At 49.3% G+C, this 57,671-nt stretch carries 58 protein-coding genes, 1 tRNA gene and 1 riboswitch (2 of these 60 only partly in view); of the genes, 36 read left to right on the forward strand and 23 right to left on the reverse strand.

Annotated features, from left to right (window positions below; translation table 11 throughout):
• Nucleotides 1–216 carry the 3' end of a MaoC family dehydratase gene (locus tag GVJ32_RS09125; protein WP_159239732.1) on the forward strand. The gene continues 654 nt to the left of window position 1, outside the view, so 216 of the gene's 870 nt are visible here — the last part of the coding sequence; its start codon lies beyond the left edge, outside the window; it ends in the stop codon at nt 214–216.
• 29 nt (nt 217–245) lie between these two features.
• Here GVJ32_RS09125 and GVJ32_RS09130 read toward each other — a convergent pair whose 3' ends face one another.
• The 4 genes from GVJ32_RS09130 to sthA form a co-directional block, all read right to left on the reverse strand.
• On the reverse strand, nt 246–1,169 hold the full coding sequence (locus tag GVJ32_RS09130; RefSeq protein ID WP_159239733.1) for an NAD-dependent epimerase/dehydratase family protein: 924 nt from the start codon (nt 1,167–1,169) through the stop codon (nt 246–248).
• A 113-nt stretch (nt 1,170–1,282) separates the two neighbouring features.
• Nucleotides 1,283–2,059, reverse strand: a complete 777-nt coding sequence (locus GVJ32_RS09135; protein WP_159239734.1) for a DUF3014 domain-containing protein — start codon at nt 2,057–2,059, stop codon at nt 1,283–1,285.
• Nucleotides 2,060–2,305: 246 nt separating this feature from the next.
• Entirely contained in the window at nt 2,306–2,488 is a 183-nt protein-coding gene (locus tag GVJ32_RS09140; protein WP_159239735.1) for a hypothetical protein, read from the reverse strand.
• Between the two features lie 194 nt (nt 2,489–2,682).
• A complete protein-coding gene (sthA, locus tag GVJ32_RS09145; protein ID WP_159239736.1) occupies nt 2,683–4,074 on the reverse strand; it encodes a Si-specific NAD(P)(+) transhydrogenase in 1,392 nt (463 codons plus the stop codon).
• 168 nt (nt 4,075–4,242) lie between these two features.
• Between sthA and GVJ32_RS09150 the strand changes: the two genes are divergently transcribed.
• The 5 genes from GVJ32_RS09150 (at nt 4,243) to GVJ32_RS09170 (ending at nt 8,583) form a co-directional block, all read left to right on the forward strand.
• A complete protein-coding gene (locus GVJ32_RS09150; RefSeq protein WP_159239737.1) occupies nt 4,243–4,866 on the forward strand; it encodes a class I SAM-dependent methyltransferase in 624 nt (207 codons plus the stop codon).
• A 92-nt stretch (nt 4,867–4,958) separates the two neighbouring features.
• Nucleotides 4,959–5,489, forward strand: a complete 531-nt coding sequence (locus GVJ32_RS09155; RefSeq protein WP_200841382.1) for a phosphatase PAP2 family protein — start codon at nt 4,959–4,961, stop codon at nt 5,487–5,489.
• 120 nt (nt 5,490–5,609) lie between these two features.
• Complete coding sequence (locus tag GVJ32_RS09160) at nt 5,610–6,671, forward strand: MJ1255/VC2487 family glycosyltransferase (RefSeq protein ID WP_159239738.1); 1,062 nt, start codon at nt 5,610–5,612, stop codon at nt 6,669–6,671.
• An 8-nt stretch (nt 6,672–6,679) separates the two neighbouring features.
• Nucleotides 6,680–7,810 carry a DUF2817 domain-containing protein gene (locus GVJ32_RS09165; RefSeq protein ID WP_159239739.1) on the forward strand — a complete coding sequence of 377 codons (1,131 nt, stop codon included), beginning with the start codon at nt 6,680–6,682 and terminating at the stop codon, nt 7,808–7,810.
• 8 nt (nt 7,811–7,818) lie between these two features.
• Nucleotides 7,819–8,583 (forward strand): alpha/beta fold hydrolase, encoded by a 765-nt coding sequence (locus GVJ32_RS09170; RefSeq protein WP_159239740.1) that lies wholly within the window; start codon nt 7,819–7,821, stop codon nt 8,581–8,583.
• A gap of 86 nt (nt 8,584–8,669) precedes the next feature.
• Here GVJ32_RS09170 and GVJ32_RS09175 read toward each other — a convergent pair whose 3' ends face one another.
• The 10 genes from GVJ32_RS09175 to GVJ32_RS09220 form a co-directional block, all read right to left on the reverse strand.
• Nucleotides 8,670–10,409, reverse strand: a complete 1,740-nt coding sequence (locus GVJ32_RS09175) for a lysophospholipid acyltransferase family protein (protein WP_159239741.1) — start codon at nt 10,407–10,409, stop codon at nt 8,670–8,672.
• Nucleotides 10,410–10,427: 18 nt separating this feature from the next.
• Entirely contained in the window at nt 10,428–11,252 is an 825-nt protein-coding gene (locus tag GVJ32_RS09180) for a UDP-2,3-diacylglucosamine diphosphatase (protein WP_159239742.1), read from the reverse strand.
• Nucleotides 11,253–11,462: 210 nt separating this feature from the next.
• Nucleotides 11,463–13,550 (reverse strand): TonB-dependent receptor, encoded by a 2,088-nt coding sequence (locus GVJ32_RS09185; protein WP_159239743.1) that lies wholly within the window; start codon nt 13,548–13,550, stop codon nt 11,463–11,465.
• Nucleotides 13,551–13,670: 120 nt separating this feature from the next.
• Nucleotides 13,671–13,936: riboswitch (cobalamin riboswitch) on the reverse strand.
• Nucleotides 13,937–13,964: 28 nt separating this feature from the next.
• Entirely contained in the window at nt 13,965–15,263 is a 1,299-nt protein-coding gene (locus GVJ32_RS09190; protein WP_159239744.1) for a cobyrinate a,c-diamide synthase, read from the reverse strand.
• 108 nt (nt 15,264–15,371) lie between these two features.
• On the reverse strand, nt 15,372–15,758 hold the full coding sequence (locus GVJ32_RS09195) for a response regulator (RefSeq protein WP_159239745.1): 387 nt from the start codon (nt 15,756–15,758) through the stop codon (nt 15,372–15,374).
• Nucleotides 15,751–17,745, reverse strand: coding sequence for an ATP-binding protein (locus GVJ32_RS09200; protein WP_159239746.1), 1,995 nt, complete (start codon nt 17,743–17,745; stop codon nt 15,751–15,753). Before GVJ32_RS09200 ends, GVJ32_RS09195 begins: the two co-directional genes overlap by 8 nt.
• 199 nt (nt 17,746–17,944) lie before the next feature.
• Nucleotides 17,945–18,640 carry a phosphoglycolate phosphatase gene (locus GVJ32_RS09205; RefSeq protein WP_159239747.1) on the reverse strand — a complete coding sequence of 232 codons (696 nt, stop codon included), beginning with the start codon at nt 18,638–18,640 and terminating at the stop codon, nt 17,945–17,947.
• The gene (gene rpe, locus GVJ32_RS09210; RefSeq protein WP_159239852.1) at nt 18,637–19,305 is read right to left on the reverse strand and encodes a ribulose-phosphate 3-epimerase; all 669 of its coding nucleotides are present in this window, start codon (nt 19,303–19,305) and stop codon (nt 18,637–18,639) included. The genes GVJ32_RS09205 and rpe overlap by 4 nt, the downstream gene beginning before the upstream one ends.
• Before the next feature lie 102 nt (nt 19,306–19,407).
• Nucleotides 19,408–20,100, reverse strand: a complete 693-nt coding sequence (murU, locus tag GVJ32_RS09215; protein ID WP_200841391.1) for an N-acetylmuramate alpha-1-phosphate uridylyltransferase MurU — start codon at nt 20,098–20,100, stop codon at nt 19,408–19,410.
• Nucleotides 20,101–20,105: 5 nt separating this feature from the next.
• Entirely contained in the window at nt 20,106–21,140 is a 1,035-nt protein-coding gene (locus tag GVJ32_RS09220; RefSeq protein WP_159239749.1) for an aminoglycoside phosphotransferase family protein, read from the reverse strand.
• 152 nt (nt 21,141–21,292) lie between these two features.
• On the opposite strand from GVJ32_RS09220, the gene GVJ32_RS09225 reads away from it, so the two are divergent.
• The 7 genes from GVJ32_RS09225 to GVJ32_RS09255 all read left to right on the forward strand — a co-directional run bounded on the left by GVJ32_RS09225 (nt 21,293) and on the right by GVJ32_RS09255 (nt 29,191).
• A complete protein-coding gene (locus GVJ32_RS09225; RefSeq protein ID WP_159239750.1) occupies nt 21,293–23,692 on the forward strand; it encodes an LPS-assembly protein LptD in 2,400 nt (799 codons plus the stop codon).
• Nucleotides 23,670–24,950: a peptidylprolyl isomerase gene (locus GVJ32_RS09230; RefSeq protein WP_159239751.1), complete on the forward strand. Its 1,281-nt coding sequence runs from the start codon at nt 23,670–23,672 to the stop codon at nt 24,948–24,950. Before GVJ32_RS09225 ends, GVJ32_RS09230 begins: the two co-directional genes overlap by 23 nt.
• Nucleotides 24,950–25,945: a 4-hydroxythreonine-4-phosphate dehydrogenase PdxA gene (gene pdxA, locus GVJ32_RS09235; protein WP_159239752.1), complete on the forward strand. Its 996-nt coding sequence runs from the start codon at nt 24,950–24,952 to the stop codon at nt 25,943–25,945. Before GVJ32_RS09230 ends, pdxA begins: the two co-directional genes overlap by 1 nt.
• On the forward strand, nt 25,945–26,742 hold the full coding sequence (gene rsmA, locus GVJ32_RS09240; RefSeq protein ID WP_159239753.1) for a 16S rRNA (adenine(1518)-N(6)/adenine(1519)-N(6))-dimethyltransferase RsmA: 798 nt from the start codon (nt 25,945–25,947) through the stop codon (nt 26,740–26,742). Before pdxA ends, rsmA begins: the two co-directional genes overlap by 1 nt.
• Nucleotides 26,743–26,757: 15 nt before the next feature.
• Nucleotides 26,758–27,135, forward strand: coding sequence for a Co2+/Mg2+ efflux protein ApaG (gene apaG, locus GVJ32_RS09245; RefSeq protein ID WP_159239754.1), 378 nt, complete (start codon nt 26,758–26,760; stop codon nt 27,133–27,135).
• 9 nt (nt 27,136–27,144) lie between these two features.
• The gene (locus tag GVJ32_RS09250) at nt 27,145–27,951 is read left to right on the forward strand and encodes a symmetrical bis(5'-nucleosyl)-tetraphosphatase (protein ID WP_159239755.1); all 807 of its coding nucleotides are present in this window, start codon (nt 27,145–27,147) and stop codon (nt 27,949–27,951) included.
• Nucleotides 27,952–28,099: 148 nt separating this feature from the next.
• On the forward strand, nt 28,100–29,191 hold the full coding sequence (locus GVJ32_RS09255) for a multifunctional CCA tRNA nucleotidyl transferase/2'3'-cyclic phosphodiesterase/2'nucleotidase/phosphatase (protein WP_159239756.1): 1,092 nt from the start codon (nt 28,100–28,102) through the stop codon (nt 29,189–29,191).
• A 3-nt stretch (nt 29,192–29,194) separates the two neighbouring features.
• Here GVJ32_RS09255 and folK read toward each other — a convergent pair whose 3' ends face one another.
• From folK to tsaD, 3 genes are read right to left on the reverse strand one after another with little or no spacing between them, the layout of a single operon-like run.
• A complete protein-coding gene (folK, locus tag GVJ32_RS09260; protein ID WP_159239757.1) occupies nt 29,195–29,704 on the reverse strand; it encodes a 2-amino-4-hydroxy-6-hydroxymethyldihydropteridine diphosphokinase in 510 nt (169 codons plus the stop codon).
• Nucleotides 29,705–29,706: 2 nt separating this feature from the next.
• Complete coding sequence (gene folB, locus GVJ32_RS09265) at nt 29,707–30,060, reverse strand: dihydroneopterin aldolase (protein WP_159239758.1); 354 nt, start codon at nt 30,058–30,060, stop codon at nt 29,707–29,709.
• 26 nt (nt 30,061–30,086) lie between these two features.
• Entirely contained in the window at nt 30,087–31,112 is a 1,026-nt protein-coding gene (gene tsaD / locus GVJ32_RS09270; RefSeq protein WP_159239853.1) for a tRNA (adenosine(37)-N6)-threonylcarbamoyltransferase complex transferase subunit TsaD, read from the reverse strand.
• A 186-nt stretch (nt 31,113–31,298) separates the two neighbouring features.
• Here tsaD and rpsU point away from each other — a divergent pair, with 186 nt between their 5' ends.
• The 5 genes from rpsU (at nt 31,299) to GVJ32_RS09295 (ending at nt 36,592) form a co-directional block, all read left to right on the forward strand.
• Nucleotides 31,299–31,514 carry a 30S ribosomal protein S21 gene (gene rpsU, locus GVJ32_RS09275; protein WP_103682796.1) on the forward strand — a complete coding sequence of 72 codons (216 nt, stop codon included), beginning with the start codon at nt 31,299–31,301 and terminating at the stop codon, nt 31,512–31,514.
• A 77-nt stretch (nt 31,515–31,591) separates the two neighbouring features.
• Nucleotides 31,592–32,044 carry a GatB/YqeY domain-containing protein gene (locus GVJ32_RS09280; RefSeq protein ID WP_159239759.1) on the forward strand — a complete coding sequence of 151 codons (453 nt, stop codon included), beginning with the start codon at nt 31,592–31,594 and terminating at the stop codon, nt 32,042–32,044.
• A gap of 86 nt (nt 32,045–32,130) precedes the next feature.
• Nucleotides 32,131–33,996, forward strand: a complete 1,866-nt coding sequence (gene dnaG, locus GVJ32_RS09285; RefSeq protein WP_159239760.1) for a DNA primase — start codon at nt 32,131–32,133, stop codon at nt 33,994–33,996.
• Between the two features lie 184 nt (nt 33,997–34,180).
• Nucleotides 34,181–35,968, forward strand: coding sequence for an RNA polymerase sigma factor RpoD (gene rpoD / locus GVJ32_RS09290; RefSeq protein WP_159239761.1), 1,788 nt, complete (start codon nt 34,181–34,183; stop codon nt 35,966–35,968).
• Between the two features lie 81 nt (nt 35,969–36,049).
• Complete coding sequence (locus GVJ32_RS09295; protein ID WP_159239762.1) at nt 36,050–36,592, forward strand: hypothetical protein; 543 nt, start codon at nt 36,050–36,052, stop codon at nt 36,590–36,592.
• A gap of 13 nt (nt 36,593–36,605) precedes the next feature.
• Here the strand turns inward: GVJ32_RS09295 and GVJ32_RS09300 are convergent, their stop codons facing one another.
• Genes GVJ32_RS09300 through GVJ32_RS09310 form a run of 3 tightly spaced genes read right to left on the reverse strand, consistent with a single transcriptional unit; the run spans nt 36,606 to nt 41,046 of the window.
• Nucleotides 36,606–38,804, reverse strand: coding sequence for an ATP-binding protein (locus GVJ32_RS09300; protein WP_159239763.1), 2,199 nt, complete (start codon nt 38,802–38,804; stop codon nt 36,606–36,608).
• Nucleotides 38,801–39,172, reverse strand: coding sequence for a response regulator (locus GVJ32_RS09305; RefSeq protein ID WP_159239764.1), 372 nt, complete (start codon nt 39,170–39,172; stop codon nt 38,801–38,803). The genes GVJ32_RS09300 and GVJ32_RS09305 overlap by 4 nt, the downstream gene beginning before the upstream one ends.
• On the reverse strand, nt 39,172–41,046 hold the full coding sequence (locus GVJ32_RS09310) for an adenylate/guanylate cyclase domain-containing protein (RefSeq protein ID WP_159239765.1): 1,875 nt from the start codon (nt 41,044–41,046) through the stop codon (nt 39,172–39,174). The genes GVJ32_RS09305 and GVJ32_RS09310 overlap by 1 nt, the downstream gene beginning before the upstream one ends.
• A gap of 158 nt (nt 41,047–41,204) precedes the next feature.
• Here GVJ32_RS09310 and GVJ32_RS09315 point away from each other — a divergent pair.
• From GVJ32_RS09315 to GVJ32_RS09325, 3 genes are all read left to right on the forward strand, one after another.
• Nucleotides 41,205–41,281, forward strand: a tRNA-Ile gene (locus tag GVJ32_RS09315).
• Nucleotides 41,282–41,566: 285 nt separating this feature from the next.
• Nucleotides 41,567–41,848, forward strand: a complete 282-nt coding sequence (locus tag GVJ32_RS09320) for a cytochrome C oxidase subunit IV family protein (RefSeq protein WP_159239766.1) — start codon at nt 41,567–41,569, stop codon at nt 41,846–41,848.
• Nucleotides 41,845–42,423, forward strand: a complete 579-nt coding sequence (locus GVJ32_RS09325; RefSeq protein ID WP_159239767.1) for a cytochrome c oxidase subunit 3 — start codon at nt 41,845–41,847, stop codon at nt 42,421–42,423. Before GVJ32_RS09320 ends, GVJ32_RS09325 begins: the two co-directional genes overlap by 4 nt.
• Before the next feature lie 130 nt (nt 42,424–42,553).
• Here the strand turns inward: GVJ32_RS09325 and GVJ32_RS09330 are convergent, their stop codons facing one another.
• On the reverse strand, nt 42,554–43,867 hold the full coding sequence (locus GVJ32_RS09330) for an MFS transporter (protein ID WP_159239768.1): 1,314 nt from the start codon (nt 43,865–43,867) through the stop codon (nt 42,554–42,556).
• A 147-nt stretch (nt 43,868–44,014) separates the two neighbouring features.
• Here GVJ32_RS09330 and cyoA point away from each other — a divergent pair, with 147 nt between their 5' ends.
• From cyoA to GVJ32_RS09375, 9 genes are all read left to right on the forward strand, one after another.
• A complete protein-coding gene (gene cyoA / locus GVJ32_RS09335) occupies nt 44,015–44,980 on the forward strand; it encodes a ubiquinol oxidase subunit II (RefSeq protein WP_159239769.1) in 966 nt (321 codons plus the stop codon).
• A 78-nt stretch (nt 44,981–45,058) separates the two neighbouring features.
• On the forward strand, nt 45,059–47,053 hold the full coding sequence (cyoB, locus tag GVJ32_RS09340) for a cytochrome o ubiquinol oxidase subunit I (RefSeq protein ID WP_159239770.1): 1,995 nt from the start codon (nt 45,059–45,061) through the stop codon (nt 47,051–47,053).
• Between the two features lies 1 nt (nt 47,054).
• Nucleotides 47,055–47,687 carry a cytochrome o ubiquinol oxidase subunit III gene (gene cyoC, locus GVJ32_RS09345; protein WP_159239771.1) on the forward strand — a complete coding sequence of 211 codons (633 nt, stop codon included), beginning with the start codon at nt 47,055–47,057 and terminating at the stop codon, nt 47,685–47,687.
• The gene (cyoD, locus tag GVJ32_RS09350) at nt 47,684–48,052 is read left to right on the forward strand and encodes a cytochrome o ubiquinol oxidase subunit IV (RefSeq protein WP_159239772.1); all 369 of its coding nucleotides are present in this window, start codon (nt 47,684–47,686) and stop codon (nt 48,050–48,052) included. Before cyoC ends, cyoD begins: the two co-directional genes overlap by 4 nt.
• A gap of 33 nt (nt 48,053–48,085) precedes the next feature.
• Nucleotides 48,086–48,814: an SURF1 family protein gene (locus GVJ32_RS09355; RefSeq protein ID WP_159239773.1), complete on the forward strand. Its 729-nt coding sequence runs from the start codon at nt 48,086–48,088 to the stop codon at nt 48,812–48,814.
• Nucleotides 48,815–48,901: 87 nt separating this feature from the next.
• On the forward strand, nt 48,902–50,206 hold the full coding sequence (locus GVJ32_RS09360; protein WP_159239774.1) for an ATP-binding protein: 1,305 nt from the start codon (nt 48,902–48,904) through the stop codon (nt 50,204–50,206).
• A gap of 4 nt (nt 50,207–50,210) precedes the next feature.
• Nucleotides 50,211–50,783: a response regulator transcription factor gene (locus tag GVJ32_RS09365; protein WP_159239775.1), complete on the forward strand. Its 573-nt coding sequence runs from the start codon at nt 50,211–50,213 to the stop codon at nt 50,781–50,783.
• 132 nt (nt 50,784–50,915) lie between these two features.
• Complete coding sequence (locus GVJ32_RS09370; protein ID WP_159239776.1) at nt 50,916–52,448, forward strand: PAS domain-containing sensor histidine kinase; 1,533 nt, start codon at nt 50,916–50,918, stop codon at nt 52,446–52,448.
• Entirely contained in the window at nt 52,441–52,890 is a 450-nt protein-coding gene (locus tag GVJ32_RS09375) for a response regulator (RefSeq protein ID WP_200841383.1), read from the forward strand. The genes GVJ32_RS09370 and GVJ32_RS09375 overlap by 8 nt, the downstream gene beginning before the upstream one ends.
• Nucleotides 52,891–53,069: 179 nt before the next feature.
• On the opposite strand, the gene GVJ32_RS09380 is transcribed toward GVJ32_RS09375, so the two are convergent.
• Nucleotides 53,070–53,834, reverse strand: a complete 765-nt coding sequence (locus GVJ32_RS09380; RefSeq protein WP_159239777.1) for a helix-turn-helix domain-containing protein — start codon at nt 53,832–53,834, stop codon at nt 53,070–53,072.
• Nucleotides 53,835–53,957: 123 nt separating this feature from the next.
• On the opposite strand from GVJ32_RS09380, the gene GVJ32_RS09385 reads away from it, so the two are divergent.
• Genes GVJ32_RS09385 through GVJ32_RS09400 form a run of 4 tightly spaced genes read left to right on the forward strand, consistent with a single transcriptional unit; the run spans nt 53,958 to nt 55,241 of the window.
• A complete protein-coding gene (locus tag GVJ32_RS09385; RefSeq protein WP_159239778.1) occupies nt 53,958–54,332 on the forward strand; it encodes a helix-turn-helix domain-containing protein in 375 nt (124 codons plus the stop codon).
• Complete coding sequence (locus tag GVJ32_RS09390; protein ID WP_159239779.1) at nt 54,329–54,769, forward strand: hypothetical protein; 441 nt, start codon at nt 54,329–54,331, stop codon at nt 54,767–54,769. Before GVJ32_RS09385 ends, GVJ32_RS09390 begins: the two co-directional genes overlap by 4 nt.
• A gap of 29 nt (nt 54,770–54,798) precedes the next feature.
• On the forward strand, nt 54,799–54,990 hold the full coding sequence (locus tag GVJ32_RS09395; protein ID WP_159239780.1) for a hypothetical protein: 192 nt from the start codon (nt 54,799–54,801) through the stop codon (nt 54,988–54,990).
• Entirely contained in the window at nt 54,987–55,241 is a 255-nt protein-coding gene (locus GVJ32_RS09400; RefSeq protein WP_159239781.1) for a hypothetical protein, read from the forward strand. Before GVJ32_RS09395 ends, GVJ32_RS09400 begins: the two co-directional genes overlap by 4 nt.
• Here GVJ32_RS09400 and GVJ32_RS09405 read toward each other — a convergent pair.
• On the reverse strand, nt 55,219–55,485 hold the full coding sequence (locus GVJ32_RS09405) for a hypothetical protein (RefSeq protein ID WP_159239782.1): 267 nt from the start codon (nt 55,483–55,485) through the stop codon (nt 55,219–55,221). The genes GVJ32_RS09400 and GVJ32_RS09405 overlap by 23 nt on opposite strands.
• Nucleotides 55,486–55,572: 87 nt before the next feature.
• Here GVJ32_RS09405 and GVJ32_RS09410 point away from each other — a divergent pair, with 87 nt between their 5' ends.
• Both GVJ32_RS09410 and GVJ32_RS09415 read left to right on the forward strand, forming a co-directional pair.
• Nucleotides 55,573–57,498: a DNA-binding protein gene (locus GVJ32_RS09410; protein WP_159239783.1), complete on the forward strand. Its 1,926-nt coding sequence runs from the start codon at nt 55,573–55,575 to the stop codon at nt 57,496–57,498.
• Between the two features lie 107 nt (nt 57,499–57,605).
• On the forward strand, nt 57,606–57,671 hold the 5' portion of the coding sequence (locus GVJ32_RS09415; RefSeq protein ID WP_159239784.1) for an AAA family ATPase. The gene runs 891 nt beyond the window's last position; 66 of the gene's 957 nt are visible here — the first part of the coding sequence; it begins with the start codon at nt 57,606–57,608; the stop codon falls past the right edge of the window.

The following is a 57,671-nucleotide window of genomic DNA, read 5'->3' on the forward strand; positions in this document are numbered from 1 at the left end:
ATTCATGGTATGTGGAGCAAAGCAGCCTGCTTAGCAAGTCTTAACAGTGACATCAAGACAACAAGCTACCGCTGCCACGTAGAGTTTAAGACACCGATATTTTTACCCGCGAATGTGCGCTTAGACTACGAGACCAACGGCGCCAACCTAGAGTTTGAATTGAGAGACAAAAGCGGCGTTAAGCCGCATTTAATAGGCAGCATCCAGCCGCTATAAAAATAGCGGCGATTGCCAGTCTCAAGTGACTAGCGCAGTAATTGCGGAGCAAGAGTCCCTACCATGGCGCGAACACCTTCGCGCCAGTCCACACGGGTTTCACCAATTAAATCATGCATCCGCGTAGTATCTATCGCTAAACTACCGAAGGCTGTGGCTTTCTCGCTAAATTTTGGTTCAAACCCCGTCAGCTCAGTCAAATATCCGCACCACTCTTCAATGCTTACTGCCTGCGAGCCACCAAAGTTAACGGTCGTAACGTCGGAGCTTGCTGCAGCCAATAAGTACGGGATCTTGTCGATATAGTCGTCAGCGTGAAGCAGGTTATAGCTATTCGGCCCCTCGGGATGAATATCTATTTCCATATTCTCTTTCATCATCAGCAAATGAAAATACGGCCAACCGCCATTATTGCCATAGGGCACACTCAAACGCGCAATGGTCGTCGGTATATCAAACTGCTTAGCCGCAAAACGGCACACGGATTCTGTGGCAATTTTTGCGATGCTATAGGTCGGGAACATCGCCCGGTGGTTGTCACCCAGCGGATCACTTTCTTTACGCGGCACCTGCCCCGCATATTCATACACCGCCGTTGACGAAAAATGTAAGAAGGCCTTAGCGCTGCGACACCGCGCCATTAAATTGCCGACGCCTTCAGCATTGGCAGCAAGGTCATAATCGAAATTGCCCGATTTCACCACGGCCAGATTCAACACATAATCGAAATCATCGGGGCAGGCGTCAAGACTGCGTTTATCAGCCAGATCTGCTCGAATTACCTTAACACCACGGCGTTCTAGCGACTCTTTGTCGCTGTCTTTACTAAAGCGCGCTAGGGCAGTCACATTGGCAATTTTACTCAAGGCAGCAACGATGGGCGCCGCCACTTGTCCTGTCGGGCCGGTAATTAGAATATTAGTATTATGTAAATCGACGGGGTTTACTGGCATGAATATTCACCTGTGTTCATAGAATTATTATCAAAGGAAATTCTGAAAACAGGAGTGTAGCTAAGACAAATTAGAATATCGCCATCCAAACGGATGGCGATAACGGGAGGGGTTTATAGGTAGCTTTCTAGCTCACGCAGCCAGTTTTGTAGCTTGGCCATATTGTCTGGCCCAAGACGCCACATCCACTTACTGAGTGGATCGGCATTTTCCAGCGCAGGGTCAACATACTCGTACAGTACTTTGGGCTGCTTTAGGGCTGCATCTGCGGGAATGGGCTCCACCATCAAAAAGTGTTCGATCATAGTACGGAGCTGATTATCAAACGACTGGGGATTACCCAACTCGTTATAGGTACCCTCTAAAAAGGGTGACCATTTCTTGTAATAAATCGCCAAATTTTTTGGCTCTATTGCCGTGACCGTATTTACCAAACCGTCCCAACGCTGGTAATTACCTGGGTCGTTCTGAAAACCGTTTTCAGTTTTAACTGCTAAAAAAGGCTCTTTGCTATAGACCATTGGCAAATGCTTGGTCGGGAAACGGTAGGTTGCCAACTGGTCAATGACCGACACCCATTTGCGCATTTGCTCTACGGGCTGCAACCAAGCAGCGAGGGGCGTGGACAAAGTAGCTGCCGCATCACGAATTTGCTCATCGCTACCATCTACAGCCACCGGCGGTTCCGGTGCTTTGGCGGCCTTCTCGCTGTAGTCTTCCTCAGACTCGACTGCAAGGGTTTCTTTCACCGTCTTTTTGGGCGTCAAATTCTCAACCGTTTCAATGACGGTCTCGTTGTATTCACTGTTCGCAGAACGATCCAAGACATACCACACAAATCCGGCAATCCCGACTATCACCACTACCGCAGACAAGGCTTTCCAATTCATTACAAAATCCTGTTTTATTTATGACGCACTGGTATTTTCTGCCGCCATCCCTAAAGAGTAGGGATATTAACCCTACCGCCAGCAGTTATAACATGCAAATTCTCTCTGCATGTTATAACCGTCACTCTTTTTCAGCAATACAAGTCGATTACACAGGGCATGAAGATACAGAAACTAAATAAGAAAAACGCCACAGAATGTGGCGTTCAAACGGAGATGACACCAAATATTGGTGAGTTAGTGCCTTTACAGATCGAAATCGTCCAGTAAATCCAACTCATCCATAAGGCGTTTGCGCTCAAGGCGCTCTTCGATTTTACGACGAATACTGCTATCGCTACCCCCCATTAAACGACGTTCCTCAAAACCATCTACGGAATCGTCATCTATGATGTCGTCGATATCATCATCGGCTAGGTCATTTGCCATTACTTGCCCACTCCAGTACTTCGTAGATACAGAATGAACCCCTCGGCTAACCGTGGTTGTTCAGGGCACTATTTATGACGAACTCGAATTTCTGTCAACAAATATTTACACCTATACGACAAATAATTTGAAAGCGTGCACATTTCCGCAACTAAGGTAATCACTCACTAACCGGCAAAGACTAACCACGGGTATTACAGACGATTTAAACCATTTAAAGCGGCAGTTCTATAGGCCTCAGCCATCGTCGGGTAATTAAACGTTGTGGTCACAAAATAACGCAGGGTATTACCGCCATTCTGCTGCTTCATAATGGCTTGGCCGATGTGAATAATTTCTGCCGCTTCGGCACCAAAACAGTGAATACCCAAAATTTCTAATGTATCAGGATGGAATAACAATTTAAGCATACCAACGGTTTCACCACTGATTTGACCGCGGGCGGTGTCTTTAAAGAAGGCGCGCCCAACCTCGTAGGGAATTTTTGCCTCGGTCAGCTCACGCTCGGTCTGCCCAACAGAGCTGATTTCTGGCAGGGTATAAATACCCGTAGGCACGTCATCGACAAAGCGACAGTGTTCTTTTCCTCTTGCCGACGCCGCCGCGGAACGGCCTTGGTCATACGCGGCACTCGCCAGGCTCGGCCAACCGATAACGTCCCCTGCAGCGTAAATACCTGGCACACAGGTCTGGTAATGCTCGTCTACCACCAACTGACCGCGATGATCCGTTTCCAACTCAATATTTTCTAAACCCAGGTTTTGGGTATTACCGCTGCGGCCGTTACACCAAAGTAATGCATCTGCATGTAAACGCTTGCCGGACTCCAGCAATACCTCTACCCCTCTATCGCTGGTCACTACAGATTTATACACTTCGCGGTGCCGGATCATGACACCGGTATTGCGCAACTGGTAACTGAGGGCGTCGGAAATTTCGTCATCCAAAAATTCTAGCAACCGATCACGGCTGTTTATCAGCTCTATTTTGATACCAATACCTGAGAAAATTGACGCATACTCACAGCCAATCACCCCAGCCCCGTAGATAATAATTTTGCCAGGGGTATTGGTCATTTTAAGAATACTGTCGCTGTCATACACCCGTGGATGTGAGAAATCGATATTGTCCGGTTGATAGGGCCGTGAGCCCGTCGCAATAACAACACTGGCAGCGGTAAGTAGCTCCACTTGCCCATCATCAGACATCACTTCAACAGTGTGCTTATCGACAAAACGGCCTCGGCCAAAAATAAGACGGATCTGATTGCGATAATAAAACCGACTACGCATATCCACTTGCCGCGCAATAACTTCGTTGGCGTGACTTAATAAGCGCGGATACGTAAGCGTGCGCGGATCGCCTATATCGCGAAACGCCGGCGTGGTGTTATATCTAATCGCTTGGCGCACCATATGCCGCAGCGCTTTAGATGGAATAGTACCTTGATGGGTACACGCCCCGCCGACGGTGTCCTGCGCCTCAATCACCGCCACCCTATGACCATGCTTCATTGCGTTAAGCGCCGCACTTTCTCCCGCTGGGCCACTACCTAATACCAATACGTCGTAATCAAATGTCGTCACAAACTCTATCCTTCGCTTCCAAACCAATAAAAGTGCCAGCCCTACACCATGCGCAATTCTTAGCGCTAATTATGGTATTGCCCTCGCTTCACAATTAAAATTGCCATTTTAAACGTTGCCTATGCACACGTACCAAATTAACAGATCTAATGTCAGCAGGAATATCCAATGCCTAGTGCAGCCGCTACGCACGTTCGAGAATATTTTGGTGTTCGCACTTTGCTTGCCGCCCACCCTGATATGCGACGCCTAAAACGCGCCACCAAAGCCACCCATTTACATGGCAACAAACTCTGGGGCAGCGCCTACCTGCTCATCGACTACCTACAAGAAAATCCGCTACCCGCCGCCAGCAAAGTGCTTGATCTAGGCTGTGGCTGGGGATTAGCCAGCATATATTGCGCCAAGTACCTGAGCGCCGAAGTAAGCTCAATAGATGCCGATTCCGCTGTATTTCCCTATTTATCGCTACTAGCTGAGCACAACAATGTTGCAATCAACACCCAAGCTGCACGCTTTAACGAATTAAGTGGCGAGGAACTCGCTCAATACGACACCATTATCGCCAGCGACATCTGCTTTTGGGACGAGATGAGTGAAGAAGTTTTCGATTTAATTCATCGCGCAGTCGAGGCCGGTGTTAAAAAAATCATCATCGCCGATCCGCACCGCCCGCCCTTCCTAGCCGTTGCCGAAGCCTGCATAGACGATTTTTTTGCCGAGCTAATACCCCGTGAGGTCACCACCAGCCGCCATCATCGCGGCAGCATACTACTGATCGAAAACGCCTAGGAACATCAGCGCACACTGTCTTTAAACTGCAATATATTCGTCACAATACTGAAAACACATCGGCGTATGGTTTCAGGTGTGAGGATAAAACTATGCGCTTAATACAGTCGATAAATCAGTTCGATGTGCGAATGTTTCTGGCTTGCGTTAACACCCGCCACCAGCAGCAATTGTCTCGTGTGGCCCGCAGTATATCAAAAACCGGCGACGGCTACGCTCAACTCGGTCTCCCACTTTGCGTTTACGTCATGGGTGCGAGCCAAGGCCTAAGCTATTTTAGTGCGGTTATTATTAGTTTTGCCGCATGGCTTCCCGCCTACTGGGTGCTAAAAAACACCTGCCGCAGAAAACGGCCACCGGCGGCTATTCCAGCCTTCAGTGCGGCAATTATTGCCTCAGACGAATTCAGCTTTCCTTCGGGTCACACCGCAGCCGCATTTTTGCTCGCGACCATGACGGTATTATTTTTTGGTGCGATCGGTAGCCCACTATTTTTATGGGCAATCGCGGTAGCGGCCTCGCGGGTCATTCTTGGCGTGCATTTCCCCACCGACACCCTCGCGGGCGCCGGTTTAGGCATTGGCATTGCACACCTTGGTCACTCGATTGTCACGGCGGTCTAAACACCTTCACCACAGCGGCGGCGGCTTTACTTGCGTGCTATTTACACACCATCCCCCCACTCTTTTCCGGCCAATTCATAGTCAAAACGGTCGGCACAAACTCAATTCAAGAGAACGATTATGAAATTGCTTTACGGCGTACAGGGAACCGGCAATGGCCATATTTCTCGCGCCCGCATGATGGCCCAACACTTCGCAGACAAAAATGTCGACGTGCAATTTTTATTTTCTGGCCGCGACCCAGAACACTATTTTGATATGGACATTTTTGGCGACTACCAGCTGCGCGACGGGCTCACCTTTGCAACGGAAAAAGGCAGCATCAGCGCCGTCAAAACCTTGATGCAAACCAAGCCATTCCGTTTTATTCGCGACGTGCGCAAACTTGATTTAGGCAGCTATGACGCCATAGTCACAGATTTTGAACCGGTCACTGCATGGGCGGGACGACTGCAGAAAAAACCAGTGATCGGCGTAGGCCATCAATACGCCTTTGGTTATCCCGATGTGCCACAAAGCGGGGTAGATTTACGCAATCGACTTATCATGAAATTTTTTGCGCCGACCCAATATCGACTCGGCTTACATTGGGACAGTTTTAACGCCAATATCGCGCCCCCCATCATTAACCCCGACGAGATTCGCCAGCCTTGCACCACGCCGCCGCACATCGTTGTGTATTTGCCCTTCGAAGATCAGCAAGAAGTCAGTGATGCATTGGCAAAATTTCCCCAGCAAAAATTCATTCAATACGCGCCTCAGTTGCAGCGTGAGGAGCGCGGCAATATAAGTCAACGCCCAACCAGCCTACACGACTTTAAACACGACCTGTGCCGCGCTAAGGGCGTTATATGCAACGCCGGATTTGAGCTGATTAGCGAATGCCTACACATGGGCATTCCTGCACTGGCAAAACCCGTCGCGGGGCAGTCTGAACAATTAGGTAATGCCGCCGCGCTACAACAGCTCGATGCTGCCACAGTAATGTATGATTTTTCTGCAGCACATATCGAAAAGTGGCTCGCTAATATCCCCAAGCAAAATGCTCGCCATTACCCTGATGTCGCCGCAGCAATTTGCGACTGGTTATTAAGCGGTCAGTGGCACGACAGCACTAAATTGGTATCTGAACTCTGGGAGCAAACCGGTCGACCCGTCGACGCTATTGCAGCCACGGGCTGATTCCTACAATGAGCTTCCAAGAATCAGCACGCATTCTCGCCCTAGAAGATGAAGTGGCGGCCCTTCACTATGGCCCCGATTTACCAGACTTTACAACGGTAATGGATGCTTGCCGAGGGCGACTTCGCCAGCGCTTGTCTGAACTCATTTCTATGGAACAGCTTTGTCGCCAAGCCGTTGACTTAATTTCTACACGCACCGAAGCACTCGTTGAAGTAGGTGAATTTACGCTGCCCGTCGTCTCACTTACCATTGGCAATCCCAACACCGCAAAGCACTGCCTAATACTTACCGCCGGCGTTCACGGCGTTGAACGCATCGGCACCCAAGTATTGCTGGCATGGTTAGAAACCGTGGTAGAACGCTGTCGCTGGGATACCCATTGGCGCGCTCAATTTGAACAGGACATCGCGATAGTTGCCGTGCCAATAGTAAACCCCGGCGGTATGTTGCAGGATTCCCGCTGCAACCCCAACGGGATTGATTTAAATCGACACGCACCGATAGATGCCGAAGACAAAGTCCCGTTTTTAGTCGGCGGTCAGCGCATATCCAAAGCCATCCCCTGGTATAGGGGAAAACGCGGCGCCGACTTTGAAGGGGAGTTTGTCGCACTACAAAATATTATTAAGCGCTACTGCCAAGTTGGCCGCCCAAGCATCGTGGTGGACTTTCACTCCGGCTTTGGATTTCAAGATCACTTATGGATTCCCTACGCCTATCGCCGCCAACCCATCGACGACATCGGCAGCTACGTCGCACTAAAATTACTGTGGGAACGTAACTTTCCTCACCACAATTATGTATTTGGTCCTCAAGCCATGCACTATTTGAGTCATGGTGATATCTGGGACTATTTCCACCGCCAATGTCGCGCCGACGGAATTACGCTGCTACCCCTCACCCTAGAAATGGGTTCATGGCTTTGGGTAAAAAAGCACCCGCAGCAGCTATTTAGTTTTGCGGGTTTATTTAACCCAACCGTCCCCCACCGCCACGCCAGAGTCTTGCGCGGCCATCTTTTATTAATCGACTTTTTATTGGCCGCAACGAGAAATATTGAACACTGGCAACCAAGTGGCGAGCAGGAACGTGAGATGCAACAAATGGCCCAAAGCCTTTGGTATAGACAGCTATGAGTCAGCCTGTGTCTGAACCTAACACAATCACGGACTGGATATTTCTGCGCGGCCTCAGCCGTGAAAAAGCCCATTGGGGAAATTTTATTGCGCGCTGCGAAAGCGAACTAGGCTGGCGCTGCCATGCTATTGATCTTCCAGGCTTTGGTAGCGAACATCATCGCCCATCGCCGCTATCTATCGCTGAGATCCGCCAAGATATTCAGCAACGCCTACCCTCAGCCATCACTGAACCCTTCGGCATTGTAGCGTTATCTTTAGGGGGGATGGTCGCACTTGATTGGCTGGCAAATTCAAACGGCGACATTGCCGCAGCTATTTTAATCAGCACCAGCAGCGCCGATTGCGGTCTACTAAACAGGCTAAAACCAAGCGCCGTCCCCTCAACTCTCAATGCTTTATTATCTACCTCAATACAGAGCCAAGAGCGCGCCATACTCAATATGGTAAGCAATAACAAAGCACAACACACCGAGCTATTGCAGCAGTGGTGCCATATACGCGAACGCCGCCCTGCCACGAAAACGAATGTGATACGGCAATTAATCGCCGCCTCGCGTTTTAAATCACCGCCCACGGATAAACTCAATAAAGTACAAGGCTATTTCATCAGCAGCCGTGCAGATCGAATGGTGTCACATCAATGTAGCGAATACCTAGCGACGAAATATCATTACCCGCTAACACTGCACAACAGCGCAGGCCATGATTTACCCATCGATGATGCCGACTGGTTGATTGGGGTATTCCGGCAACTCGTTGTTGCCACTTAAAGCGATATTATTATATTACTGCGATGAAAATGGCTTACGCCGCGAATGGCGAGCAAGATAACATCTACTCGCCGATACGTTTAAACTTACGCCGCCTCGCTTTCTTCTACATCAGAAGCAAGCTCACCTAGATACCGCTTACGACGCGCTGGTTTCATTTTCTCTAAATCAACCAGCACCAAACCATCTATACAATCAGCAAAATCTGGATCGACGTTAAAGGCGGTAAAACTTACCCCACCCTCGTCGCACAACTCGGTGTATTGCTTGTACAAGGTAGGTACAGCACAGCCCATATCAGCCAATTTTTCTTTAAGTATCGCAAACTCAGTGCGATAGTCTTGGCCCCTAAACACTGCTTCTGCCAACTCACTTTTATACGGACTGTTGGCATTCGCCCAAGGCTGGCTCACCGGAAAATGCGCTTGGTAAAACTGGATTATTAAATCCTTCGCGCCGCGCGGTAAACTGTCGCTCAAGCTAACGGGGCCGAATAAATAACGTACTTCGGGGTAGCGACGCAAATAAGTACCCAAACCCTGCCACAAATAATCTAGGCCGTTGCGCCCCCAATAGCGCGGCTGCACAAAGCTGCGGCCTAATTCCGCACCACACTCAAAGTACTCTTCAGCATAGGGAATTTGATATTCAAATAGCGATTCGCTGTAAAGCGTTTGTGCGTCCTCTAAATCGCGAACCCGCTTAAGCCTATAGGCACCCACCAACTCCAATTGCGTTTCGTCCCACAGCACTATGTGGTCGTAATAGGCATCAAAAGCATCCACATCGCGACGACGGCCAGTACCTTCACCCACCGCTCTAAAACTCACTTCACGAAGACGACCAATCTCACGCATTACCGTACAGTCACCGCTATACTGATAGCAGTAAATTTCCATACCGTCGCGGGTGCTACCCAAATGATCACATTTTCGAATTGCGCGGCGTAATTCCTGACGATCTTCTGGATGTGCAACCGCTTGGGCGACCGGCATAAAACAGGGCTCTCCACCACGTTTTCGGCGGCCCAATTTATAAATATGTTTTTTAAACAAGCGCACTTTAGCCGGCGCAGTTAGCGGCAACTTTTCGTAAACATCAGCCTCGATAGCCGGCCCAATTGTTACCCGCACAGTGCGGTTATTTTGCTTAAACATTTCCCGAATCAACCATAAAGTCGACAGCGGCTTTGCTAACATAGACAAGGCGTAGAAAAACACCGAATTCCGCGCATTGATATGCACCGGCAATATAGGCGCTTTGGCTTTACTGGCAAATTTGATAAAACCATTGCGCCAGCGGCCGTCGCGAATACCAGCAGGACTAAAACGCGACACCTCGCCAGCAGGAAATATAATCACAGCGCCTTCGCCGTTTAGGTGATTATGGATTGCCTGCAGATTTTCTTTTCGATTACGCTTTCCGCTCATATTGTCGACGGGTAACAGGAGTGAGCGCAGCGGCTTAATGGCATAGAGCAATTCGTTGGCAATGACCTTCACATCGCTGCGTACTTCTGAAACCAGCTTCAGTAATGCCAAACCATCTAGGCTACCAATAGGATGATTAGAAATAATCACCACTCGCCCAGTCACCGGAATACGCTCTTTGTCGAGGGCGCTAATAGCGTAGCCAAAATCAAAGTAGTCCAAGCCTTTTTCAACAAAGTCTAAACCCTGAACATAGGGATAATCGCGTTCAAATTGTTTAAATTCTGCCTCGTGGAACAAATATTTAAACAACACCGTTAAGGTCTTTTTTAAACGGGGACTGTTCTTTGAAATTTTGGGAAATTGTTCATCAATCACAGAATCTACAGAAATCATGACATTTACCTCTGATTATTATCCAGCGCGACGCAGCGGAAGAATGTCCGCTTTAGCCGGGCCGCCATTGCCAGCCATGCTTTGCAATAAAGTTTGATGCTCAGTCCACTGCACTAATTCGAGATTTCCTTCATGGGTTTCACCTAACAAAGTACAGTTCTCAATCCAGTCGCCGTCGTTGCAATACAACAAGCCCTTAATTTTTTTCAGTGCAGGTTGGTGAATATGGCCACAGATCACACCATCTAAACCACGTCGGCTAGCCTCTTTTACCGCCGCTTCCTCGAACACATTAATAACCTGGCGCGCATTGGGAATGCGCTGTTTGATATAGGTGGCCAGCGACCAATAATTACGCCCAAAACGGCGACGAAAGAAATTAGCCCAGCGGTTCAGAAATAGCAGAAAATCGTAAGCGGCATCACCGATCAGGTTCTCCCATTTACTTAGACGAATATGCTCGTCTAAGCAGTCTCCGTGAAACATCAACAAGCGTTTGCCATCGACGGTGGTGTGTATAGCTTCGCGCTTAATCTCGATTGGGCCGAGAATGTGGCCAACGTAATCGCGCATTGGCTCATCATGATTACCGGGAATATAAACCACTCGCGTGCCTTCGCTGGCCTTGGCGAACAATGCCCTTACCACATCGTAGTGGCTTGCCGGCCAGTGGAATGTGCGCTTCAGCGCCCACAGATCTACCACATCGCCAACAAGATAGAGCGTCTCGCATTCAACACTGTTTAAAAAATTAAGGAGGTAGTTAGCTCGGCAATCTTTGAAGCCAAGATGAATGTCGGACAACCAAATGGTTTTGTATCGATTCCTTGTTTCCACGTTCATGCATCCTCTTTATGCATTTGTGGCAAGATTAGGACTTTAAAGTGACAAACAGAGGGCTTTTTGAAGACAAATTTATGACAATTTAGCCCGAAGCCCATTGCCAAAATTCTAATATTGAGTAGCGAGGATAGCGTCCGTTGATGACGAGAGGATGACGGCCACCTTCACAGATAGCCGTCAAATTACTACTTTACAAGCCGTTTAACACTACTAGAATTGATACGCTATCGACGCTCGAAAGGTTCTTGGTTCCATAGGGTGAGAATGAAGATCATCAATCGGATCTATACCCGCCAAACGCTCCTCAGCGGTGCGCGACGCGTAATAATAGGTAATATCATCGTCGCTATCATCCAAAACATTTATCACTTCTAAGCCCAAAGACACCCCATTATTAAAACGGTAGCCAATATTGGCATTGAGAATTTGTGAGGCGCTAGACTCAACATCGCCAGCTTCATTTAGGTTCCGTGGGCCAAAGTATCTCAGTCTCACACCACCATAAATGCCATTATCTAATTCAACACTTGCGCCCATAGCAAATACATTTTTGACGCTGTCTGGCACGTTTTTACCTAATGCGGTAGCGCCATCAAATTGCTGATTTTTGAAGCGCGTTTTAGACGCTGCATAATCCACATCTAACACAAACCAGTCTACCGGCTGATAGAACACGCTTAACTCAATACCTTGGCGACGAGTAGCATCACGGGGCTCGGTGGTCGATTCGTCGCCAACAAACACCAGTTCAGAATCTAAATCCAATCGGAACAACACCAGTGACAACTGCACATCTTGCGCTATCAGACTGCGCAGTCCTAGTTCATACCCAGTAGACTCGGACATCAGTGGCACCGAGTCACTCGCAGCGCGGATCACACCACGCGCATCATTGCTATGAAAACCTTCGCCGTAATTTATAAAGAACTCAGTCTCCGCAAAGGGGCCAAATCGTAGCGATAATTTTGGCGACAGTAGTGCCTCTCGATCATCGCCTTCATCATCACCAAGACGTTTTGCCTCCACAGACACGTCAATCGTTTGGTAACGCAATCCAGTAATCGTCGCAAACCAGTCAGCCCACTGACTATGAATACTGCCGTATACGCCTATAGCGGTTTCATCGATAGCCGCCCGCGCAAACAAATCGTATATTTTTGCCTGCTGACTAAAGCCCACACCAACATCACTAATATTATCGATGCGCAATTCTGCGCCATAATTTAATTCGTGCTGCTTGCTTAATATCTGACTAAAAGCCAAGTGACCGCCATAGCCTATACGATTATCAAACTGGGTAAATTGATCTCCGCGAAAATCTGGGTCATCAATATTATCGCGGGAAAAATAGCTGGCGTTAGACGTTAAGCGTAGGTCGTAATCAAACACATAGAATTGACTATCAAAACGTAAACTATCACTCAATTGCGACCACAGCTCTGCAGAAAAGCTATAGCGATGGGTATCGCCGCCAGTGCCGTCGTCAAGTGACCCGTAGCGATCCACGCTGCCATTGCTCACTAAACGCTGGGGAACTTGATCCGTAGACGTCCAGTCTGCCTCATACGCTAAGGCCGTTAAGCTGTAGCCACGACCGAGGTCGCCGCTGCTAAATTTCAATACCGCATTTTTCTTATCAAACCCTTCGTCCACACGCCAAGGGCCATCGTTCTGCATGGACTCAAGAGCATACACTAAGTGACCGCCCGCCATGTCGTCGCCGCCGTATACCAATACACGACCATAGCCGTTTTCACCCACGGACAATTTTATGGTTTGCTTATCTATTTGTCGTTTATAGGCAGTGCGAGCAGAACCTGCAGAGGAGAAATCTCCCGACTCGGCATTGTAAGGCCCTTTGCGGTACACAATACGATCAACCAATTCAGGAATGAGAAAATTCAAATCAGTGTAACCCTGACCGTGACCATGACTCACCATATTGACCGGCACGCCATCAACGTAGTTCGAAAAATCGCTGCCGTGATCTAGGTTAAAACCACGCAAAAAATATTGATTAGCCTTACCGTCACCACTGTGCTGAGTAACCACCATACCGGGGATAGTTTCTAGTAACTCCGCTGGACGCAGGGCGGGGCGGTGCTCAATTTGAGCAGCCAGTACAGTGCCCACTGAAGCCGCCTCTGAATTAACCAAGCTTCGCGCCGTAGTAGCATCACCACCCACATACACTTCTTCAATATCTCTGCTTAATTCACCGCTCACACCGGCAGCAAACACAGAGGAATGGGGCGCAGTCAGATTGACTGCCACCATGATATAAAATATTTTTTTCAAAGAAATCGCCTCTCGATTATAAAAATCTTGATGGCGCCGGGAAAAGGTAAAGAGACCGTCCACAGCAACGACCGACGGCCGTTTATAGACGTTCACTCCTGATTGCACACCCCGACCATCAGGTAATCGCATATCAGGCAGGTTTACTGGCTCACGTCTTCAAACAGCGCTATGGCAGGGCCACAATCATCTATTAATGCACTAACCTCCTTCCCAAGCATTCCTTCCAAACAAAAGGAATAAAGCTCAGTGGCTACGGTTAACGCTAAACGCATACAGTTGCGGGGACAGCTTCGATTCAAGCAACAGCGACAACAACACCGCTCTTGCTAGCGAATTCCCTATTAATCTCAATAAAAAAGAGAACCTAAAAATGCGCCGCAACTCTAACGCATTGCGTAATAAATATCACTCTTATTTGGTATTGAACAACGCGGTTATGGCCTTGGGATTAGACGGAAAAAACAAATGTAAATACGACGCCGTTAAGCCTCGAATTCGATAAATTGATTCTCCCGGAGCAGGATGCCGTTGACGACGACCATAGCTTATTGGCGTGGCGGTATTCTCAGTCGCCGAGCGATGATGGGAGTGAGCACGCAGCTCCCCTTCTGGCAATACCGCAAACTGCATACCCTGACAACCACCACGTTCACGCATTGCCGCCTGCCCATCTAGTAGTGCCAGCATCGAAAATTGCTGCCCTTCAAGGTCACGCAAATTTTCTAAGCAATACATAAAGCCGCCACATTCGGCCAAAATCGGTTTATCCGCGTGATAAAAAGCACGGATTTGCGCTTTTATTTTGTGGTTTTCTGCCAAGGCCTTAGCATGTAATTCGGGATATCCCCCCGGCAGCCACAGCGCATCAGCAGCGGGTAACTCGTTATCATGAATGGGAGAAAAATAAACTAAGTCTGCCCCCATATCCTCTAGCAATTGTAAATTAGCCGCGTAGATAAAACTAAACGCCTCGTCACGTGCAATGGCAATACGCTTACCCTCAAGCGTACGCGGTGCAGAGGGCAAATAACATTGTTTGAATTCGACGGGCTCAGGTAGGTTTGCAAGCTCACCCTGGGCAATCATCTGCGCGGCCTTGTTAAAGCAGGCCTCTAGCTCAACACGCACTTCACTGGCCTGCACCAAGCCCAAGTGACGCTCTGGCAAACTAATATCAGGATCTCGACTGATTGTTGCCAACAAAGGTAACTCGCTAGGCAGGGCATCAGCTATTAATTGGCGGTGCCGTTCAGAGGCACAGTTATTCGCAATCAAACCGACCACACGCACATCATCGCGATAATTTGCCAAACCCGTTGCTAGAGCGGCGGCGGTCTGTGCCATGCCCTTAACGTCCATCAGCAATGCCACCGGAATGCCAAAAGTCGCGGCTAAATCTGCACTTGAAGGCTCGCCGTCAAACATACCCATCGCACCTTCGACTAAAATTAAATCCGCTGATTCCGCCGCTTTATAGAATTGATGGCGACAGTAGTCCTCCCCCGCCATCCATAAATCTAACTGCACCACGGGGTACCCCGAAGCCTGCTCTAAAATTTGTGGGTCGAGATAGTCCGGCCCCATCTTAAAAATATGAACCTTACGTCCCTGTAGGCGATGATAGCGGGCGATTGCCGCAGTAATGGTGGTTTTTCCCTGACCAGAAGAAGGCGCGGCTATGAACAATGCCGGACAAAAAATACTACTCATAACAAGATATCACTAAATTAATTCGATTTCGTAGGCGTATTAGAATTCAAATTAACAAGAATAGCGATAATTAAGGTAGCTCACGCACACTGCGGGGATAAAATTCAGCTAACACGCCGTCAAGTTTTCAGTTGTTAGTGGCTTGCTCGAAAAAGCCTTTACACCGTCAATATCGTCTGCCTGCGCTTCGTCATNGGGGTTTAAGGAGGTTGTTAACATAACCACCACAACGCCGGCCTGTTGGTCACTGGAAAGGTGTTTGTAGCTTTCTAGAAACTCCCAACCATTCATAACCGGCATATTCAAATCAAGAAAAATTAACTCTGGCTTTGGAAACTCCCCATCCACCTTAGTCGAAAGGTAATCCATGGCGTCCCTGCCATTCATAAACTCCGATATCGTTTCCGCGAAGCCATATTTTTCTATGATTAAACGGTGGATGTAATTCGTTGCCTTGCAGTCGTCAATCAACACCACATTCTTTAACTTATCCATTATCGATATCCCTCAAACTAAAATAGAACGCGGAACCCTCTCCGAGACTCGACTCCAACCAAATTTTACCACTGTGCATCTGAACAATTTTTTTACAGTGCGCCAAACCTATGCCTGCGCCGTCAAAGTCATCTCGATTATGCAGGCGCTGAAAAATATTAAAAATCTTATCAAAATGTTCTGGGCTAATACCTATACCATTATCCTGCACGCAGAACACCCACTCACCACTCCCACGCTTAGCACTTATGTGTATACAAGGTCTAACATCTTGCCTTGAGAACTTCATGCCATTACTAATCATATTCTGAAATAGCATTCTAAGCTCGGTGCGCTTGCCATCAATACGCGGCAAATCGGAATAGTGTATTTCAGCCTGCGCATCTTCAATCCTTGCGCCCAAGTCTTCACACACTTCATTTAATAGCTGCTGGCAATCAATTTTTTCTCGCTTAGAATCAGCCCCCAAGCGACTGTAGTCTAGTAAGGCCGTCACCAAATCACGCATACGCTGAACCGAATCAAGTATAAAGCCATGAAACACTTTCACCTGCTCATCCTGCTGTTCAGCATTATGCTCTACTAACAAATCAACAAAGCTAGCTACTGTACGCAGTGGTTCCTGCAAATCATGGGAGGCAATATATGCGAACTGCTCCATTTCTCGATTCAAGGAAACTAGCTTCTTATTATTTTCTTCAAGCTCTGCTTGCGCGCTTTTTCGCTCCTGCACTTCGACATGCAGTATTTTTTGACGACGCGAAAGCTCAGTTATAAATTGCTCAAATACGCGAGCGAGATCTCCAACCTCGCCACTGGAAGAAAGCGGTAATTCTGTGCTTTGCGTATTGAGGCCTTGATCCGTCAAGGCATCTCTCATCCGCACAATTGGCTTAGCTATTCGTCTAGCAACAATAATAGACAGCAACACCGCTATTACTGTTATCAGGATTAGTAAAAAATAGATCTGCTTTAATAAATGCGACTTTACTTGCAGCGCTGAAGATAAATCATAGCTTGTGGCAACAATTAAGCGATTACCAGGGGCGCCGGAACCATAAACAATGGTCCGCAAAGAATATACTTGCTGTTCATTCCCCTTATCGGCGATACCAGTTTCAAAGCTATTGCCCATATCTGCCAACAAATATTTTGCGGCTGGATAATCACCAAATATGCTTGAACTTTGACCATACTCAAACTGAAACCGCTTATTTTCTTCGGGATGTAAGATGTATTCTCCGGCGCTATTACTCAGTAACACATTGGTATCATCACCAGCTAATGCGTGTAATTCATCAAAGCCATTTTGCAAATTTTCATTAAATATTAAAATTCCAAACAATTTTCCATCATCTGCATATAGCGGCGTAGATGCACGAATTACAGGCTTCTCTGGTTTCGATACCACCCCAAACTCGCGATTTAATTCGATTTCTGACAGATACACTTCACCGAGCTGTAATTTTATCGTTTCTTGAAAATAGCTCATTGAATATTTATTTTGTAAATCGTTTGCTGGAACAATATGGATACTATTCTCATCGCCACGCCGATCAACACGCAACCACTCCGATCCATCTGCGAGGATCAGGCGAATCTGGTCGTAGCGCTCTTTAAAATTAAGAATTTCAGTACAAATCCTTGCCAGCTGTGACTTCCACGCTTCAATACTCAACTCACCACTCACACCAATATCCTTAGAGCCGTCATTATTTGCTATGGCTTTAATCGGTGCTGTGCGCGAGACTATTAAGACATCGTTAACAAGCTCATTAATATTCGACGTGAATTTTATGTCTTGCAATTGAGATATTTGATTCAGCTTATGCTGTGCTGCCAACAATAGCTGTGCATCTAACTGACGCATAATAATTGAGACAACGACAATATTGCTGCCAACAATGAGCAGCAACAAGGGAAAGAGTATTTGTCGTGCGATGCTGCCTTTTTTGCCTATGGCTAACATCCGAGACTCGCCCTGCATTACAACGCCCTTGTCTGTTAGTAAATTACGGAGACACCGCTAAAAGATACCACTATAAAATGCAGGACTGGCATTTACTATTGCTATAATCGAATGCTATATACGTATTAACGCGCATAGCATCGAAAATAAAGAAGGGAACTTACCCGAGAAAATATTAAAGGCTGGACGAATATACTTTAAAAAGTTTCACGCAGAACTAGCTAGCAGCTAATTCCGAAAAGTGATCAACTAATAAGTCAGGGTTCTCATCCGCTACCGGTGCACCATGATTATAACCATAGCTCACGCAGGCAATCGGCATACCAGCGGCTCTTGCAGCTCTTACGTCATTGACTGAATCGCCCACCATAACGGTGTTGGCAACATCCACGCCCAGTTGTTCGCAGGCTAGCAACAACGGTGCAGGATCTGGTTTGCGTACGCTGAGGGTGTCGCCACCCACCAACACTGACATAAACACGTTCATGCCAAAATGCGCCAAAATCGGCTGACTAAAGCGCGCCGGCTTATTTGTGACGCAGGCCATGAGAACACCCTGCTCGTGCCAGCTCGACAGCGCCCGATTAACGCCAGCGTACATTATGGTTTGCTCGCAGCTGTGCTCGCCATAGTGTTCAAAAAACACCGCGAGCAATTGATCTATCAGGGCCGAGCTGACGGCTTTTTCTGGAATTTCCAAGGTAAATGCCAAAGCGCGCTGCACTAATTTACGGGCGCCATTGCCAACCCAAGATCGTGTTCGTGCAAGTCCTGCGGGGGTGTAATTTAGCTGTTCTAAACTTGCGTCTAGGGCTGCCGCCAAATCCGGCACGCTGTCGATAAGCGTGCCGTCTAAGTCGAATAAAATCGCTTTAAGTTCACGACCATCTAGCAGGTCTTGCAGCTTCTTCATACACCAGCCAATTCACTTCGCATTTTTTCAATAACATTGGTGTAGTCGCCGCCGTTAAAGATTGCAGAACCCGCCACAAACGTGTCGGCACCCGCTGCGGCTATTTCTGCAATATTCTTGGCCGAAATTCCGCCATCAACTTCTAGGCGAATATCGCGGCCAGATGCGTCGATAAGCGCCCGCACTTCTTTAATTTTATCAATGGTAGATGGAATGAAACTCTGACCACCAAAGCCGGGGTTCACCGACATTAATAAAATCATGTCGAGTTTATCCATCACGTATTTCAGCACATCTGGACCGACCGCTGGGTTCAGTACCAAGCCCGCTTTACAGCCCGCATCACGGATCATCTGTAGCGAGCGATCAACATGGGTGGACGCATCAGGGTGAAAAGTGATGATGCTGGCGCCGGCCTCAGCAAAGTCGCCAATCATACGGTCAACCGGCGACACCATTAAATGCACGTCAATGGGTGCTTTAATACCGTGTTTACGCAGGGCTTTGCACACCATTGGCCCAATCGTCAGGTTCGGCACATAGTGATTATCCATTACATCAAAATGCACGATATCCGCACCGGCCTCTAGCACGGCGTCTACTTCCGCGCCCAAACAGGCAAAATTTGCCGACAATATTGAAGGGGCTATCCAGTAATCTGCCATGGTGATTTCCGTTTGATTAGTCATTTAAAGTGTTATCCCACGCCACGTAGCGCAAGACCATTTAATACAGAGGGCACATTTTACGGTAATCCGCAGCGAGATTCAGCTGCCCGCGCGCACGCCTAAAAACTCATCCAATGCCGCTAGTCGCTCAGGTGTACCGATATCCCACCAATGGCCGTCATAACGTTGCCCGCTTAACGCCGACTTCGCCATGGCGGTCAACATGACGGGCTTCAATGCGCGCTGACCGGCACTAAAGCCGCTAAATACCGAGGGGCGCCACACGCTAATTCCCGAGTAGGTATACATACTCTTGCCCGCCGCATCGGGATCGTCCACCACCAAACCTTGAGAGCTAAGCCCAAAATCGCCGGCGGGATTATGCGGAGGATTTTGCACCAAAACCAAATGCCCCGCCTCAGGCTGGCAGTTCAATAAACTCGCAAAATCAAAATCCGTCCAAATATCGCCGTTAACCACCAGAATGGCTTCGTCGTTATTATTGCCTTCTAAAAGCAAGGGCAGCGCTTGAACAATACCGCCGCAGGTTTCCAGTGGCTCACTTTCTCGGGACACCGCAATATGCACTCCGTAGCGACGGCCATCTCCTAAATAATTCTCTAACTGCTCTGCCAACCATGAGCAGTTCACCACAATATCGGTGATACCCGCTGCGGCCAGCTTTTCAATATGGTAGTCAATTAATGCCTTACCGCCAGCACGTAGCAAAGGTTTGGGGGTGTGATCGGTGAGCGGCCGCATCCGCGTGCCTAAGCCAGCCGCAAGAATCATCGCTTTCACAGCTCGATGTCCTTATACCAAGGCTGTTTAACAATAATTGGCATCAGCTTATCGTCAAACCAAGCGCAAAACTCCTCGAATTCAGGATACTGACTAGCGACACTAAGGGTGTAGGCGATAACCAAAGGTAAGTCACCCAAATAGCCCGATTTACCGTCACGAAGATGTAGCCTCGCGAAAATACCCAGCACTTTGATATGACGCTGCAGGCCCATCCAGTCAACATCTTGCAAAAAGTCGGCTTCGCTAATATCACCCAGCAGGCCAGCCCGCATCGCCATTTGCCGATAGATGCCAATCCAATCATCAACCTGTTCTGGTGACCAATTGATATAACAGTCCCGCACTAGCGATACCAAGTCGTAGGTGATCGGGCCCTGCACGGCATCCTGAAAATCGATCATGCCGAGACGTTCATCGGCCAAAACCATTAAGTTACGACTGTGGAAATCGCGATGAACGACGCCCTGCGCCTGCTGTAAGGCACGCTGACTCAGCAATTCAAACATGCCATTCAGCATGCTTTTCTCGTCGGCATTTAATGTGTAGCCCAGCAGGCCTTCTACAAACCACTGCGGAAACAGTGCCATTTCGGTATGGAGTCGCGCGTTATCGTAATGGGGAAGCGTGTGCGCTGCGGCAGGAATCGCCTGCATGGCAAGCAAGGTACGAAAAGCTTGGCGATAGTAATGATCTGCCGCTGCGCTATTCACCAACAGCGGACACAGCAACTGATCGCCAAAATCCTCCTGCAACAAAAAACCACGCGGCTCGTCCCATGCCAATAATTTAGGTACCCGCGCACCGTGGCGATGTAATAAGTCCTGAACCGTTGAGAAGGCCAGATTATCTTCTTTTTCTGGCGGTGCATGCACGGCAATCACACTGCCGCCAGCACGCAAGGGCAGCCGGTAATAGCGCCTAAAACTCGCGTCACCCGACACCACCTCTAGCGCATTGGCCGCATCTGTCGTAGACAAAGACAACTGCTGAAGGCACCAGCTATGCAGCTCGCTTAAAATTTGATCCATATTTTGTTCCGTTAACGACCTTGATGAGACCTCTGCAGACCAGATTTTTAGCCTTTTATGCACTCAGGCGGGCATCCTAGCAGAGAATGCTTTATTATCCACCTTCGCCAATCCGGGCTCCATCGTCAGAATAAAATCACTAACCGATGCCAGTGTTTCGCCTATCTCTTTTATCACTGCTTGCCGCCCTATCGGGTTCGGTACTTGCACAGGTAAATACCACCGCAGATTGCGGCAGCACCGACACATCCGCGCTTAATACTGACACCTCGGATTTACCTGCGTATTACCAACATTGGCATTGGGTGCCTAACTCGCATTTGAGCGAAGCCTCAAAGTGCGGCCTAACACCAGGCTGCCAAGGCCGATTTATTGAACCGGCAAGAGATTGGGACGGCGCCGACAAAACCCCGCTCCGAGCGCCGTTAAACGTATCTGCCGATACGATTGAGTCCATTGGCGCCAAAGCAACCATGACGGGCGACGTTCAGCTCCGCAAAGGTGACCTCAGCCTAGATGCTGGCTACGCCCAATACAACCGCAGCAATAGCACCGTCATGCTGCGTGACAATGTGGTTTTACGCCAGCCGGGTATTTTATTGCGGGGCCAATACGCGCAGATCGACACCAATAAAGGCTTTGGCGAGCTGGAGCAAGCCGAAATCCTCAGTTTTGACACCGGCGCCCGCGGCACCGCTGGACGCATATCTCGACCAGACTACACCCGCTTTGAACTAGAAAATGCCAGCTACACCCAATGTACACCAGACAATGAAACGTGGTCACTGCACGCCGATAGCATTGAACTCGACTACGAAAGTGGCCGCGGCGTAGCGCGGGGAACCAGCATTAGAGTCTATGACTTTCCGGTTTTTTATAGCCCGTATTTAAATTTTCCGGTTGATGACCGTCGCGCCACGGGATTTTTATTCCCGTCAATTGGCTTTGCCGACAGCAGCCTAGATATCTCGACCCCATTTTATCTAAACCTCGCGCCAAACTACGACGCCATTATTACCCCCCGCTTTATAGAGCAGCGCGGCGAGGCACTAGAAACCAAACTGCGCTATTTAAACAAATACAGTGAGTGGGCGGTCAACACCAGCTACCTGGCCAACGACAAGAAAGACGATACAGATCGCTGGCTGTTAGGGGTGAGCGAAGAAGGCTATATAAATGAGCACTGGGGCACTGAAATTGACTTCACCAAAGTCAGTGACGATGACTATTTCAGCGACCTAGGTCTGGCAAACTTGGCGGTAAAACGCAGCACCCACCTTAATCAACAAGCCGCCGTCAATTACAGCTCAGACGACTGGACCGGCCGCATAGAAGTACAGCGCTATCAAACCATCGCCGCCGTTGAAGACCCCTACCAAAAGCTGCCGCAGCTGCGCCTAAACTATCAATCGCCCGCTAAAAACTTCCAGCTAGAACCCAGCATGGAGTTTGAGTACACCCAGTTTGATCACCGCGACAAACTCCGCGATGGCGGCAGCAAAATTACTGGCCGGCGCCTGTTCGGCACCGCCGGTGCGAGCCTGCCCATGCGTTGGCGCTGGGGCTTTATCGAACCCGCTTTTAAAAGCCGCCACGTAAGCTACGAGCTAGAAGATGCCAATTTAGCTGGCGTAGATGGTAGCCCCAATGCCAATAGCGGTCAGGTCAGCATTGATAGCGGACTTTATTTTGAACGCGAGCTTGGGGTTGCCGATCAAAATTGGACGCAAACGCTGGAGCCACGGCTTTTCTATCGTTACTCCGAATATGAAAATCAAAGCGACCATCCAGATTTTGATAGCTCTGCACTCACCTTTACCTATCAGCAACTCTTCCGCGACACCCGCTTTACCGGCCACGACCGGCTAGACGACGCCAACCAAGTCGCCGTGGGCATCAGCAGTCGCTTTATTAATAACGACGCCGGTCGCGAGGTATTAACCACCAGCATTGGCCAATTGCACTACTTCGACGAAGGCCGAGTGCAGCTCCCCGGCGACCCTGAGCGAAAAAGCAGTAACTCAGATCTGGCCGGCCAAATTCGCATTTTACCCGACGACAACAGCTGGATAAGTGCCGATATTCTGTATGATGCCCGCCAAGGGGTGCTTAATCAGACCAATCTGAGCTACCATCAGCGCAGCGATAACGGCACACTGCTAAATGCTGGATACACCTTCCGTCGCGAAGGCAATAATCTCGGCGGTTTAGAAAATGATGTTAAGCAAGGCGATATTTCACTGAGCCTACCCATCAACGACCAGTGGAAATTATTCGCTAAGACCCAATATGATTTTGAAGATGACCGTCCCGTTGAAAACCTCATCGGTGCGGAATATCAAAATTGCTGCTGGCTTACCCGCATTGTTTATCAACGGGCCTTGGAACCCGACGACGACAATGGGTCTAACATCAGTGGCATCAGCAATACCGGAACTCAAAATAATTCCGCAGTGTTGATAGAATTTCAGTTAAAAGGACTGGGGGGCCTCGGCACCGCGGTGACTAGTGTTTTAAAGGACAGTATTTTTGGCTACTTATCTGATGAATAATATGCGTTTATTTAAAGTTTTTTCCGCTGTGCTATTAATCGCACTCGCGCCGCTCACTCAAGCTGAAACTCAATGGCTGGACAAAGTGGTGGCCATCGTCGATGACGACATCATTCTCGCCAGCGAACTTGACGAGCGCATGGATACCATCAAAGCCAATATCGCCCGCACCGGCAAGCAAGCGCCGCCAGATGACGAATTGCGCAAAGAGATACTCGACCTGCTCGTTCTTGAAAACATTCAGATGCAAATGGCGAATCGCTACGGTGTACGCATTGACGATGAAGAACTCAATGGTGCGGTGTCCCGTATTGCTGCAAACAACAATATGACGCTGTCTGAATTCCAACAAACACTGGTCGCCAGCGGTGCATCTTACCTCGCGATACGCGAACAGATTGCTCGTGAAATGATTTTGCAGCGAGTGCAAATGGGTAACGTTAATCAGCGCATCCAAGTGACTGAGCAGGAAATTCAAAACTACCTGCAATCCTCAGAGGGTAAAGAAGTTACCTCGCCGGAATTCCATTTCGCCCACATCCTTATTCCTGTTCCATCAGAAGCAAACGATGCCGAACGCGCACAGGCTGAAAACAAAGCTAAATCTCTGAGCGCCCAGTTACGTTCGGGGAAAGATATTGATAATGCCAATGACGACATTAGCATCAGCGACCTCGGCTGGCGTAAAGGCACTGAATTGCCGGCGCTATTCCAAGGTGTCGCATCAAAAATGGGCGATGGCGACGTGTCTGAGCCACTGCAAAGTGCCAGCGGCTTTCATATCATCAAGCTACTGGAAAGCCGTGGCGTAAAACAACTGGTTAAACAAACCCGCGCCAGCCACATCCTGCTAAAACCGTCGGCCATCCGCGACGAGGCACAGACCATCGCCCTAGCCAAGCAGCTGCGCCAGCGCGCGCTAAATGGTGAGGATTTTCGCGAACTGGCCAAAGAATATTCTGAAGATATCGGCTCCGCACAGGAAGGTGGTGACCTCGGCTGGACTAGCCCAGGCCAGCTAGTGCCCGAATTCCAAAATGCGATGGACGAAACCACCCCCGGCGAAATTCATATTCCTGTTGCGAGTCAATTTGGCTGGCACGTGATTAAAGTTATCGACCGTCGCACCAAAGACGTCACCGACGATATGCGTAAGCAAATTGCCCGCAACGCGCTCCACGAGCGCAAATACGCCGACGAACTTGATATTTGGCTACGCAAAATTCGCAGCGAAGCCTTCGTCGACATTAAAATTTAATGCCAATACGTATTGCCATCACCCCCGGCGAACCTGCCGGGGTCGGACCAGAACTTCTGGTTAAGCTCGCCCAGCAAGACTTTGACGTAGAACTGATTGCCTTCGCAGACCCCGCCTTGTTATTACAACGTGCCGCTGATATCGGTCTGCCGCTGCAGATAAGTGAAGTCGACTTTAGCGCGCCACCGCAAGCACATCGCAGTGGCCATTTAAGAGTGGTAAGCATTCCTTGCCACAGCCCCGCTGAAGCCGGCACGCTCAACGCAAACAATGCCAATTACGTTTTAGAAACCCTGCGCCAAGCGACCGATGCCTGCAAAAGTGGTGACTGCCAAGGTTTAGTCACTGGACCAGTGCAGAAATCTATTATTAATGATGCCGGCATTCCATTCAGTGGTCATACCGAATTTCTGGCCGAGCGCTGCGAAGTCGATAAAGTAGTGATGATGCTGGCAAGCGAGCAATTACGCGTTGCCCTAGTCACCACCCATTTACCTCTAAGCGCAGTGCCCGCAGCGATCACCACCGACAATCTACAGCGCGTCACCGAAATTTTACACGCCTCACTATTACAACAGTTTGGCTGCCAGCAACCGCGCATTATGGTGCTGGGTTTAAACCCCCACGCTGGCGAAGGCGGCCACATGGGCAGAGAAGAAATCGATACGATTATTCCCTGTCTTGAGCAGCTGCGCCAACGCGGCTGGCAGCTTGAAGGCCCATTGCCTGCAGACACCGCATTTACCCCGCGCCACCTTGAACAGTGCGACGCGGTGTTGGCGATGTATCACGACCAAGGCCTACCGGTACTCAAATATCAGGGCTTTGGCAGGGCGGTCAACATCACTCTTGGCCTACCCATTGTTCGCACCTCCGTAGACCACGGCACCGCGCTAGACTTAGCCGGTAGTGGTCGCGCCGACAGCGGCAGCTTCTACGCCGCGCTCATCACAGCCATATCAATGGCCGAGCACAGCAGCAGGAATAATCTTTAATGTCAGCACCTCAACAGCACCAAGCGCGCAAACGCTTTGGTCAGAACTTCCTCAATGATCAGGGCATTATTCGCCGCATCGTTCGCGCCGTATCGCCCTTAGAACAACAACGGGTACTAGAAATTGGCCCAGGCCAAGGCGCCATTACCGAATCTATTCTCGCCACCGGCTGCCAACTCGACGTGATTGAGTTAGACCGCGACCTTATCCCCATTCTTGAGGGCAAATTTGGTGGTGAACCTAATTTTCGCATTCACCAAGGCGACGCCCTTAAATTCGACTTTACCGCATTGGCCGCGGGCGAAAAGCTGCGGGTCGTAGGCAATCTGCCCTACAACATCTCTACACCGCTCATTTTCCACTTACTCACCGCCCACAACTGCATTGCCGATATGCATTTTATGCTGCAAAAGGAAGTGGTAGACCGCCTCGCCGCCCAACCTGGCAGCAAGACCTACGGCCGCCTTGGCATCATGGCCCAGTACTTTTGCGAAGTAGAATCACTATTTGATGTGCCACCGGAAGCTTTTACCCCCCGCCCCAAGGTACAATCCGCGATCGTTAGATTAACCCCCTACGAACGGCCACCTTGCCCAGCCAACAATGTCGACACCTTGCACATGGTCTTACGCAGCGCGTTTAACCAGCGCCGAAAAACCTTGCGCAACACCCTAAAAGGGGTTATCGATAGCGAGGCGATAGAAAGCTTGGGAATCGACTCAGGCCTTCGTCCCGAACAGTTGGGCTTAGCGGAATATGTTGCCATCGCCAATGCGGTGGACAGCAACAGCGAGTAATTTGCGGAGCACATCATGTCAGAATCAGCACCAGTAGAAATCCAAGTAGAGAGCCAATTTCTACCTGACCAATCAGAGCCCGCACAACAACGCTTTGCTTTTGCCTACACCATTACCATTCGCAATACCGGCGAAGAAGCCGTGCGTCTACTCAACCGCCATTGGATCATTACCGACGGCGACAACCAAGTTCAGGAAGTTCAAGGTGAAGGCGTCATTGGCAAACAGCCCCTAATTGCCCCAGGCGAATCCTTTAGCTACACCTCTGGCGCCGTCATTGACACCGCCGTTGGCACCATGGAAGGCAGCTATGAGATGATTAGCGCCTCTGGCCGGCCGTTTATCGCGCCGATTGGCATTTTCTCACTAGCGCGACCTTCAGCGTTACATTAAGCGTTTATCGTGAGCCGATACGCCGTAGGTGATTTGCAGGGCTGCTTAAAGCCCCTGCAATGCCTATTAGAACAAGTGAGCTTTAATCCCCAACACGACCAGCTTTGGCTGGTTGGCGACCTTGTGAATCGCGGCCCAGATTCACTCGCCACCCTGCGCTATCTTTACAGCATTAAAGACAGCCTGCGCATCACCTTGGGCAATCACGACCTTCACTGCATTGCCCTAGCACGCGGCACCACCAACAAAGGGCGACACCCCACCCTCGACGCATTATTAAGCGCGCCAGATTGCGACGAACTAATGCAATGGCTTTTACAACAAGCGCTGGTACTGCGCTCAGACGACGGCCGCTACCTAATGAGCCATGCCGGCATCCCCAATGCGTGGACAAGCGATCAAGCACTGGCCCTAAGCCACGAAGTTGAAGTCGTACTACAAAGTCCTCAGACTGACGAGTTCTTCCGCAATATGTACGGCGATGAACCACTAAAATGGGACGACAATCTCACTGGCTACGACCGCCTACGCGCCATTACCAACCACCTAACCCGCATGCGAATCTGCGACGCCGATGGTCGACTTGAATTGCGCTACAAAGGTATTGCCGCAGACATCCCCGCACCGTATCGGCCCTGGTTCGAATGGCAAACCGAAGGCAGCCGCGAGGAAACCCTCATCTTTGGCCACTGGGCCGCGCTGGAATGTAAAACTGATCGCAGCGATATTATTGCGCTAGACAGCGGCTGTGTTTGGGGGAGACACATGACGATGCTGGATATGGATAGTGGGGAGTTGCATAGGTGCAATTGCTAGTCGGACGTCAGACGTAAAAACATTCGCTGCACTCATCCAAAACTCGCTCCTAACTGCTTTTGACTTCTCGTCAGACTTCCGACACCCGACGCCCGACTCGCTCTTTTTGCTATACTCCCTGCAAATACCCAACACCGAACTCAGCACCATGAAAACCTACCTCGTCGGCGGCGCCGTGCGCGACAAATTATTAGGCTACCCCTTCCACGAACGCGACTGGGTGGTGGTGGGCGCACGCCCCGAAGATTTAATCGACCAGAACTTCCAACAAGTTGGTAAAGATTTTCCGGTTTTTTTACACCCCAAGACCAAGGAAGAATATGCCCTTGCGCGCACCGAGCGGAAATCCGGCGCGGGCTACCACGGATTCATCTGCGACTTCAGCCCCGACATTACATTAGAAGAAGACCTGAGCCGCCGTGATCTGACCATCAACGCAATGGCTGAAGATGACAACGGCGATATCGTCGATCCCTACGGCGGCATGCAAGATATCAATAGCCGCCTACTTCGCCATGTGTCACCGGCCTTTAGCGAAGACCCACTGCGGATTTTGCGAGTGGCGCGTTTTGCCGCCCGCTACGCCCACCTCGGTTTTAAGGTCGCCGACGAAACCCAAGACCTAATGCGCAAGATGAGTGACAACGGCGAGCTGGCTACTATCGCCGCAGAACGGATTTGGGTGGAATTATCCAAAGCCTTAAACGAAAAATCTCCCGCCGTTTTTTTTCGTGTTTTACTCGACTGCCGCGCCTTACACGCGCTGTTTCCGCTCTGGCCTCCGGCGCTGAACAACGTCACCTTAGAGAGCCTGGATAAAGCCGCTGAAGCAGGTGCCGATGCCGACGTCCGCTTTGCCATCAGCTGTAGCGAACTAAATATAAAGCAATGCAAAATTCTGTGTAGCGAATTACGCGCCAGCAATAGTGCCACATGGTTTGCGGAGCGCTGCGCAGCGAATATTCCCCTATCGCCATTAAACAAGGCCGAGGAATGGCTAAGCTTGCTCGAACAGTTTGATTACACACGACGCCCGCCATTACTCGACGCCTTCGTCACGGCCGCAACATTGCTTTTACCGAATGAAAAACGCCTAGGGCTTTTGCAAGACGCCGCGTCAGTATTGCGAGAAGTTCAAGCCGCCGATTTAATAGCACAGGGATTTAAAGGCCCAGCACTGGGGCAGGCGATGCGCGCGGAGCGCCTAAAACGATTAAAAGAAATGAACTGCGGCGAATAGCCACTAGCTCTGGGAAATATTGCGGCCCTGCCACTGAAACGGCACTGGCCACAATTTCTGATCTGACTCATAAGCCTCCCATAAATCGCGATAGCTACGACCAACAATGGGATGACGATGATCCGGCGCTATTTCACTAAGCGGCAATAATACAAAAGCATTGTAGAGAACTTCATCCCGCGGCAATTCTATTCCACTATGGCAACCCGCCAGCTCGCCATAACTTAAAATATCAATATCGAGGGTCCGCGGACTAAATTTGGGTGCATTCGCCAAGCGACCATTGCTTAACTCAATATCTCTCAGCTGGGCAGCCAAATCGGCCAAGGGCAATTCAGTAGAAAAACCCACTGCCATATTTAAAAACAAAGTACCGCGAAATCCCACTGACTCACTTTCGTATACCCGCGACAAGCTGAGAGGGCCGTATAGCTGTGTAAGCGCATCAAGCGCAATTGTTATATGTCTATAGCGGGCCGTATTACTGCCTAAACTCAAAAAAACCTCAGCCATAGTTAGTGCTGACCACGCTCGATAATAATACCGACATCGCTGGCCTGACGCATCGCACCTGGCTTACTCAAACTCAACCGCAACCACGGCACATTAAATTCGCTCATAATCATTTCTGCACAGCGCTGCGCCAAGGTTTCAACCAAGGCAAAATCGCTGTCCTTTACAAAGCGCTCAACTGTTTCGGTAACAGCCTTATAATTCAAGGTGAGACGAATATCGTCACCCGCCGCCGCGGGGCGAATATCAGTACCCAGCTCCAAGTCCAACACCAAACTCTGGCGATGCGCACGCTCAAAGTCATAAATACCAATAACAGTATCGACCCGTAAACCACGTATATACACAATATCCATAAACTGCCTGCTGCCCGACTAGTAGATCAGACTGGGGTTAATTCAGTCATCGGCCAGCGGGGCCGTATAGAAACACCAAGATCCTCGCTCTGCCCTGCCTGCAACCGGCAATGACCGGCATAGGCGATCATCGCGCCGTTATCAGTGCAAAACTCCGGACGCGGATAAAACACCTTGCCGCCGGTCTTGGCTAATTTTTGCGCCAAGCGTTCACGCAGTACTTTATTAGCACTCACACCACCGGCCATTACCAATGTGTTCAGATTTTCCTGAACTAATGCGCGGGTACATTTAATCACCAAGGTATCTACCACCGCCTCCTGGAATGCTGCGGCGATATCAGCTTGATCCTGCGCATTGTAAGTGCCCGCTTCACGACTGGCGGCCACGGTATTTAAAGTGAAGGTTTTTAAACCGCTAAAACTAAAATCTAAACCCGGCCGATTCACCATCGGCCGTGGAAATTTATACTTACCCACGACCCCACGCTCTGCGGCCTTGGCGACCTGCGGACCACCCGGATAACCCAGATCAAGCATTTTTGCCGCTTTATCAAACGCCTCGCCGGCCGCGTCATCTAGTGACTCACCTAAAATTTGATACTGGCCAATTCCGTCAACACGCACAAGCTGGGTATGACCGCCAGACACCAACAAGGCAATAAAAGGAAAGTCAGGTGCGTTTTCTTCCAACATCGGGGCTAACAAATGCCCCTCCATATGATGCACCGCGACTGCGGGAATTCCCCAGCCATAGGCCATAGCGCGACCAGCGCAAGCACCTACCATTAAGGCACCAGCTAAACCGGGACCATTGGTAAAGGCCACACCGTCTAATTGCCCGCCACGCATTCCCGCCTTATCTAAGACTTCGCGCACCAAAGGCAGTAGCTTGCGCACATGATCGCGTGACGCCAACTCTGGCACCACACCACCAAATTCCGCGTGCAGTGCAATCTGGCTATATAAAGCCTCGGCAAGTAAACCCTGCTCGGAATCGTATATCGCCACACCTGTTTCATCACAGGAGGTTTCCAGTCCTAAAACACGCACTTTCTGGCTTCCCACGCTAATTAAGCGCGCATGATACTGGCTCAACAGGATTCACACCAGTTATCCCCTTAATGGCTTTGCTTTTTGCCACAACAGAGTATAGAATTCAGCGCCCTTGGAGTGCCGCTTTTAATTTTGCGGTGCAGACAGCAAATTTTTGCACATTGATTAGGACAGGTTTAACGAATGCCTTCAGTCAAACTCAAAGAAAACGAACCATTTGATATCGCCCTACGCCGTTTTAAGCGCTCTTGCGAGAAAGCAGGCGTATTAGCGGAAGTTCGTCGTCGTGAATTCTACGAAAAGCCAACTTCTGTTCGTAAGCGTCAAGCAGCAGCAGCCGTTAAGCGTCACGCTAAAAAAGTATCACGCGACAACAAAAAGCAGCAACGCCTCTACTAAGACCTCTTTTATAGAGTGCTTAGTAGCGCTTTTGCGCTTTAGCTCCACCCCTCCTTTATAAGGAATCTCTGCGAGCCATGGCAGATCAAACGCTGAAACAAACACTCACAGACGCGATGAAAGCCGCGATGCGAGCAAAAGACAAAGCGACATTGAATGCCGTGCGACTCATACTCGCCGAGATAAAACGCATTGAAGTCGACGAGCGCATCGATATAGACGATGCACGCGTGCTCGCCATACTCGACAAAATGTGTAAGCAACGTCGTGATTCGATCAGCCAGTATGAAAATGCTGGCCGTGAAGACCTGGCAGAGCAAGAACGCTTTGAAATGGGCGTTATCCAATCTTATATGCCCGCGCCCTTAAACGACGACGAACTGGAAGGCCTCATTAAAGAAGCCATTGCCAGCAGCGGCGCTGAAGCGGTAAAAGACATGGGCAAAGTGGTTGCTATACTCAAGCCCAAAGTACAGGGCCGCGCCGACATGGGCGCCGTCAGCCAAAAAATCAAAGCGCTACTGGCCTAGCAAAATACCATTCCAAACCCCTAGGTAATTGCTAGCACCAACTTCAACTGATACGCTCATTCAACTTCTGCTCCGGAAACACCGACGTGGCCGCAAAAGGACGTATCCCTCAATATTTTATCGACGATCTGCTCTCCAGAGTCGATATTGTTGATGTTATTAATCGCCGCGTCCCCCTCAAAAAAACTGGCAAAAATTACAGCGCACGCTGCCCATTTCACGAAGAAAAAACACCCTCTTTCAGCGTTAACCCAGACAAACAGTTCTACTACTGCTTCGGCTGCGGCGCAGGCGGCAACGCCGTCGGCTTTATTATGGATTACGAGCGCCAGGATTTTCCTAGCGCGGTAGACAATCTTGCCCACATTGCCGGACTCGAGGTTCCCCGAGAAGACCTCAGCCCACAACAGCAGGTAAAACAAGAACGCCGCAAAACTATTTACGACCTCATGGAGCAAGTTTCAGCCTACTACCAAAAACAGCTCCGCGTAGATCCACAATCCCAGCGCGCCATTGACTATTTAAAACGACGCGGCCTCAGCGGACGTATCGCTAGGGATTTCAATATTGGTTTTGCGCCCCCCGGCTGGGACAATTTGCTAAAAACCTTTGGCGACACCGACGAGCACAAACAGCAGCTCATCGACGCCGGTATGCTTATCGAAAAAGAAGACGGCAAACTCTACGACCGCTTTCGCGACCGTATTATGTTCCCCATCCGCGACAATCGCGGACGCGTTATTGCCTTCGGCGGCAGGGTCTTAGGCGACGACAAGCCCAAATATCTAAATTCTCCAGAAACCGATATCTTCCAGAAAGGCAAAGAGCTTTACGGGCTCTACCACGCCCGTCAAAACAACCGCCACCTAGAACAACTATTAGTGGTAGAAGGCTATATGGACGTTGTCGCGCTAGCCCAGCACGGCATCATGACCGGCATAGCCACCCTCGGCACCGCCAGTAATACCGAGCATTTACGCACTGCATTCCGCTATGCCAGCGAACTTATATTCTGTTTCGACGGCGACGCCGCAGGCCGTAAAGCCGCCGAGCGCGCATTGGAAAATGCACTACCGGTCATGGAAGACGGCCGCCGAATTCGATTTTTGTTTTTACCCGAAGGTGATGACCCAGACAGCGTGGTCAACCGCGATGGCCCCGCCGGCTTTCAAAAACTACTTGCGGGTGCCGCGCCACTAGAACGCTATTTTTTTGAGTCATTACACGAGCAAACCAATCCAGACACACTGGAAGGTAAGGCACGACTAAGTAAATTAGCACTTCCGCGACTACAGCTCCTGCCCGACGGCGTATTTCGCCAACTCATGCTCGACTCACTAGCCACTCGTACTGGGCTTAGCCGCCAATCAATCGACCAACTGCTAAACGACACTGAAGCCACCGCAACACAAGATCAAGTGGCAAAACCCGCGCCCCCCGAACAACGTCGCAGCACAACTCAAAAGCTGACAGCGAAACTGCCCGGATCGCGGCGCGACCCACTGCTTTTTGCCTTGGCCATGTTGTTGTACAACCCTCGTGCAGCTACCACCAGTGCTGCACACATTGGCGATAAGGAGGCGTCTCCAGCCGCAGCACTTCTCAACAACACCATTACCCTCCTTAAAAAGCGCCCCGAATCCAGCACCGCAATGCTGCTAGGCCACTGGTATGGTCAGCCCGAATACGACGTCATGACCGAGGCGCTCAAAACCATTGAACTGCTCGGCACGGAATTAAACGACGAAAAAGCGGAGGCCGCCTTTGCTGACACCTTAGCGCACCTAGAGGCACAAAAATCGACTCAAATCCTGCGTGATCACGTAGACAAATTAAGGGAAGGCAATGAAGTCGACAAAACCGCAAGTGCGGACTACGCTGAACTAAGTGAGGCGGATAAACAGCAATTATTAGCGATTCAGCAGCTTTTAAAGCAGAAGCACCGCTTGTAAAACGGGCAATCCGCCACCACAACAGTAGTATCAGCAATCTATTGCAGCACGCAGACACACCGGCCACAGACGAATTACCAAAGCACCCCCTGAACAAGTCCGGAATTTACTGGTCGTACGGGGGGTAAATAGAGTATAATTCGCGGCTATTTTTTAACCTGCACCCAACGAGTAATTTGAAAGAATGAGTGACTCAAAGCATCAATCGCGCCTCAAACAACTCATTGCCAAAGGCAAGGAGCAGGGATATCTAACGTACTCTGAGGTCAACGACCACTTACCGGAAGATATTTCTGATCCGGATCAGGTCGAAGAAATCATCCAAATGATTAATGACATGGGTATTCAGGTGTTTGAACACGCACCTGATGAAGACACCCTGATCATGGCCGGCAGCGATTCGCCAGACGACATCGCCGCTGCCGAAGCTGCGGCAGCACTCGCCGCGGTGGAAACCGAAACCGGTCGCACCACCGACCCAGTTCGTATGTATATGCGCGAAATGGGTACGGTTGAGCTGTTGACTCGCGAAGGCGAGATCGTCATAGCCAAGCGAATCGAAGAAGGTATTCGTGAAGTTATGGCCGCGCTGGCCTACTACCCCGGCGTTGTCACTGGCGTACTAGCCGAATACGACAAAGTTACTAATGAAGAACGTCGTCTTGGCGACATTATGAGCGGCTATTTAGACCCTGCCGACAATGTTCCTTCGCCTCAAGCACAAGCCGCTGCCGCCGCAGAAGCCAGCGACGACGATGAAGAAGCCGTTTCTGGCCCAGATCCAGAAGAAGCAAAAATTCGCTTCACTGCCTTGAAAAAGCAATCAGACAAAGTAGAAAAGTCTATTGCGGAACACGGCCGCTACAGCAAACAAACAGCAAAAGAATTAAACGCTTTAGGTGAGTTGTTCAAATTTTTCAAACTCACCCCAAGTATGTTTGACCCACTGATTGAAGAAGTGCGCACCACACTAAGCTCGATCCGCTCCATGGAGCGCGAGATCATGACCGTGTGCGTGAAGAAAGTAGGGATTGATCGCAAAGAATTTATTCGCAGCTTCCAAGGCAATGAGGCGAATTTAAAGTGGGGCGACGAGCTGCTTAAGAAGCACCCCAAGCTTGCTGACTACAGCGATATTATTCGCCGCATTCAAAACAAAATTGCCTACATTGAAGAACGCCAAGACTTAACGATTTCTGACATTAAAGAAATCAACCGTCGCGTTTCTATCGGTGAAGCCCGCGCCCGTCGCGCCAAGAAAGAAATGGTCGAGGCCAACCTACGCTTGGTTATCTCGATTGCGAAAAAATACACCAACCGTGGTTTGCAGTTCCTCGACTTAATTCAGGAAGGCAATATCGGCCTGATGAAAGCGGTAGACAAGTTTGAATACCGTCGCGGTTACAAATTCTCTACCTATGCAACGTGGTGGATACGTCAGGCAATCACCCGCTCTATTGCTGACCAAGCACGCACGATCCGTATTCCGGTTCACATGATTGAAACGATTAACAAACTGAATCGTATCTCTCGCCAAATGCTTCAGGAAATGGGTCGCGAGCCCACCCCAGAAGAACTCGGCGAGCGCATGGAGATGCCAGAAGACAAAGTACGTAAAGTGCTGAAAATCGCCAAAGAGCCAATCTCGATGGAAACCCCCATCGGCGACGATGAAGATTCACACCTGGGCGACTTCATTGAAGACAGCACCATATCTTCACCGATTGAATCTGCTACTGGCGAAGGCCTACGTGAAGCAACCAAGGACGTACTGGCTGGGCTAACTGCTCGCGAAGCTAAAGTACTGCGTATGCGTTTTGGTATCGACATGAACACCGACCACACGCTAGAAGAAGTTGGCAAACAGTTCGACGTAACCCGCGAACGTATTCGTCAAATCGAAGCCAAGGCATTGCGTAAATTGCGCCATCCTACCCGCTCAGACCATCTGCGCAGTTTCCTAGACGAATAACGAAAACGCGACAAACCTAACTTGCCCGTCAGCCACGCGCGGGCAAGTTAGGTGCTCACTTTAAACAATGGAATTATCACGATGCTAGCTAAAGCTCCACAACTGCTACGCACCGCTAGCATTTCACTTGTATTAGCAGTCTTTCTTAGCGGCTGCCAATCCGCTCCGCCAAACACTGACAGCCCCGCACCGCCAACATTCAATACCAGCACTCAAACCATCAGTCTTAGCCAAGCACTGCAACAACTTGAGTCACGACAATTTGTGGCCGCTGAAGCTGATTTCCAAACAATACTTAGCGCCAGCTCAGATCAAGCAACCATTCAACAATCATTGGCGGGGCTCACACTGGTTTACTTATACGACGACAGCCCACTCTTTAGTGTGCCGCTAGCCACCGCAACAATGGATCGTCTATATCAGCACATCATGCGCTGGCCTCAGAACAAGCCAAGCATAAATATGCTACTACTAAGCTTAAATATGTGTTTTGACCAAAGGCTCAAGCTGAATCAAGAAATTGAGCTGCGCGAAAAAACAGAAGCTAGAGAACAGAAGCTGATAAACGAAACCATTGCCCTACAGCGAGCAATAGAAAAATTACGGCGCCTCACGCTGCATTAAATTTAATTGTAGCTCACACGCCGCGATTCAAATATGCCCCAAGCTGTTCGCGCAGACTTTGTATCTCCTCTTCGGCTTGCGCCATTAACACTGGTACGGTGCGCCAATGCTCAGTACGTAAATGTGCAACTAAACGACTTATTTGACCGCTATCATTATGCGGCCCCATCACAATCAACTGCCAGGGAAGCTCGGTGAGCAATTCAGCCACCCTCGCCAAATCACCGGTGTGATAAATTTTCCAGTGTTCCGCCCCCGGCAACTGCTCAATAACCTGAGCGAGAATATCTCCCTCTTCAATGAGCAACATATTCCCAACCGCAGTAGCCGGCAATAAATCCCTCACCACCGCCGTTAATTCAGCACTCTCTACGGGCTTAACCAAATAGCCACTTGCGCCCAGTAACAAGCCCAGATCATGCTCATTTAACATCGACAGCATTAACACCGGCACACTGCCCAGCACTGCGTCACCACGCAAACTATGCAATACCTGCCAGCCATCCAAGCCCGGCATCATGACATCCAACACCACCAAATCAGGGCGATGCTCCTTGGCCATTGCCAAACCCTCTGCGCCGGATGAGGCCGTGCGCACGCGATAGCCTTCGCGGCTCAACGCCCTGTGGCTCAAATCCAACGCCGCCAAATCATCGTCGATCACCAAAATATCGCCGCTGGCATTTTTCTCTAAATTTGCAAACTTACTGTCACTCACGTCAATCGGCAGCCTAAGCTCAAAACGAGAGCCCGCCCCCAACTCGCTACTAGCGGTAATAGTGCCCCCCAATAATTCAGCAAACTTGCGCGAAATAGTTAAGCCCAAACCAGAGCCGCCGTATTGCTTGGTGGTTGATAAATCAGCTTGCACAAAAGCATCAAATACCCGTCCAAGCTGCTCTTCGCTCATGCCAATACCGGTATCTTTCACCTCGGCGAGTAAATAATTTCGCCCCCCCTCGGCCAACTCAGACACCGTTAAATGCACGTCGCCAGCGCGGGTAAATTTGGCGGCATTACTGAGCAGGTTGAGCAATATTTGCCGTAGGCGGGTGACATCGGTGCGAATACGCGCATTCTGCAAATTGAATTCACAGCGCAAGGTATTGCCATTTTTTTCCATCAGCGGTGCCACGGTAATTTCCACATCCCGCAGCACTGTCTCTAGAGCAACATCTTCCCAATAGACCGCCATGCGGCCGGACTCTATTTTCGAGATATCCAAGACATCATTAATCAAGGTGAGCAGGTGCTTGCCTGCCAATTGAATTTTTTCGAGGTCGGGCTGCAAATCATTCACAGAAAGCTGCTCTTCCTCGGCTATTTCTTCTAGCAGCATTTCGGAATAGCCGATAATGGCATTCATCGGCGTGCGTAACTCATGGCTCATATTTGCCAAAAAACCACTCTTGGCCTGATTAGCGGCATCTGCGCGGCGGCTCGCCTCCCTCACCCGCCCCATCGCCTGACGAAGACTGGCGGCCATATCATTGAAGGAGTTCGCCAATTGGCCAAACTCGTCATGACCCATGTCACCTATGCTGTAATCAAAATTCCCGCCACCCCACTCAGAAGTGCCCTTCTGTAGCTGGCGAATTGCCCGACGGGTATAGCGAGTCATGTAGTAACCCAATACAAACGTGGTAATAAGAGCCAATAAAAACACCCCTAAGGCGACCTTATTGGTTCTACTCACTACCTCCCGCAATCCCATATTTATTTCATCGGAGCGCGCCAACAAATACCACTCATTCGCGCTGATACGCGAACTTAGCGCGTCATATTCACGCTGTAATTCTTCGCCTGTCGGACCGCCACTACCAAGAAGAAATTGCTGCCAATATTCAAGCAAAAACGAGGCACCCAAAGGCTCGTAGCCGCCCTCCTCTAGGTATTCCTGTAAATCACCGCTCAATTCTTCTTCTAATGCCGCAAGTGCTTCTATGCCACTCAGCAACTCATTGCGCTCTTCTGCTGTCACGCCGTTTTGAGCACCCGACTCCGCCAGCGCATCTACCACCAATATTTTGCGATGGGCGCTATACATACGCTGACTAAAATCATTCAACTCAGACTGGGTTCGAATAACGTGCTGAAGCAGCCACACATTGCGTCGGCGGGTGTCATTGCCCCATATCTGAATTAATACGCTGCCCAAGGACAGCACCAAAATCGCGACAAAGGATAAGGTGAGGCGGCGGGTAAAACTCATTCAACAGCACCTAGCAGATGCGCAATTTTTCCTAGCAATCTTGGCAGGTCGACGGGTTTGGTATCGTAATCATCACAACCCGCCAATAAGGCACGCTGGCGATCATCAGCCATTGCGTGGGCGGTCAGGGCAATAATCGGAATATGCTGCAATGCGGGGGTCGCTTTCATTTCTCTAGCAACCTGCCATCCATCTTTAACCGGTAAGCTCATATCTAACAACATTAATGCGGGGGGGCTCTGTAAACACATATCTATGCCCTGTTGGCCATCCACAGCTAGCAACACCTCATAGCCCTTGCGTTTTAAACGACGACTCAGCATATCGCGGTTCATCTCATTGTCTTCAACCAGCAATATTGTTTGCATTAGCGCCCCCGTGAACTATTCATTTGCAGCAAGCTTCGCAGCTGCGTATTTGCGGATGTCAGTGTTAAAACATACTCACCATCCGAGAGCTGCTCGGTAATTTTGGCGTAACAAGCCACATCAAACCCCTCTATGCTGACATCAACTAACACCGGTAATACCTCAGCACTAACAACACGCAAATTCTCTCCAGCATGCGCGCACACCTCAACATTAAACTGCTTCGCTCCGCTCCGCTTTCCAGCCATGACACTTAGCGTCAAGCTGATATTTTCTTTATACGACTGCCACTCCTCGGGCGCTGAATTCAGTAGTAAGTCATAGGGCATCCCCACGCCAAGCACCTCGGTCAACATCACCGCGTCGCCCATACCTTTCAACGACACGCTGATACGACGTCCAGCCAAGACCTGAACCGATGACGCAGCAATAGTCGCTGGTGCCGCCAATATTTGCCCACCCACCGTACAGGACTCGATTCGCCCCGTCAGATTCACATTATGACCAACAACACCGTATTTAGAGCGCAATTCCGAGCCGATATTGCCCGCCACCACATCGCCGGTATTTAAGCCGATACCTATCGTGATTTCTGGCAAATCGTCGGCACGATTGCGTTCATTCACCGTTTCGACCGCCAACTGCATAGCCACAGCACAAGCTAATGCGCGATCACAATCGTCGTTATCACTTAAAGGCGCACCAAAAATCACTAAAATCCCGTCACCAACAAACTCATCCACCGTTCCCCTAAAGCGCTGAATTACCTCGGTCATGGCGGCAAAATAATTATTCAATAACTGTACGCACTGCTCTGGGGCTAGCTGCTGACTCAATGCAGAAAAGCCGCGAATATCGGCCATTAAAATGGTGACTTGACGCAGCTCTCCCCCCAGCTGCAAGCCGTCATTGTCATCGAGCAAACGCTGGACGATCTCGTCTGAAAGATAGCGCCCAAAAATCTTGCGAATAAACCGCTGACTTTTTTCTAGCTCAGCAAGGTACTCGCGCTCACGGTCTCGCCAGCGCTTCGCCTCAAGCGAGGCGCCAATTCTCGCTCGCAGTAATGTGCCATTCACTGGTTTAAGCAAGTAATCGCTGGCGCCCGCATCAATGCACCGCACCGCGCCTTCCTCGTCCTGCATTCCACTGACCACCACCACCGGAATGCGGCGCAGGGCCTCGTCAGCGCGAATAACCTGCAATACCTCGTAGCCGTTCATATCCGGCATCACCAAATCCAGCAATACCAAATCTGGCTCGGCGCTGCGCATAATCTCCAAACACCGCGCGCCGCTTGCTGCCTCAATCACCATATAATTTTGACGCTGCAACTGATGCGCCAGTAAATCTCGGCTGCTGTCATTATCGTCAACCACCAAAATGCTGGCGGCCATATGCTCGAGATCATCGCGGATAATACCGCGCTTAAAACTCTTGAAAATTGCGGCTATTGGGTCAGATGCAACCTTGCCGTCATCACCCAAGCTAAACTGTTCTAAACGGCCCTGAAACAGACGCGACTGATGACGAATCTGTCGAATATAGTCACCGGCCACCTCATCATCGCAATCCTCAAGCAACATATCGCCGTAACCATCGACAAGACCAATAGCATTACGTAAATCGTGGCGCAGACGAGAAAGTTCGGTTTGAGAATCTTGCGAAAACCCAGATATAGACGCCAACATCTCCGTCATCGTCACCGCGGCCTTCGCAATCTTTTTCACATCCGCCTTTAATTCAGGCGACTGCGATATAGCGGCCTGCTCCAACAAAGACTCGGTAAACGCCTGCACCGACGCCAAAGGCGCCTGCAAGGACTGGCGCTGGTCATCTAAATACGCCTTGAATATACGATCACGATTACTCAAGCATCGCCTCCCCTGAAAATGTCTAAATGAGGTTATCAGATTTCAAGCGTCTAATACGCTCAATACCTATTTCTGTTCAGCGAATATCCACAAGCACTGGCCAACCCAGCCAGCGCGCACTATAATGCGCGCACGTTTTTCGGCGATGACAGAAATTAGGGCCCATAGCTCAGTTGGTTAGAGCATCCGACTCATAATCGGCAGGTCCCAGGTTCAAGTCCTGGTGGGCCCACCATTTCTAGAAGCCGCGATACTAGTGCTTATCTATCCTTAGTCTAGCTGATTTAAGTAAACTAGGATAAGCATCCCTCCGCGGCACTCCCCTAAACACGCGTAACAAATTACTCTATCTAAAGACCATAATTCACACGCATCAACCCCGCAAAGTCCCACCCATTCATCGCATCAAGGCATAAACCTATCTCGTCGATTCCGACGATTTTCTCACTATCTTGAGCTGCGATTATTTTGCTCTATCGAAAATCTATAAATTTGAGCACGATAATTAAACGAGACCCACATGAGCGCCCTCTTAAAAACGCGGGAAACAGCGGTATGGTTAATTCTGATGGTGGTATCCGTTAGCAACTGGGTACTCGGCAGCCAACGCAGCTCGCTTGAATCCGACAGTTCCGCCGCCGTTCTCATTTTACTGACCCTCGCCTTTTTCAAAGTCAGCTTAATCATGCAATATTTTATGGAAGTGCGGCACGCCAACAACGAGTTAAAGGTCAGCTGCAATCTTTGGTTACTAGCTGTATTTTTATTGGTGACTAGCGCCAATGTAGGAGTGTTCAATTGAATACCGATACCAGCACCACGCCAAAGCGAATTACCGGCGACGCCATCATTTGGGTAATGATTCTGGGTGATATGACCAATTTTATGGTTGGCTTTGCCTATTACGGCTATTTGCGTAATGCCAACCTTACTCTGTTTCGGCAGTCACAAGAGACTCTTAGCATCCCCATTGGGGCAAGCAACTCACTCATTATGTTGTTTAGTTCGTGGCTGATGGTATTGGCTCTGAGCGGTGTGCGGCAGGGGCGGCACAAACAAGCGGCAAACTTTGTACTTGGCGCACTTGCTTGCGGCGTGGTATTCACGGGCCTTAAGGCTTGGGAGTTTGCACAAAAGGCCGATGCCGGTATACATTTTCTGACTAATGATTTTTATACCTTGTATTACACGCTCACAGGGCTGCATTTCACCCACGTTGTAGTCGGCACCGGATTGCTCGCCTGTTACGCCTATATTCTAAAAAATAAGCCAATGACACCTGGCAAAATATTCTATTTTGAAACCGCCGCCATTTACTGGCATATGGTAGACCTTCTGTGGATCGTTATATTCACGCTGATGTATCTCCTTCCATAAAACGCATGTAACAATCGCCATGCGTTTTACAAAGGGCACCATTATTGTATTGACTATATCAGCTAGAACTAGGCATTTAATAATCCTCATTCAAGCGAGTAATTTTTAATTCGTTTGAAAGGCTATCTAATTAATCAGACGCTTCCAAATGCTTATTAATACGCAGAGCTAGTAACGTACACACCGCGCCGGAAATCAAATATAAACTCACCGCCACTAAGCCGAAGTGCACGGACAAACCAAGTGCGATAAGTGGTGCGAAGGCCGCGCCAAACAACCACGCAAAGTCTGAAGTTAAAGCAGCGCCAGCGTAGCGGAAACGGCGTTCAAAGTTTGCGGTTACGGTTCCTGAGGCCTGCCCATAGGAAATACCCAATAGCGCAAATCCGATAAGAATAAAAGCATCTTGCATCATGGGTGTTCCGCTCATTAATAGCGGCGCGAATAATGCAAAGATAGCGATCAATACTGCCATTAAAGACACGGTGGTGCGCTTGCCAATACGATCAGCAATTACTCCAGAAAGGATCGTTGCGACAATCCCGATACATGCGCCAAATACTTGGATGATTAACACATTGCCAATGAGTTGCGATTCACCAAGTAATATCCACGACAGCGGAAAGATCGTAACAATATGAAAAAGTGCGTAACTTGCTAAAGCGGCAAAAGCACCGAGAAAAATATTCGGGCCTTGTTTATCGAGCATTTCCCGTGTGCTAATGGGTTCCAATTCACTTTCTTCTAAGGCGAGCGTGTACTCTTCTGTCAGTACCAAACGCAAACGCGCAAACAAGGCAACCACGTTGATTGCAAAAGCCACAAAGAAGGGGTAGCGCCACGCCCAGGCTTGGAAGTCTTCGCTACTTACACTGCTGATCAAATAAAAGAATAATAAATTAGCTATCAAAAAACCTATTGGCGCACCGAGCTGGCCCATCATGGCGTACCAACTGCGTTTAGTCGACGGAGCATTTAACACGAGTAGCGATGGCAAGCCGTCCCAAGAACCACCTAATGCAAAACCTTGTAAAATACGAAACATGGCTAGTAAAAATATCGAGGCCCCACCCAAAGTACTGTAGCCCGGCAAAAACGCGATGCCCGCCGTGGCAGTCCCGAGTAAAAATAATGAGGTAGTGAGCTTTACGCTGCGGCCCCAGCGACGTTGAATATTCATAAACAACGCTGTACCAAAAGGCCTGGCGACAAATGCCATCGAGAAAATGGCGAAGCCGTATAACATGCCTTCTAAACTGCTGGCGAAAGGGAAAAATACGCCGGGAAAGACCAGTACACAGGCCATGCCAAACACAAAAAAGTCGAAGTGCTCGGAGGCGCGTCCTATAACAACCCCAATCGCGATTTCGCTAGGGGCAACGGACGAGTGTCTCGCTGGGGTTTGCATATCAAGTGTCGAGGAGCTGTTAGTCGTACTGGCCATGGCGCGGCTTATTTCCAAAATTTGTGAATAACGAAAGCCTACTCTTATTGCGTCGAGCCAGCCATAGGACAAATTGTCCAATTCTTTCCCCCGCTCAATTAGCTTAGAGTTTGCACCCTCTCCTAACATCTGGACTTGCGAGTGGCGATGTCAATTCTCAGAACTCTGCACAAAATATCTATTACTGCCGCTGCCTTAACGTTGCTAGGTGGCTGCGACACGGTAGTCATGTCTCCATCAGGCGATATCGCCGCCCAGCAGGCGAGCTTGATTGTATGGGCCACGGTATTAATGTTGATCGTCGTTGTACCCGTCATTGTCCTTACTTTGCTATTTGCATGGCGCTATCGTTCGACTAACAAAGACGCGACCTACGCACCAGACTGGGATCACTCTACCAATTTAGAGCTGGTAATTTGGGCTGCACCGCTCGCCATTATTATCGCCTTGGGCGCCTTAACTTGGGTGAGCACTCATCAACTAGACCCCTACCGCCCGCTAGATCGCATCAGCGAAGGCCAACCCATTCCCGAGGGCGTAGAACCCTTGATCGTTGAAGTGGTAGCGATGGATTGGAAGTGGCTGTTCTTCTATCCGGAGCAGGGTATTGCGGTAGTTAATCAGCTTGCCGCGCCGGTTGATCGCCCCATTAAATTTAAGATCACCTCTACCACGATGATGAACTCGTTTTATATTCCGGCCTTAGCGGGACAAATCTACGCCATGGGCGGCATGGAAACGCAACTGCATGCAGTGATCAACGAAGTAGGTAGCTACGACGGCTTTTCTGCAAACTATTCTGGTGCCGGCTTTAACGGCATGCGTTTCAAATTTCTGGGTATGTCTGAAAGTAATTTTGAGCACTGGGTCACCAAGGTTAAAAGTGATGGTGATGACCTCAGCCGCAGCACATACAAAGAGCTAGAAAAGCCTAGCGAATACAATCCCGTTCAGTATTACAGCTCCGTTGCGCCGGCTCTTTACGACGCCATTCTGAATCGCTGTGTAGATCCCGGCAGCATTTGCATGAAGGATTTAATGTCTCATCAGCATAGTGCCAAAAACGCTGCGGAAAAATCAAATGTGCAAAGTGAGACCCACCATGCCCACTAGTTCATTTTATATCTTTATAGCAAGCGCCACGTGCTCTTCCGAATCACTGACTAAGCCTTGCGGGCGCGGATAATCCTTATGTCTGAACAGTTCGAACTAAGCAAGTTGATATTCGGTCGACTCAGTTGGGAGTCTATCCCTCTTCACGACCCAATTATATTAGGGACCTTTATCATGGTTCTATTAGGTGGCGGCGCAATTGTTGGCGCGCTCACCTATTACAAAGTGTGGAGCTATTTGTGGCGGGAGTGGATCACCAGCATTGACCACAAGCGCATCGGCGTGATGTATATGATTTTAGGTATTGTCATGCTTTTGCGGGGCTTTGCCGACGCCATCATGATGCGTATTCATCAAGCTATGGCATTTGGCGATGCGACCGGATATTTACCTCCCCATCATTACGACCAAATATTTACTGCCCACGGCGTCATCATGATTTTCTTTGTGGCTATGCCCTTTGTCGTTGGTCTAATGAACTATATTGTGCCGCTGCAAATTGGCGCCCGCGACGTCGCTTTCCCCTTCTTAAATAATTTAAGTTTTTGGATGACGGCAGCGGGTGCAGCACTCGTTATGGCATCGCTATTTATAGGTGAATTTGCCAAGTCCGGCTGGCTAGCATACCCGCCATTAACGGGGATATTACAAAGCCCGGGGGTCGGGGTAGATTATTATATTTGGTCCCTGCAAATAGCAGGGGTAGGGACGCTACTTTCTGGTATTAACTTTGTAGTGACCATTGTAAAAATGCGTGCACCCGGCATGAACATGATGAAAATGCCGGTATTTGTATGGACCGCCCTATGTACTAATATTTTGATTGTCGCCGCCTTCCCTGTGCTTACCGCGGTCATGACCTTGCTTTCCCTCGACCGCTATTTAGGCATGAATTTTTTCACCAATGATCTTGGCGGCAACGCCATGATGTACGTAAACCTAATTTGGATTTGGGGTCATCCAGAGGTCTATATTCTAATTCTGCCTATTTTTGGTGTGTTCTCAGAAATAGTGTCTACCTACAGTGGCAAGCGTCTTTTTGGCTACTCGTCGATGGTCTACGCCACGCTAGTTATCACCATTTTGTCTTACCTAGTATGGTTACATCATTTCTTTACCATGGGTTCCGGCGCAACGGTGAATAGCTTCTTTGGTATCACCACCATGATTATTTCGATACCGACTGGCGCGAAAATATTTAACTGGCTGTTCACTATGTACCGTGGTCGCATCAAATTTGATGTTCCCATGTTGTGGACGATTGGCTTTATGATTACCTTCGTCATTGGCGGCATGACTGGGGTGTTATTAGCTGTGCCACCTGCTGACTTTGTACTGCATAACAGCTTGTTCCTTATTGCCCACTTCCACAATGTCATCATTGGTGGCGTGGTATTCGGCACCTTCGCTGCTATTACTTACTGGTATCCCAAAGTCACTGGCTACAAGCTCGATCCATTTTGGGGTAAGGCGTCATTCTGGTGCTGGTTCATCGGCTTCTACCTCGCCTTTATGCCGCTGTATATGCTCGGATTTATGGGTGTAACTCGACGTATGAGTCATTTTGATGATCCGTCATTGCAGATCTGGTTCCAAATTGCCTTGGGCGGCGCGGTATTAATTGGCTTAGGTATCGCCTGCTTCTTAATCCAACTTTACGTCAGCTACAAAAAGCGCGATTCACTGCGCGACGAAACCGGCGACCCTTGGGATGGCCGCACGCTGGAGTGGTCAACCTCTTCACCACCACCAAAATACAACTTCGCATTTACACCAAAGGTTTATGACAACGATGCGTGGTGGCATATGAAGGCGAATGGATTTGTGCGCCCAACAAGCGACTTCCTCGCCATCCATATGCCAAAAAATACGGCGGCGGGAATTGTTGTTGCCGGCATCAGCACCGTATTCGGCTTCGCGATGATCTGGCATATGTGGCTGCTAGCCGGCCTTTCTTTTACCAGCTTAATTGTCACCATCATCATCCATACCTTCAACTACAAGCGCGACTACTATATTCCCGTCGAAGAAGTCGCTCGTACTGAAGCCCAACGCACAGAGGTACTGGCCTGAGATGTCACATTCTGCAGTAATACCCGCCGCCGGCGAATCTGGTAAATTCGAGTTTTTAGAACGCGGCGAACACCACGTCGCCAATGGCACTCTGCTAGGCTTTTGGCTGTACTTGATGAGCGACTGCCTTGTATTCGCAGCGCTATTTGCAACCTACGGCGTGTTAAGCCAAAACTTTGCTGGTGGACCAACTGGGGCAGATTTATTCGACCTTCCCCTAGTGGCCATCAACACTAGCTTTTTACTTTTCTCATCGATCACCTACGGCTTTGCAATGTTGCAAATGCAACAGAACAAACTAAACGGCACTATTATTTGGCTAGCCATTACCGGCGTGTTCGGCGCGGCCTTTCTAGGCTTAGAACTATATGAGTTCTACCACCTACTTCACCAAGGTGCAGGTCCACAGCGCAGCGCATTTTTATCATCATTCTTTACCTTGGTCGGCACCCACGGTCTGCACGTTAGCTTCGGTATAATTTGGTTAGTCACACTGCTGGTACAACTAAAGAAGCACGGGCTTACCACCGCCAACCGCCGCCGCTTATTCTGCCTATCCATGTTCTGGCACTTTCTTGACGTGGTTTGGATCGGCGTATTCACCATTGTTTATCTTATGGGATCAATGTCATGAGCGAACATCATTTACACAGCTCGGAACATCACGAAGAAGAAGGCCCACACAGCAGTTTCAGTGGGTATATGATTGGATTTATGGCCTCAGTCATACTCACCGCCATCCCCTTCTGGTTAGTGATGGCGGATGTACTCAGTTCACGTAATGCGACGGTCATCGTCATTCTTGGCTTTGCCTTAGTGCAAATTCTAGTGCACATGATTTTCTTTTTGCACATGAACTTTCACTCCGAAGGCGGCTGGAATATGTTGTCGCTAATATTTACGGTGGTGCTTTTGTTTATTACTTTAGCCGGCTCGCTCTGGGTGATGTACCACATGAACGTGAATATGATGCCGGGCATGATGACCGGCAGTAGCTAATTAATAGTGATCAAATAATCGCCTTGGTGACCTATGCTTAAACGCCAGACCATGACGAAATTGGGGTTTGCAACTTTTGGACTGATCGCATTTATTGGTTTTATTGCACTTGGCAACTGGCAGCTTGAGCGACGTACATGGAAGCTAGATCTTATACAGCGGGTCGAGCAACGGGTTCACGCCCAAGCTGGGGCCGCACCGAAACACGAAGACTGGGCAAACATCACTAAAGCTCGCGATGAGTATCGAAAAGTCTTTCTCACCGGCAGCTATGCTCCCGATCAAGACACATTGGTTGTTGCGGCAACGGAACATGGCAGCGGCTATTGGGTGCTCACCCCCTTCAAAACGCAAGACAATAGCGTCGTCTATATTAACCGCGGTTTTATCACTCAGGGCGTTAAAGCCTCAAGCCCGCCAGCGGGCCAGCAGCAGGTCATTGGTCTACTCCGCCTAAGCGAACCCAAAGGCAGTGTACTTCGTGACAATGACCCAAGTGCCGACCGTTGGTATTCTCGAGACACGCAGGCACTAGCCACCAAACACAATATTGTTGCTGCGCCGTTCTTTATCGATATTGAAAAAAGCGCACTGGACAACTCACGCCCGCTAGGCGAAAACCAACAACATCCGATTGGCGGCCTAACCATTATTAACTTCCATAACAGCCATTTAGTTTATGCCATCACGTGGTACGGCCTCGCCGCAATGGTGGTAGTCGCAGGCCTAATTGTAATTAGAGAAGAACGCGGAAAGTCGTGATGTAAGGCTGGCTGCGACATTGCCACACTCATAGGTATACTGTGCCTAATCCAGCAATAAGATAACGATGACAATAAGCGCACTTCAATGACCGACGATATACGCCAGTACATTCAGTTTGAAAGCAGCGATGCCGATACCCTCGGCAAGCATATGCGGCAACTCGTGCAACTGCGTTGGTTGGCCGTGCTCGGACAGCTCCTAACCATCCTGCTCACCCACTACGGTTTTGGTGTTGAGCTACCCTTACAAGTCATGCTCAGCGTATTGGCAGGACTTGCCCTGTTTAATGCATTTAATGAATTAGGACTGCGCCTCAAACATCGGGTGCGAACCGCCGAGTTGTTCATGGGCCTGTTAGTAGACATGGGCACACTCACCATTCAACTTTACTTGAGCGGTGGAGCAACCAACCCCTTTGTATTCCTGTATTTACTGCAAGTTGGACTCGCCGCCGTACTCTTAGCCCCCTCCTTTGCCTGGGCATTGCTCGGCGTTGCAACACTGTGTTTTCTTTGGCTTGCCGAGGCTGGGCGACCACTTGATTTGCCGCAGGATTACCATTTAGGTATACGAAGTTACTATGTAGAGGGAATGCTAATTTGTTTGGTACTTAACGCCGCCTTGTTAGTGGTGTTTATTAACCGGATTAATCGCACCCACCGAGAGCACGACGCACGATTAGCTGAACTGCGCCAACGCGCAGCAGAGGAAGAACACATATTACGCATGGGCTTGTTAGCGTCGGGCGCCGCCCACGAGCTTGGAACACCGCTTGCTACAATCTCAGTAATCCTTGGTGATTGGCGCCATATGCCCTCGCTAAATTCCGACCCTGATCTTTACGAAGAAATTACCGAGATGCAAACCCAGCTCCAGCGCTGTAAAACCATCGTCAGTGGTATTCTTATGTCTGCAGGCGAAACCCGCGGCGAATCATCCGAGGAAACTAGCGTTTGTGATTTCTTTAATGGACTCGTTAACGAGTGGAAAAGCACAAGAAAAGTACGTGAATTCAACTTCCAAAATCGCTTTGGAGAAGATGTCGATATCGCTTCTGATACCGTCTTAAAACAGACTATCTGCAATCTTCTCGACAATGCCTTAGAAGCGTCACCGGATTGGGTTGGGCTAGACCTTAGCCGCGACGAGGATATGCTGCTTATTCAAGTTTTTGACCGCGGCCCTGGCTTTGCAAAGGAAGTATTCAATCGCCTCGGACAACCCTATCAATCTACCAAGGGTAGACCGGGCAGCGGACTGGGTTTATTTTTGGTTTTCAATGTTGCCCGCATTTTAGGCGGGCAAGTTAGCGCTAGAAACCTTGAAAATCGAGGAGCGGAAATCAGCCTTCGCCTCCCCATTGATGCACTCCGACTAAAGGAGGTTTAATTCGATGTCAGACCAAATTGATCACACTGCCGCACCTACGGAGCCTAGCTCGCCACCCCTTCTGCTAATAGAAGACGATGCCGCCTTTGCACGAACTCTAGGACGCTCGTTTGAGCGGCGGGGTTACACAGTGATCAACGCCAATAGCCTAGAGACCACACAGCTACTATTAAAAACACATTCGCCGGCTTATGCGGTAGTAGACCTAAAACTTGACGGCGAAGCCTCTGGTCTATCCTGCGTACAAGCCTTGCACAAACACGATCCAGAAATGCTTATCGTCGTTCTAACTGGCTATGCGAGTATCGCCACCGCCGTTGAAGCGGTAAAACTTGGGGCCTGCCATTATCTAGCCAAACCATCAAATACCGATGATATAGAGACCGCGTTTAACAATGCAGAAGGCAATGTAGGGGTCAAGATTCGCGGCCGCGCAACGTCAATCAAAACCTTAGAATGGGAACGCATACACGAAACGCTGGCAGAAACGGGCTTTAATATCTCAGAAACGGCGAGAAGGCTAGGCATGCACAGACGAACTCTGGCCAGAAAACTCGCAAAGCAGCAGGTAAAGTAAGCTATTCAAGGACTTAGCTAAGTTTGTAAGTACTTTTCCGTGTTCACCCGCCCACGCAAAGTGTATAGATTCAATAATCCCTTATTCAATCGATATAAATGCCATGAACAGCCCATTAAGTCGCGGCCAAAAATGAGCAGTAAAGACGCCGTTAACGATTTACTGTCGAGAACTAAAGCGATAGTAGACACGATTGTGGACGGTGTTATCACCATCAGCGATCACGGTCTCATCGAAACCGTGAACCCCGCAGCAGAAAATATTTTTGTATATAAAAAAGAAGAACTCATAGGCAAAAATGTGTCTATGTTAATGCCTGCACCCTATCAGCACGAACATGACGGCTATTTGCGAAATTACCTCAACACCGGCAATAAAAAAATTATTGGTATTGGTCGCGAAGTAACTGGCCGCCGTAGCGACGGAAGCACCTTTCCCTTAGAGCTTGCGATCAGCGAAATGGAGGTAAACGGCCAAAGGATGTTTACCGGTATCGTACGTGACATCTCACAACGCAAAGACACTGAAGAAAAACTACGGGAATTATTAGCTCGTACTAAAGCAATTCTAGACACGATTGTAGACGGCGTTATTACCATCAGTGATCGCGGCCTTATAGAAACGGTAAATCCGGCGGCGGAAAAAATTTTCGGCTACAGGTTAGATGAACTTTCGGGCAAAAATGTATCTATGCTCATGCCCAACCCATACCGAGCGGAGCACGATCAATATCTAAATAACTACCTCAGCACAGGCGAAAAACAAATTATTGGTATAGGCCGAGAGGTCACAGGCCTGCGGAAGAACGGCAGCACATTCCCGCTAGAGCTCGCTATTAGTGAGATGGAGGTCAATGGCCAGCGTATGTTCACAGGCATCGTTCGCGACATCTCTGAGCGCAAAGAAACGGAAGACCAACTGCGTAGCGCTATGCGACGAGTTCACGAACAACAAATTAAAGACGAATTCATCGCCACCGTAAGCCATGAACTTCGCACCCCGCTAACCTCGATTAAGGCGTCATTAGAACTGATTATTGGCGGTGCAATAGATAAAAAATCTAGCCAAGCAGATATGCTTATCAATATTGCACATAAGAATAGCGACCGTCTGCTTTTGTTGATTAATGATATTCTCGATATATCAAAAATTGAATCAGAAAAAATGCAGTTCAATCGGCAGGATATTCGAGTCAAACCCTTTCTCGAAACTGCCATATTCGACAATCAAGCCTATGCCGAAAAACATCAGGTCAAATTCATATTAAAGCAATGTCCTGATTCTCTATACATCAATGTTGATCCAGACCGCCTTATGCAAGTCATGAGCAATCTAATGTCTAATGCCGCCAAGTTTTCTAATCAAAATTCCGTAGTTGAAATCAGCGCATACAAAGTCGATAACTCCGTCCGCATAGCGGTATCTGACAAAGGGCGAGGCATACCAAACGACTTCCAGAATAGAGTCTTTGATAAATTCACCCAGGCAGACACATCAGACAAACGAGAAATGAATGGTACAGGCTTAGGGCTACATATATCTAAAGCCATTGTAGAACAGCACAACGGAGCACTCTCATTCATTTCCACGCCGGATAAGGGCAGTGAATTCTATATAGATCTGAGCATACTTGAAGGTTCACACAAAGGGCATCATAGTGAGTGACATAACACAACTTGAACGACTAATGTATATTGAAGACGAACCTGACATTCGTCTTGTCGCTGAAATTGCGCTCACGCAAGTTGCTGGTTTTAATGTAAAAATATGTAAAGATGGAAATGAAGGCCTTGAGGCTATCAATGACTTTAAGCCCCAATTAGTACTACTCGATGTCATGATGCCAGGAATGGATGGCCCGCAAATACTTACTAAAATAAAGGCGCTGGACAAATTTAAACATATCCCTATCGTTTTCATTACAGCCAAAGCGCAAACGGAAGAAATAACTAAACTGAAAAAACTCGGGGCTGAAAGCGTTATTACCAAGCCTTTCAATCCAATGACATTAGGCGACGATATTAGAACGATTTGGCGGAATCACTATGTGTATGAAGCCATGAAGTATGCGACAAACCGGAAACAAGCGGGAACAGGCTGGAGCTGACGGGAGCGTTACGGTTTACGCGGCATTGAAGCAAATGGGGTCTAGCTGAATAGGACTTTTGGAAAAACACGTTTTCGCGACACTTTTACTGTATTTGGAACTAAATCAAGAAATGCGCCTAGTTTTTCACGACCTTAAAGGAACACGTAAAAAGCGTTCAAGCCTTGTTTAAATGAGTTTTAATCGTTGCCTTTTTGAATGGCTCTGTAAATCGCGTCCATCAGGCGCAATACAGTTTCTTCAGACAAATCATCGTTAAAGATCGCTGTTTTCATTGCTTCCTTGATATCGAGCGGCGGCTCCCATCCTATGGCTTCCGAAACGGTCTCTATTAGCATAGATGCGCGCTTCAAACGAGTATGAGTTTTTTTCATCGCATCCGCTGCACTTCTCTCTATTGCAGGATCCGCAAATGCCAGGCGCAGCATAAGTTCAATTTGGCCCTTTAGCTCTGGATACATACCGGGACTGCTATATAAAACACTAAGTTGAAATTTGGCGTCTCTAAGTATTTGATTTTTATTGAGTTCAGCCTCCGTGACCGGAAACTGACCGACCCTATTCAACTCCTTCTCAGTACTTTCAAGCAGGTCGATAATCGCTTGCTCAGATTTGGAATCAGACCAATACAAATCGTCGCTATGATCAATGCTAGATTCACGCGCGCCTTCTTCTTGGCTTTCAGATGCCCATTTAGGGCCTTTGCCCGTAGATAGCCACTGAATATTTACCCCTAAGGCTTCAGATATCTGTAAGGCCTTATCTAACCCTGGCATTGAACCGCTCAGATATTTCCTCATTGTGCTAATTGGGATATTACACTTTCGCGCAAATTTACTTTCAGAATACTCACCCTTTAGGGTTAGAAGTCTGGAGGTTATCCCGCATTCAACTTCCGCATTACAAGTTGAATGTGATGATTCAGCTTTTATATCTTGTTTCATCTTAATATATCGCTTTGATTTACAAGGAAATAATTATAAAGGATCGCCCCATAGGAATAATTCTAAGTTGAAATAACACTAAAGGGTTTACATTTAATTCCTATAGGAATAGTATCTATATCCATGAAGACTATAGACGACGCAACAAAACAACTTATTCAGGACCCGATAAAGCGCCGGGCCTGGGTCATTTTTCAACTCAGCCTGAAGGGTCAAACCTTCGCATCTGTGGCTCGTGAGCATGGCTATGAGCGCACGGCACCACGGCAAGCCTTTGAACGCCGCTACCCGCGCATGGAGCAGATCCTTGCGGATGCGGTGGGGCTGCCTGTTCAGGCCTTATGGCCTGAGCGCTACGACCTAGACGGCACACCGCTAATAGTAAGGGGTGTTGGCAGGCCGCCCGGGTCACCAAATAAATGTGTCAACAAGGATACACGCAAACGCAAGCGGCGCAATGTCAGCAATCACACAAACGATAGACAGGTGAGCGCATGAGCCGCCGCATTCAGGATACGGTCACCCTCGATTTGTTTGAGGTTCCGCAGCCTGCAGCCGCCATTCCTGCAGGCCTTAACTATCGCTCAACAGTAGCTGGTTTGGTTGGGGTGATGCTGAAAGGTGCCGAAGGCGACCGCTACGACATTGCTGCCGCTTGTTCACGGCTCACTGGCAAAGAAGTCTCTAAATACATGCTGGACGCCTACAGCTCTGAGGGGCGTGACGAGTTCAATTTGCCGCTTTGGGTTGTGCCGGCGCTGGAAGAAGCCTGTAACAGCCACCTTATTACCAATTGGCTAGCAGGAGTGCGCGGCGGGCGCCTGCTGATTGGCCGCGATGCCTTGAATGCGGAGCTGGGAAAGCTTGAGCGCCTGAAGGAAGAAGCTGCTCGGAAGATTAAGGAATTGAAGAAACAGATGGGGGTGATGGAATGAGACCTACTGCGTTGCGAACTGGAGACCGAGTGCTTGTTACGCACTCTGGTGACAAGAAGAGTCAGGCTGTGTTTATTCGGCGCGACCCCGCCTGCTGTGGCCGTAAGGCTGTGAGCTATTTCCGGTTCCCTGGCTTTGCAGGCCAGAACGGGGCTGATGATGACGGCACTACGCCTCTGAGTGACTACGACGTTTCGCGGAAAGTGGAGGTGCTGGTATGAGTGCTGATTTGCAAACATTACAGGCGGAGGATTGTCGGCGAGTTTTCGATGCCGAGGCCATTTTTTTAGAGTTAGCTAATGAGGTTGCGAGGGTCACCGAGATACCCGTCGACTGCGCGTTAGCAATCCTTACCGAAGAAACGAAGACGGCATTGATACGCTACCTCCAAGCAAGCGATATCGAGCAAGGCTGCTGTTTGGCCTTGCTTATGGAGGCGCGCCGTTTTGCTAGTCAGAGGGTTGATTTGTGAGTTCCTTTACTTTGTCGAATGCCCACTGCGCAAGTGCTTGGTCACTGCTATTGGGGTCGTTAACCTCTTCAGCAAGGCTGCTGAGAAGCAAGTCGACATCCAGTTCTTTGCCTGGCTTTAGCACCTTTATTACGTGCTCGCCGATTTTTCTTGGGCCTAACCTTTCACGCCCTTTGGCAAGCGTTTCATTTTGCCTTTTCAGAATCTCATCGGCTATTTGTTCAGCAGTTTTACTTTCCTTCATTGGGAACCCTCCTTGGTGGGCTAGTTTGTTTGGCGATAAGCAGTTTAGCAGGGTTCAGGGTTCCCGCCATTTTGTAGGGGCGCTGGTATGAGTAAAGAGTGGTTTGCCGCAACCGAGCTAGTTGGTCTACCAGGACTGCCTGGCACGACTCAAGGGCTTAGCTTGGCCGCCAAACGCAACGACTGGAAAGCCCGTGCACGAGCTGCTCGCGGCGGCGGCAAAGAATACCACCTCTCCAGCTTACCAGAAGCCACCCGCAATCATATTTTGCGTATGGCTGTTGCTAGCACAACGGTGCCCGCTGTGCGCAAGCCTGTAAAGCCCGCTGATGAGCGTCGTATTGAGGAGCTAACGGCTCAGCAGCGCGAGGTTATGAATGCACGGCTGGCGGTGTGCGCAATGATTGATGAAATTGCGATGACGTTTGATGTCAAAAACCGCCAAGCGATATTGCAGCTTATTGAGCTTGCAAATTCCGGTGAGTTATCTGATGAAAGGTTAGCGCTGCTTACCTTGGCTAACGCCAAAAAAGGCAGCCGAAAAATTGCCATTCCTAACCGCGCTACCTTGTACGCCTGGTTGCGCGACCGCAACAAGGGTGCCGTTAGCACTGCACCCAAAACCCGTGCACCTGCACCGCAGCCAGTTTGGGTGGCTCCATTACTAAGGTTGTTCCAGGTCGAAATGCCTAACTCCAGCATTACTGAATGTGTGCGTAGCTGGAATGACTATTACCCCGATATTACCGCACCAAGTAAGCGCCACGCTCAGCGAAAAATACAAGAGCTACCTACCGAGGTGGCGCAATGGGGCCGTCGAGGTCGCAACGCACTACGCTCAGTACAGCCCTTTGTTCGCCGGTCCACCGATGGTTTATGGCCGATGGATGTGGTGACCGTTGACGGTCACTTGTTTAAAGCCTACGTAAAAAACCCGATGAATAGCCGGCTAAAAATACGGCCTGAAATTACCACCTATGTTGACGTGGGAACGCGCAAAGCCATTGGGTTTTCTTGTTGGCTGGCAGAGAGCCAAGTTGCGATTTGGTCTGCCTTGCGGGACATGGTGCTTAACCCTGAGTGCGGCGTACCTGCCATACATTATTCAGACAACGGTGCTTACCGCGGCGACATGCATCGTGCCGTGATGGGCCGCATAGGCTCGCAGATGTGTTTTTCGCAAGCGTATCGCGCCCAGTCACGGGGTTTGATTGAGCGGCTTAATAGTTCGGTTTGGGTACCCTTGGCTCGCACCTTCGACACTTACGTCAATGATGACTCTGACGAAGAGCGCACAAGAAAGGCCCTAAAACTTGCCAACAAAACAGGCGAGAACTTGATGGAGTGGACCGACTTTTTGGACTGCGCCCGCAAGGCGCTAGAAGAATATAACGACCGTTCGCATGGCAGCCTGCCTGGGAAGATTTCTCCGAATCAAGCTTGGGCTAATGCGGTGAATGAAGGCTGGAAGCCTACCGTGCTAGAAGGCGACGGGCTGTACGACATTCTGTTTCAAGAGGTGCGCAAAGTTGACCGCGGCGAAGTTACCTTGCCTTGGGGACGTTACTTTCACGACAAGCTGCGCAGCTATCACGGCCAGAAAGTGGCGGTCTGCATTCACCCCACAGCGGGCGACCGCGTTGCAATAATGGACAGCGAAGAACGGCTTATTTGTGTGGCCGAGCGCGACGGTAATGTAGTGCCATATATGTCTGCCTCGATGGTTAATCACAGCCGCCTAAACAGGGAAGCTGCGGCCATTAAACGCAAAGAGCGCGACATAGCCAATTACCGTCTAGAGGCTGCGAGTGCGCGAGATATTCCGACTGCAGATATTGCTGCCTTGTCGCCAGGGCTGACACATAAGCCTACAACGCATATTGATGCACCTGACTCCGACGAAGAAAACCAAGAAAGGTCAGCGCTCTTCAATAGCTATGTCGCCGACTACCACAAGAATTTTTTGGCGGACTCACTAGATATGGTGAATGTTCGGGGGCGTGAGAATGATTAACGCTGCGGGGAAGTTGCTGTTTAAGAAAAGTAAAACTGACGGGGATTGCAGCCCCGCCAGTTTTAGAAATGCCCAATAAAGGGCCACAAAGCGAAGAGGAAAGTACCATGAATAGTGCCGTAAATCTAGTTTCAAGCGATTGTGAAAACCGTGATCTGCGAGCGGAAATAGCC

The sequence above is a fragment of the Zhongshania aliphaticivorans genome (genome assembly GCF_902705855.1).
GTDB classification, from domain to species: Bacteria; Pseudomonadota; Gammaproteobacteria; order Pseudomonadales; family Spongiibacteraceae; genus Spongiibacter; species Spongiibacter aliphaticivorans_B.

Excerpts from the sequence above, each read along its gene's own strand:
- GVJ32_RS09190 (WP_159239744.1), bottom strand. The coding sequence starts at position 15,263 with ATGAGTAGTATTTTTTGTCCGGCATTGTTCATAGCCGCGCCTTCTTCT.
- GVJ32_RS09320 (WP_159239766.1), top strand. The coding sequence starts at position 41,567 with ATGAGCGCCCTCTTAAAAACGCGGGAAACAGCGGTATGGTTAATTCTG.
- cyoC (WP_159239771.1), top strand. The coding sequence starts at position 47,055 with ATGTCACATTCTGCAGTAATACCCGCCGCCGGCGAATCTGGTAAATTC.
- GVJ32_RS09365 (WP_159239775.1), top strand. The coding sequence starts at position 50,211 with ATGTCAGACCAAATTGATCACACTGCCGCACCTACGGAGCCTAGCTCG.
- rpe (WP_159239852.1), bottom strand. The coding sequence starts at position 19,305 with ATGGCAGATTACTGGATAGCCCCTTCAATATTGTCGGCAAATTTTGCC.
- GVJ32_RS09330 (WP_159239768.1), bottom strand. The coding sequence starts at position 43,867 with ATGGCCAGTACGACTAACAGCTCCTCGACACTTGATATGCAAACCCCA.
- GVJ32_RS09200 (WP_159239746.1), bottom strand. The coding sequence starts at position 17,745 with ATGCAGGGCGAGTCTCGGATGTTAGCCATAGGCAAAAAAGGCAGCATC.
- GVJ32_RS09180 (WP_159239742.1), bottom strand. The coding sequence starts at position 11,252 with ATGAACGTGGAAACAAGGAATCGATACAAAACCATTTGGTTGTCCGAC.
- GVJ32_RS09400 (WP_159239781.1), top strand. The coding sequence starts at position 54,987 with ATGAGTGCTGATTTGCAAACATTACAGGCGGAGGATTGTCGGCGAGTT.
- murU (WP_200841391.1), bottom strand. The coding sequence starts at position 20,100 with ATGATTCTTGCGGCTGGCTTAGGCACGCGGATGCGGCCGCTCACCGAT.
- rsmA (WP_159239753.1), top strand. The coding sequence starts at position 25,945 with ATGTCAGCACCTCAACAGCACCAAGCGCGCAAACGCTTTGGTCAGAAC.
- GVJ32_RS09305 (WP_159239764.1), bottom strand. The coding sequence starts at position 39,172 with ATGCAAACAATATTGCTGGTTGAAGACAATGAGATGAACCGCGATATG.
- GVJ32_RS09155 (WP_200841382.1), top strand. The coding sequence starts at position 4,959 with ATGCGCTTAATACAGTCGATAAATCAGTTCGATGTGCGAATGTTTCTG.
- GVJ32_RS09205 (WP_159239747.1), bottom strand. The coding sequence starts at position 18,640 with ATGAAGAAGCTGCAAGACCTGCTAGATGGTCGTGAACTTAAAGCGATT.
- GVJ32_RS09380 (WP_159239777.1), bottom strand. The coding sequence starts at position 53,834 with ATGAAACAAGATATAAAAGCTGAATCATCACATTCAACTTGTAATGCG.
- folB (WP_159239758.1), bottom strand. The coding sequence starts at position 30,060 with ATGGATATTGTGTATATACGTGGTTTACGGGTCGATACTGTTATTGGT.
- GVJ32_RS09135 (WP_159239734.1), bottom strand. The coding sequence starts at position 2,059 with ATGAATTGGAAAGCCTTGTCTGCGGTAGTGGTGATAGTCGGGATTGCC.
- GVJ32_RS09360 (WP_159239774.1), top strand. The coding sequence starts at position 48,902 with ATGACCGACGATATACGCCAGTACATTCAGTTTGAAAGCAGCGATGCC.
- cyoB (WP_159239770.1), top strand. The coding sequence starts at position 45,059 with ATGTCTGAACAGTTCGAACTAAGCAAGTTGATATTCGGTCGACTCAGT.
- GVJ32_RS09295 (WP_159239762.1), top strand. The coding sequence starts at position 36,050 with ATGCTAGCTAAAGCTCCACAACTGCTACGCACCGCTAGCATTTCACTT.
- GVJ32_RS09390 (WP_159239779.1), top strand. The coding sequence starts at position 54,329 with ATGAGCCGCCGCATTCAGGATACGGTCACCCTCGATTTGTTTGAGGTT.
- pdxA (WP_159239752.1), top strand. The coding sequence starts at position 24,950 with ATGCCAATACGTATTGCCATCACCCCCGGCGAACCTGCCGGGGTCGGA.
- GVJ32_RS09385 (WP_159239778.1), top strand. The coding sequence starts at position 53,958 with ATGAAGACTATAGACGACGCAACAAAACAACTTATTCAGGACCCGATA.
- GVJ32_RS09220 (WP_159239749.1), bottom strand. The coding sequence starts at position 21,140 with ATGGATCAAATTTTAAGCGAGCTGCATAGCTGGTGCCTTCAGCAGTTG.
- cyoD (WP_159239772.1), top strand. The coding sequence starts at position 47,684 with ATGAGCGAACATCATTTACACAGCTCGGAACATCACGAAGAAGAAGGC.
- GVJ32_RS09160 (WP_159239738.1), top strand. The coding sequence starts at position 5,610 with ATGAAATTGCTTTACGGCGTACAGGGAACCGGCAATGGCCATATTTCT.
- apaG (WP_159239754.1), top strand. The coding sequence starts at position 26,758 with ATGTCAGAATCAGCACCAGTAGAAATCCAAGTAGAGAGCCAATTTCTA.
- GVJ32_RS09355 (WP_159239773.1), top strand. The coding sequence starts at position 48,086 with ATGCTTAAACGCCAGACCATGACGAAATTGGGGTTTGCAACTTTTGGA.
- GVJ32_RS09300 (WP_159239763.1), bottom strand. The coding sequence starts at position 38,804 with ATGAGTTTTACCCGCCGCCTCACCTTATCCTTTGTCGCGATTTTGGTG.
- GVJ32_RS09405 (WP_159239782.1), bottom strand. The coding sequence starts at position 55,485 with ATGAAGGAAAGTAAAACTGCTGAACAAATAGCCGATGAGATTCTGAAA.
- rpoD (WP_159239761.1), top strand. The coding sequence starts at position 34,181 with ATGAGTGACTCAAAGCATCAATCGCGCCTCAAACAACTCATTGCCAAA.
- GVJ32_RS09130 (WP_159239733.1), bottom strand. The coding sequence starts at position 1,169 with ATGCCAGTAAACCCCGTCGATTTACATAATACTAATATTCTAATTACC.
- folK (WP_159239757.1), bottom strand. The coding sequence starts at position 29,704 with ATGGCTGAGGTTTTTTTGAGTTTAGGCAGTAATACGGCCCGCTATAGA.
- GVJ32_RS09280 (WP_159239759.1), top strand. The coding sequence starts at position 31,592 with ATGGCAGATCAAACGCTGAAACAAACACTCACAGACGCGATGAAAGCC.
- GVJ32_RS09175 (WP_159239741.1), bottom strand. The coding sequence starts at position 10,409 with ATGATTTCTGTAGATTCTGTGATTGATGAACAATTTCCCAAAATTTCA.
- rpsU (WP_103682796.1), top strand. The coding sequence starts at position 31,299 with ATGCCTTCAGTCAAACTCAAAGAAAACGAACCATTTGATATCGCCCTA.
- GVJ32_RS09370 (WP_159239776.1), top strand. The coding sequence starts at position 50,916 with ATGAGCAGTAAAGACGCCGTTAACGATTTACTGTCGAGAACTAAAGCG.
- GVJ32_RS09410 (WP_159239783.1), top strand. The coding sequence starts at position 55,573 with ATGAGTAAAGAGTGGTTTGCCGCAACCGAGCTAGTTGGTCTACCAGGA.
- GVJ32_RS09255 (WP_159239756.1), top strand. The coding sequence starts at position 28,100 with ATGAAAACCTACCTCGTCGGCGGCGCCGTGCGCGACAAATTATTAGGC.
- cyoA (WP_159239769.1), top strand. The coding sequence starts at position 44,015 with ATGTCAATTCTCAGAACTCTGCACAAAATATCTATTACTGCCGCTGCC.
- GVJ32_RS09165 (WP_159239739.1), top strand. The coding sequence starts at position 6,680 with ATGAGCTTCCAAGAATCAGCACGCATTCTCGCCCTAGAAGATGAAGTG.
- GVJ32_RS09150 (WP_159239737.1), top strand. The coding sequence starts at position 4,243 with ATGCCTAGTGCAGCCGCTACGCACGTTCGAGAATATTTTGGTGTTCGC.
- GVJ32_RS09140 (WP_159239735.1), bottom strand. The coding sequence starts at position 2,488 with ATGGCAAATGACCTAGCCGATGATGATATCGACGACATCATAGATGAC.